Raw genomic sequence first — 57,671 nt, forward strand, 5'->3', positions numbered from 1 at the left:
CACCAGGGAGGACTGATGCGGGCCTCTCGAACCACCCGTTGGCTGGCGGCAGCGCCCATGGCGGCCCTCGCCGTCGCGACGGTCTATCCGCTCGTGTTCACGACCAACGTCGCCCTGAAGACCCGTCACGACTACATCCTCGATCGGTTCTCGCCGACGCGAACCGCGCACTGGGACAACCTGGGGGAGGCTTGGGCGAGCGCCGGCGTCTCGCAGTACTTCGTCAACTCGCTCATCGTGGTCGGCTGCGCCGTCGTACTGCTTCTGGCGCTCGGGTCGATGGCCGGATTCGCCCTGAGCCACCTGCCGTTTCGTGGCTCGCGAGCGTTGTTCCTGGCGTGCCTCGCCGCGCTGTTCATTCCCTTCCAGGTCATCATGGTGCCGCTCGCGCGCACCATGACCGGCATCGGGCTGATCGACACCTACCCAGGGCTGATCCTCGCCTATGTGGCGCAGTTCCTGCCGTTCACGATCTACTTGATGACCAGCTACTACAGCGGGATCCCCGCCGACATAGTCGACGCCGCCCGCATCGACGGCAGCAGCGTCTACGGCGTCTATCGGCGCATCATGCTTCCGCTCGGCGCGCCGGCGCTGCTGTCGGTGGGCGTACTCGACGCTTTGTTCTGCTGGAACGACGTGCTCATCGCCTTGCTGCTGATGCCGTCGGCGCAGCATCGGACGCTGATGGTCGGCATCACCTCCCTGCGCGGGCAGTACTCCGACGACATTCCCACGTTCGCCGCGGGCGTCCTCATCGCGGCCGTTCCGATCCTTGTCGTCTACCTGGTGTTTCAGCGCCAGATCGCCGACGCCGTCACCGCCGGTGCCACGAAGGGCTGACATGCGCATTACCGGATACCGCACCATGTTCACGGTCCAGGACTGGGGCCGCGCCGTCGGCGACGCCAACGGCGTGTTCGCCAAAGGCCGCACGACGGTGCCGATCGTGGTCATCGACACCGACGAGGGCCACTCGGGCGTCGGTCTCGGCCCGCACACCGACATCGAGACCGTCTTCGCCGCCGTCGACGGTGAAGACCCCCGCGCGGTCACCGCACTGTACGACCGCATGCTGCGCCGGACCTTCAAGGCAGGCCATGCCGGAACGATCTTCGGCACGATCGGCGCCGTCGACACCGCGTTGTGGGACATCAAGGCGAAGGCGGCAGGTCAGCCACTGTGGCGGCTCCTGGGTGGTCGCGACCGTCGCGTTCCGGCGTACGCGTCCGGTCTCGACTTCGGACTGACCGACGACGACCTGGTGACCGCGTACCAGTCCTATGCGGAGCGCGGCCTGCGTGCCGCGAAGCTGAAGGGGGGCTTGGACGTCGACCGTGACCGCGACCGGCTGATCCTGGTTCGGGACGTGCTCGCCGCGGCCGGAAACGGCGCCCGGCCCGGACTGATGCTCGACGCGAACGAGTCCTGGAACCGAAAGCAGGCCGTACGCCACGTCGCCGAGCTCGAACGCCACGTGGACCTCATCTGGGTCGAGGAGCCAGTCCGCCGCTGGGATGCCGAGGGGCTGGCCGCGGTGGGCCGCGGTGTCCGCGCGGCCGTCGCCAGCGGCGAGAACCTGACGGGGCTGGAACAGTTCCGGCCGCTGCTCGCCGCGTCCGCGCTGGACATCGTCCAGACCGCCGCCGTCTGGGGAGTGACCCACTTCCTGCGGGTCGCGACGTTGGCGCACGCCTACGACCTTCCGGTCAGCCCGATCGGCACCACTCCGATCGGACTGGTGCACGCGGCCACGTCGATTCCCAACCACATCGGCAGCGAGTTGCAAGACCTCCGGCCGCCGACCGGCTTGTCGATCGATCTATCCATCGAGGACGGCGCCTTCGTCCTCGGCGACTCGCCCGGCCTCGGTGTCCGTCTCGACGAAGACGTCATCGCGGCGCTCGCCCACCGGCCGGAAGCCACCGATCGTGGGCCGCACATCAGACCGGAGCGGGCTGGTCACCGGCTCGTCCCAAACGGCTCCCAGGAGACGCCAACCACGATGATCAAGACCCTTTAGTCTTTGGAGCAAGCCCATGCATCGATGTCGGCCCGGCCGCCGACGGCCGCATCACGCCCGAGCAGACCGAACGACTCGAGAGACTTGGCACCTGGATCGCCGGCCACCGAGGCCGTCTACGGCACCGTCGCCGGCGGCCTCGGCGAGGTGCCCGGCGTCACCTGGATCACCGCTCCGGAAGAGTCCGATGTCGACGGACACTGCACAGTGCTGGCCCTCGACCTGGACGGCGAGCTGGACCTCTATCGAGGCGCCGGCCGCGGCTGACGAGCTTGTCGGGACCTCACGCCGGCGGTGCTGTGCTGCCTCGTACGACGAGAGTCGTGGCGAGTTCGACTCGCGTACGCTTCGGCATCTCCCCGGTGGCCAGGGCGACGGCGAACCGCGCGGCGGCGGCGCCCATCTCCGCGAACGGCTGGCGCACCGTGGTCAGCGGCGGTGCACACCAGGCGGCCTGCTCGACGTCGTCGAAGCCGACGACGCTGAGTTGCTCGGGAATGAGCAGGCCGACTTGCCGGGCCGCCTCGTAGACACCCAGTGCCTGCAGATCGTCGCCGCAGACGATGGCGGTGGGCGGTTCGGGCAGGCGCAGCAGTTTGAGCGCGAGGTCGCGACCCTGCTCGAAGGTGAACAGTCCGCTGCGCAGGAGCTGCTTGTCGAACGGCGCGCCCGCGGCGTCCATGGCGGCCCGGAAACCGTCCAGGCGGGCCCGGGACGCGAGGTCCTTGACCGGTCCGGAGAGCACTCCGATGCGCCGATGCCCGAGATCGAGCAGATGGCGGGTGGCGTTGAGCGCACCGCTCCAGTTCGTCGAGCCGACGGAGGGTGTGCTGTGCAGATCGCTGGTGGGGTCGAGAGCCACCAGCGGTATGCCGTTGGACACCAGCGTCTCGCGGTGTTCCGGGGTGATCGCGGAGGTCACCGCGATCACCCCGGCGGGCCTGCGAATCAACAGCGTGTCCACCCACAGCCGGCCCGCTTTGCCCCGCCGGTGCACGTCGAGGTATCCGAAGGTCATGTCGTGGGCGGCGGCGACCTCCTCGACTCCGCGCATGATCTCCATGGCGATCGAGCTCAGCATGCCGTGGAACACGACCTCGAGATGCCGAGTCGACTGGCCGGACGTCGACTTGCGGTAGCCGTGGTCACGTAACAGTGCCTCCACGCGCCGGCGGGTCTCCTCGCTGATGCCCGCTCGACCATTGAGGACTTTCGACACCGTGGGCGCCGAGACCCCGGCGAGTTCGGCGATCGCCGTCACGGGCAGGTCGCCGCCGCGCCGTCGTCGATGGGGTCTGGGGCTCTCCGACATGGCAGCGAGTGTACGCAGGAGTGCGGAATGTGTCCGAGCTACCAGATCGATCGCGAAATTCTGTGCCGGGCTTCCGTGACGACGACCGTCCAGCGCAGCGCAGATCATCCTCGTGACCTGCTCTTCATCGGCGGCCCGGCTTCCTCGCCCGGGTACGCCTCGCAGAAAACTCGACCGACCAGCACTTGAATGTTTCGCTTCGGGCTGGCAACCTCACCGTCCTGGATGGGAGCGCTACCACGAGGTAGGGCCGCAGCCGGGAACGGCGGCTTCCTGGCTCCGAAATTTCCGGAGTACGTTAACGCGCACATTTCCAACAGATGGTGCCGTCAGATCAGGCGTCGTGCTGTCCCTGATCCCTATCTGCCTGCTCTTTTGTGGATCGCCGAGGTCACAAAATTGTTTCCGGAACTTTTCCGAAACTATTGCCTCGTAACAGAGCTCGATGGCAGCATTGGCGCGGATAAATCTCTCGAACAAGGAACGCCCGGCCGTCTCGCTTCGACGGCTCGGGCGACCGGCCAGTGAGGAGGCCAAGGTGGCTATCAGCCCCTCCGTCCACCATGGTGAGAGCCGGCGACACAGATCGCTCATCGTCAGAGCGCTGGTCGTCGGTGTGGTCAGTGTCGTGGCCGCTGCCACGGCCGCAGTGATGATGCCGTCGGCCGACGCGGCGGAGACCACGCTCGGTGCCGCGGCCGCGCAGTCGGGCCGCTATTTCGGTACGGCGATCGCGGGTGGTCGGCTCGGCGACTCGGCGTACACCACCATCGCTGGGCGTGAGTTCAACATGGTGACGGCCGAGAACGAGATGAAGATCGACGCGACGGAGCCCCAGCGGGGGCAGTTCAGTTTCAGCGCCGGCGACAACATCTACAACTGGGCCACACAACGCGGGCTGAAGGTGCGGGGCCACACCCTGGCTTGGCATGCTCAGCAGCCCGGCTGGATGCAGAGTCTGTCCGGGTCGACGCTGCGCCAGGCCATGATCGATCACATCAACGGCGTGATGGCGCACTACAAGGGCAAGCTCGCTGCTTGGGACGTGGTGAACGAGGCGTTCAACGAGGACGGCAGCCGCCGTCAGTCGAACCTTCAGGGCACCGGCAACGACTGGATCGAGGTCGCGTTCCGGACCGCCCGTAACGCCGACCCGTCGGTGAAGCTGTGTTACAACGACTACAACATCGAGAACTGGTCGTACGGCAAGACGCAGGGCGTGTACCGGATGATCCAGGACTTCAAGTCCCGGGGCGTGCCGATCGACTGCGTCGGACTGCAGACGCACTTCACCGGCGGCAGCTCACTGCCGAGCAACTTCCAGACCACGCTGTCCAGCTTCGCCGCCCTCGGCGTCGACGTCGCCCTGACCGAAGTCGACGTGACCAACGCATCGACCTCGCAGTACGCGGGCCTCACGCAGGCGTGCATGAACGTCCCGCGCTGCATCGGCATCACGGTGTGGGGCGTACGCGACAGCGACTCGTGGCGGTCCAGTGAGAGCCCCCTGCTGTTCGACGGCAGCGGCAACAAGAAGTCCGCCTACACGTCGGTGCTCAACGCCCTCAACGTCGTCAACCCGACGACCTCGCCGAGCTCGAGCACGACCCCGGGCGGCAGCGGCACGATCGTCGGGACGCAGTCCGGCCGGTGCCTCGACGTGCCCAACGCGTCGCAGACCAACGGCACCCGGGTGCAGCTCTACGACTGCAATGGGCAGGCGAACCAGAAGTGGACCTACACCGCCAGCAAGCAGTTGACCGTGTACGGCAACAAGTGCCTCGACGCGAATGGCGCGGCCACCGCGAACGGCACGGCGATCATCATCTGGGACTGCAACGGCGGGTCGAACCAGCAGTGGAACGTCAATTCCAACGGCACGATCAGTGGCGTTCAGTCCGGCCGGTGCCTGGATGTATGGGGGACCGGCAACGGGCAGCAGGTCCAGCTGTATGACTGCCATGGGCAGGCCAACCAGCAGTGGCGTACCGGATTCAGCGGCCCATCGCCGTCATCGTCGTCATCGCCGCCGACTGGCTGTGCGCTTCCGTCGACGTACCGATGGACGTCGACCGGTTCGCTGACCAACCCGCAGAACGGGTGGGTCTCGCTCAAGGACTTCACCAACGTGGTCTACAACGGAAAGCACCTGGTATACGGGTCCAACGTTTCTAGCGGCGGATCGTATGGCTCGATGAACTTCAGCCTGTTCACCAACTGGTCCGACATGGCCTCGGCCACCCAGACCGGGATGAGCCAGGGCACGGTGGCGCCCACGCTGCTCTACTTCGCCCCGAAGAACGTCTGGGTGCTGGCGTACCAGTGGGGTCCGAACTCGTTCAACTACAAGACCTCCAGTGACCCGACCAACCCCAACGGCTGGTCGTCGCCGCAGGCCCTGTTCACCGGGACGATCTCGAACTCCGGCACCGGCGTCATCGACCAGACGCTCATCGGCGACGACCAGAACATGTACCTCTTCTTCGCCGGGGACAACGGCAACATCTACCGGGCCAGCATGCCGATCGGGAACTTCCCGGGCAACTTCGGCTCGAATTACACGACGATCATGAGCGACTCGCAGTACAACCTGTTCGAGGCGGTCGAGGTCTACAAGGTTCAGGGCCAGAACCAGTATCTGATGATCGTCGAGGCCATCGGGAGCCAGGGGCGCTACTTCCGCTCGTTCACGTCCAGCAGCCTGGGCGGCTCGTGGACTCCGCAGGCCGCCAGCGAGAGCAACCCCTTCGCCGGCAAGGCGAACAGCGGCGCGACCTGGACCAACGACATCAGCCATGGTGACCTGGTCCGCACCAACCCCGATCAGACCAAGACCATCGACCCCTGCAACCTTCAGTTCCTCTACCAGGGCAAGAACCCCAGCGCGGGAGGCGACTACAACCTGCTGCCGTGGCGGCCGGGTGTGTTGACCCTGCAGCGCTAGGCGACAGGCGGCCGGTCAAGGGCTGAACCTGTTCGCTCACCGCTCGGGCGTGCCCGGCTTCGGCCCGGGCCGGGCACGCCCGTCTCCCAGCTAAGTTCGCACGTCTATCGCGCCACGTGAAGGGCCTCGTCTCGGACCCCGGCTCGTCGGCAGGGCCAGCCCAACCCGCACGCCGCTCGGGCAGTACCGGTAAGGCCGGAGGCCAGCAGCGCTCCAGTGATCGGTGACAGGCCGATCACAGCCGCGACCGCGAATGCCAGCACCGATACGACTGCTAGCCGAACCTCGCGGCCTGGTGGTCAGAAGAACCGCAGATACAGGTAGGGGACGCAGACTGCGACGGTGATGACGGTGACGACAAGCCCATACTTGGTGAACTGCCAGAACGAGATCGGTCTGCCCGAACGCTCGGCGATGCCGAGCATGACCACGTTGGCCGACGCGCCGATGGCTGTGGCGTTGCCGCCGAGGTCGGCGCCGAGCGCGAGGGCCCACCACAGCACGTTGCCGGTCGGGGTGCCGTCGGCGTGGACGAGGTCGGCGACGATCGGGCTCATCGTCGCCACGTAGGGAATGTTGTCCACGATGGCCGACAGGGCGGCCGACGCCCACAGCAGCAGCATGGTGGCACCCCACAGCCGACCGTCGACGGCATCGGTGGCGGCGCTGGAGACGGTGTCGATGACACCGGTGTTGACCAGTCCGCCGACCATGACGAACAGTCCGGCGAAGAAGATGAGCGTATGCCATTCGACGTCGCGGGCGATCTCGTCCGGATCGAGGCGGGACGCCGCGAGCAGGATCAACCCGCCGACGATCGCGACGACCGACGGCTCTAGGTGCAGCAGCGAGTGCAGTAGGAACGCGGCGAGCACGACCGCCAGGACGGCGAGACTGACCGCGAGCAGGCGTGGGTTGCGGATCGCCTCACGTTCACGCATCGCCAGCACCGACGCGACCCGGCTGCTGTCGGCAGAGAACGCGTGGCGGAACAGCCACCGGCACAGGGCCAGGAACACCACGAGCAGGATCAGCACGATCGGCGCCAGCACCGACAGGAAGTCGTTGAACGTCAGCCCGGACCTGCTGGCGATGATGATGTTCGGCGGGTCGCCGATCAGCGTCGCGGTACCGCCGATGTTGGAGGCCATGACCTCGGCGATCAGGAACGGCGCGGCAGGCAGGCCGAGCCGGTCGCACACGAAGAGGGTCACCGGCGCGACCAGCAGGACAGTGGTGACGTTGTCCAGCCCCGCCGACGCTATTCCGGTGATCAGCACGAGGATGACCATCACCGGGTACGGCCGGCCGCGGGCGCGTTTGACGGCCCAGATCGCCAAGTATTCGAACAAACCCGTGCGGCGCAGCACCGCCACGATCAGCATCATGCCGATCAGCAGGAAGATCACGTTCCAGTCGATGCCGGAGTCCGAGGAGAAGAACGCCTCCTCGGCATTCGTGGCTCCGATGAGCAGCATCGCGATCGCCCCGCCGAGCGCGGCAGCCACCCGGTGAACCCATTCGGTGGCGATCAGGACGTACGCGGCGGCGAAGACGGCCACCGCCAGCCAAGCCTGAACGCTCACAGCGGCAGCACCCGGTCCAGCAGCGCGTGCAAGGTGACCGCACCGAGCAGCGCGCCGTCGACGACGGCCACCAGGGGGCTGCGCGTACGCGCCATCAGCGCTGCCATCTCCAACGCGGTCGCTTGCGGCGGTACGACGGGTAGTTCGTGGGGTTGTGGCGGCAGTAGCTCGCGCACAGTGCGGTCGCCGAGTTCGCGGACGAACACGTCGGCGGCGGCCTCGTCGACCAGATGGGTCAGCGCGGGATCGTCCTGGCAGTAGGACGGCACCGCCAGCCGCAGCACCTGCGTACCGGGTAGGACGGCGAATGGTCGGCCCTGGTTGTCGACGACGATCAGACCGGGCAGATCGGCATCGGCCAGAATCCGGGCCGCCTCGATAGCGGGCGTCGTGAGAGTGACCGTCGGATAAGGCTGAACGAGGTCGGCGGCGCGCACGAGAGTCTCCAAGGGTCGGCGAACACTGTGCCGACCAGACTTCCCGGCGCTCCGGCGGCCACCCTATCGGTTCTGTGACGACTTTGCGACTCGCCGTGCTCAAAGTGGCGTTCAAGGGTCCTGAGACGTCGTGCTCTGGCTGGCCCGGGTGGGCTTTCGCCCCTCCGGCGGGCGGTACTAACGCCTCATTCTCCGCATGCTCAGGTAGAGCGTGGCGGCGCCGAGTACGGCGGTCACGGCGCCGACGGACACGTTGCTCGCGACTGCGGGCGTGGTGTTGACCGTGCCGCGGATTACCCACGGTGACACGAACGCCCAAATACCGAGAACGGGAATCACCCAGGTGACGCCGTGCCAACGCTCAAACGACGCGGTCAAGCCGCAGGCGAGCGCGACGAGCACCGCGCCGGTGGCGATGTTGCTGATCGCGAGCGGTGCCAGCGATTGGAAGCCGACCACCCAGGGTGAAATCGCAAGATACAACCCCGATAGCAGAACGAGGCCGGTGACGACGTGAGCGGCCCAGGTCTCGTTGACCTGTTCGTACTTCTGGCGCAACGCCACAATGTCGGGATGCCGCTCGATGCTGATCGTGGAAGCCATGGTTTGCCACCCCCAGAAAAGCCCAAAGAAGGAGTGCAATATGCGGCTACCGCGCACCGCCTGGTCACCGTTGATCGGGTGATGCGCTGGCGGGCTGCCTTACCTCCAGGCTAGTACCGCCCGGGGTGCAGTCAACCTGCGGATCGGGCACGGGCCCGTCGGCGCGCTCAGCGCCCTCACCACGAGCGTTCGGGTGATCGAGACCCCGGAAGCCGGTCGTTCGTGGCAGGTGGAACCGGTTCCCGTCATGATCGGGGCCTTGGCCCCTACCTCGTGAGCGTCCCCGTGCTGCGCTCTAGACCGGGCATTCGTGCTGGAGGTGACCGATGATCACGCTTTCGACGCAGCCACGCGTCAAACCGCCCGAAGATGACGGCTTGGTCGGCGATCGCGGCCAACACCCTCGGGCTCGTCCTGCTATCCGGGAGCTGGCTTGAAGGGCGTGTGCCCCGACGCCACAGGACCTTGGCCTCTGCGTGGGCGATCCCGCAATGCGATGTGATGACCGGTGACTATTCGGCGAGCCAACAGCTGACCAGCTCAACGCGGTCTTGGGGGAGTCATGGACACTCTGGTGATCGGGATCGGTGAGGAGCATCGGCACGACTACGCACTCGGTCTCGTGGCGGTACGTGAACTGCGGAGCCCGCACACGCAAGGGATCGAGTTCATGGAAAGCGATGGAGAGGCCACAACGCTGGTCGACGCCTGGGCAGATGTTCCCCTGGCGATCATCGTCACCGCCGGCGACATGGGCGACGCACCCGGCCGTATCCGGCGGATGGGGTTACACGACGCTGCCCTGACCAGCAATGACTCGCCAATGGGCGAGGCGATGGCGCTGGCCCGGTCGCTCGACCGGATGCCGCACAGGCTGCTGGTCTTCCGCGTCCAGATCCACGACGGATCGCCCGGTGACGGCCTCTCGTCGCCCGCGAGTCTGGCTGTCGGCGAGGTGATCAGCGAGATCGCGGACCTGCTCGTCACCCAGCGTTGGGCGCGTCAGTGAGGGGTCCCGCCTACGCTGTGCCGGGCCGAAGGTCCCGTCTGTGGTAGGCGGTCGGCACTTGGCCAGCTGAAACCCCGCTCTCACGCTGGACACATGAGCGAGAAGGAAATCCACGACGCCAGCCGGGAGACGGTGCGAACGGTGGTCGATCGTCCGCAGGCCCAGGGCACGCACGAGGAAGAGCTACTGCGATACCTCGGCGGCGTCGCGTACCGCGAGCAACGTGAGGAGTCTCGCTCGAAGCGGGATGTGGCGACCGAGGAGAACAGGCGATGACTGTCGCGCGTACCTGGACCGTCGAGGTCTTCATCGACGAACACGAAGATGAGCGGCGTACTCACGCGGAGGCGCGGCTGCACACGCGTGATCGCACCAACTTGAAGGGCGAAGGTGTCGCGACGCGGCGACCCAGCGACACCGAGGTCCCGGAGATCGGCGAGGAGCTCGCCGTCGCGCGGGCACTCGCCGACTTGTCGCATCAGTTGCTCACTGCGGCCGCGGGTGACATGGAGCAGGTCGCGGGCTGATCACCCGTCGGGCAGCTCGGCTTTGCGAGCCGTCACGGAGGCGAAGCGAAATGGCAGTCATGGGGACCCGGCATCCGGCCCGGCGGCGGTGGAAGCTGTGGAACGCCTTCACCTTGCGGGTGCTGCACACGCCACTGCTTGAGCGGCTCGCTGAGCAGCAGGTGTGCGAGCTTCGTTTCCGGGCGCGGCACAGCGGCGGCGAAGTGGTGCTGCCGGTCATGTACGCCCAGCATGACGACCTACTCGTCGTGCTGGTCGGTGGCCCTGAGGGCAAGCGGTGGTGGCGCAATTTCACGATGCCGTGGCGGGTCGAGGTCTTCCTTCGGGGGAGCGCGCGTTCCGGTGTCGGGCACCTCGTGCGGACGGGTTCGCCGCAGCGGCCGGAGGCGGCCCGCATCTACGGCGGCCGGTTTCCTGACCTGGCGGTCAACGACGATCCGATCGTGGTCATCGAGCTCGATCCGGTTCATTGACCATGGCATCGACCAGTCATTGCCACACCAGGGGCGGCATATCCGAGGATCGGCTACTCGTGGTCGGATCGGGACCCACGGGTCTGGCGCTGCAAGCGACTTCGCTGGCCCGCAGGTGCAACTGATCGACCGGCGTGCTGCTGCGATCCGGCCGTCGCGCGCGATGCTTCTGAACGTACGCACCCTGGAGGTACTGCGCCCGCTTGGCGTGACGGACGCGCTGCTTGAACAAGCCATGACCGCGCCACGAATGCAGCTGCACGTGGGCAAGCACACGGTGCCGCTGACCCTTGCCGACTTCGCGGTTGACGACACCGCGTTTCCGCACCTGCAGCCGACCTTCTGACAGAACAGGTCCGGGGGCTGCGCACAGTGGGACCTCCGTGTCTGGGGGCGGATGCCTCACCAGGAGTGGACTGTGAATAGAGGGCTATGAGCGTCTGCGAACAGCAGGCCGACCAGCCGGGACGACGCGCTTGCACGACGTGAAGGAGCGAGCTGCGATGACTGTCTACGTGGACGTCCAGAACGAGCAACGCCAAGAATCCCGGGCCGATGAGCGCTCGCCGATCCGGCAGTCCGCTGCGAAAAGGGCCGCCCGCGCCTATTCCATGGCCGTCCGCGCGACCGAGCAGTTCATCGTCGGACTGCCGGGCACGCCCACCCACGCGGACCTCGACCGCTACGCCAGCCTGATCGACCGTGAGAACGCCGCCTGGCAGGTACGCCGGGAAGCGTTCGCCGCGCTCGCGGTGCACGACCAGGCGCAGATGAGTTGACCTCGTGGCGGACTTCGATGCGGCGTTCAACCTGGTCAGCATCGATCTGGGAATGCTGCGGGAACTTGTGGAACCGGCCGACGCCACGTTTACCAGCGTCTACGTGGCTGACGCCGGAAGCGGCGGCCGGGCCGCGGCTGGCAGCCAGACTCACCGGCAGATGATCGCCTCCCGGCTGGCGAGCGCGGGCGCACCTGCGGCGGACATCGACGCCATCTGCAGGGCGTGGGCCGCCACCGGAGGTGGGTCAGACCGCTTCCTCGTCGCCTGCGACGGCGAAACCCGGCTGACTCAGTGTCTGCCGGGTGCGGTGACGACCGATGTCGCCCGCGTCGGCGCGCCGCCGCCGCTCGGGCCGCTGCTCGCTTGGTGGCAGCGGCATCCGGCGTACGTCGTGAGCCGCGACGTCGATGCCGCGAAAGTGCTTGCGCTGGCGCGGTCGAGCGGCGCTGATCTCGTGCTGGCGGCGCAGGACCACACCGACGACCTAGTGAACCAGGTTCGCGGGCTGGCTCCGTCGATCACCGTGCTAGAGATCGGCAGCGGCCCGGTGACCGACGAGTCGATCCAGCAGGTGCTAGATGATTACGCCGCGGCCACCAGCGCTGAGCTGCGACTGGCGCTGGACGCCTTCGCCGTTCCACACAGTGTCGCCGTCCAGGGAGTCCACGCGACGCTCGCGGCACTGGCAGTCGGCCGAGTCGACACGGTGCTGGTGGTAGACGATCCTGACGATCGGCGAAGCGCGTGGTTCGGACCGGTCGAGCTGTGCGCCTCGCTGCCGGACCCCGTGCATCCGCAGCGAACCCCGCACGGTGGCCGCCTGGTCGACGTGGCGATCCGGGCAGCCCTGCTCACCGGGGCGCGGATACGAATTCTGAGCGGCGATCAAGCGCGCGGCTTGCGCGGAGGGCTCGGCGCCCTCATCCGCTGATGGCAGTGGGGCGGGGTCCATCTGTGCGTCACCGTCGAGGCCGACATCGCGGTGCAGGTGGACGTGGACCGGCTCGTCGCCCGGCGCTGCCGAATGGCCACGTCGACCCGCTCGCCAACGTCCGGCGGCATCATGGACCACTTTCTGCCGGTGAGCGAGTTCGACGACGACACGTGGCAGCGGGTGCTGGAGGTCGAATCCAGCACACCGTGTGGCGACGGTTCTGCGCAGTGGCGGGGGCCTGCAATGGGCCGTCCGAAGGTCCCGAACCGGACACTCCGCCGAGTGCTGGCCCGGGTCGGTTGCTGGCCGGCGCCGTGGCCGTCACACAGTTCGTTCGGGACCTTCGGCCCGAACGAAGGACGGGTTCCGCTGAACGCTGCCCTTGACCCGCTTCCAGCTCCGAAAATGGAAACGTGCGGCGGCCGGATCGCCGGCGGAGTCAGGAAGAACCGGTCATGCCGACCGGCAGGATCTGTGGCTCCGCTGTTCACACCCTGCCACGGCGGATTCTCCCGTGGAAGCACATCTGCCAAGGAGGCTGACATGAACTTCCGCATCGTCGTCGGCATCGACGGCTCCGAGGCCGCCCGGCGGGCGCTGCACTGGGCGGTGACCGAGGCCGAGGTCAGAGACGGCACCGTGCAGGCGATCGCCGTCTGGCACTGGGACGGCAGCGGCACCTTCGCGCCCATGGCCACGACGCCGGCCGAAGAACGCGACCGCGCGCAAGCTGTGCTCACCCGCGAGGTCGAATCGATGGTGAAGGACTTCCCGACAGTCGCTGTCACGGCCGACATCATCGAGGGTCACCCCGCCCGCGAACTGACCAAGGCCGCCCGTGACGCCGACCTGCTCGCTCTGGGCAGCCACGGCCACAGCCACCTGTACCAGTCCGTGCTCGGCTCGATCAGCGACGAGTGCGTACGCACTGCGACCTGTCCGGTCGTGGTGCTGCCGGCGACCAGAGCGCAGGCGGTCGCGCCAGCCGAGGCGTTGGCAAACAGCCGTTGAAGCCCTGAGCTGGGCGGCGTGCTGCCTAAACGGATGCCTGCTGTTCGGCGACGGCCGTCGCGAAGGCCCTCACCTGGCTCGGGTCCCGCCAGTCACCTGCCTTCGTCTTGGCCATCGCCGACGCGATCAAACCCTTGGCATCCGGTGTGAGTCGGCCGCCGAAGGTGACCGCGCCGAGCGCCCCCAGGTCCGCGGCGATCCGGGCAACCTGGGAAACCGGTGGAAGCGCACCGGCATTGGCAGAGTTGTCGAGCGGCCCGCTGGCGACCAGCCACACCGGGACCTGCCGAAGCGCGACGCGATGACGCCTGGTGAACCGGCGCGCGTCTCGGTGCCACCGGCTGTTGTACAGCGCCCCGGCCACGATGACAGACCGGTAACCGTCGGCCGACTGAATTTCGGCGGCGGGCCGGACCTCGACCTGGATTCCGCGCGCGACCAGTTCAGCACCGATCATGTCGGCCAATCCCGCCGTCCCACCACGCTTGGAACCGTAAGCGATCAGGACTGTCATATCGGTTCTCCTTCCAATTGTGTACGGCCCGGCGACGCGGGGAGCGTCACCGGGCCGGACCCGGGGGAGATCACTTCACGATCACTTGGCCGTGGCCTTGGCCTGTTCGGTTTCGACGAGGGCGAAGCCGGTCGATTTCGGGGTGGTGAAGGCGTGGGCGAGTCCGGCCAGCGCCAGCAGGAGCATCAGGGCGGCGGCGCCGTAGGCGACGAGTGCGGCCTGACCGGCCTTGGTGCCGAATTCGCTGAAGCCGTAGCTGGTCAGCAGCAGGCCGCGCAGGGTTTCGCCTTTGAAGACGGTCTCCCGTTGAGCGGTGACGTCGGCCAGTTGCTTGGTCAGGTCGTCGACCTTGGCCTGGTCGACCGGGGTGGCCTTCTGTGCCTCGGTCAGCTGGTTCTTCAGCTGCGTCTGGGGGGTGCCGAGGTCGGCGTAGGTCTGGCCGCCGGCGATCGACTTCAGGTGCAGTCCGATGAATTCGTTGGCGTAGCACTCGGCTTGCTTGCCGGTGGTCATCGGCTGGCCGGCGTACTCGACGAGGCAGGCGGCCTTCTTCTCTTCGTCGGTGAGGGTGTCGGCGGTCTTGAAGGTGATGTGCTGCGCGGCCAGCTGGTCGTGCACGTAGGTGTTGGCGAAGCTGGCGTTGGCGCCCAGCACGATGCCGGCGACCAGCAGGAGCGCGGCGATGGCGAGCCCGCCGATGCTGAACAGGAGGTCGAGGGTCCGGCGTTTCATGGTGTGCTCCTTCAGGAGGGGGTGAGAAACACTTCGTTGCCCTCAGAGCATCGGTTCTGGACGGTCGTGGCAGCAGAGACACAGTTCCCGGATCGGGTGGGACCAAAGACTCCGATCGGAGGGACTGTCAGCCCGGCGTCTGGTGTGGATAAGACAAGGGCGGTGCGGACCGTCGAAGGTCCACACCGCCGTGTCCGGCCCACCGGCTCGCCCGCGTTCCCAAGTGGACGTCCGCTCAGGCCCTCCTCGCAGAAAGCCAGGTGTCCGAACTGGAACATCACATCGCACTGGTCCGGGCCACGGCAGAGGACAAGGTCCCGACCGGCTCCGCCTCACGGCCTGTGCCGCGGACCAGTGCCCCCTGGGCCGCGAGGACCCCGTCGGCATCCACCTCGGGCACACGGTCAAACTGTTGTTGGACGCGGACAATCCCGGGCGGTGGATGCTGCACTGCCACAATACCTAGCACGCGGCCCACATCATCACTGCTCGCGGCGGTGGCGTACGCGCCACACGATCACGGCGACGATCGCGATGACTGCCACGGTGAGCGCGGCGTACTCGCCGAATCGGGCGGCGACGGTCCGGTAGGCGTTGCCGGCGAGGTAGCCGAGGACGACGCTGGCGGCGCCCCAGATCAGGCCGCCGACGGCGTTGGAGGACAGGAAGGTTCGGTAGCGCAGGTGGGCCGTGCCGGCCAGGAACGGCATGGCGGTCCGCAGGAACGCGACGAAACGGCCGAAGAACACGGCGGGTCCGCCGTGCTTGGCCAGGAACTGCCGGGCTTGGTCGATACGTCGGCGGCGTCGTCGCAGCGGCCGGATGTCGAGCATGCGTACGCCGTAGCGGCGACCGATCTGGTACCCGACGCTGTCTCCCGCGATGGCCGCCAGCACGACGACGACGGCCATCGTGACGACGTTCGTGTGGCCGGTGCTAGCGGTGACGCCGCCGAGGATCGCCGCGGTCTCACCGGGGATCAGGAATCCGAGGAACATCACATTCTCGGTGAACACCAGCAGCGCCACCGTGAGGTAGACCCACCCGGCCGGCAGGCTGGTGAGGTGGTCGAGCAGTCCGCTCACCCAGCCACCGCGAGGCGGCCGGCGACCAGCGGCCGCAGCCGCGTACGGGCGACCAACGCGGCGAGACGGGTCAGCCGCCGGTGGGCCAGTGCGTACACGATGATCGCTGTCGCCGCGCCCACGGCCAGCCCAGCGAGCACATCGCCGGGATAGTGGGCGCCGATGTACACCCGCGAGAACGCCATGAACAGCGCCGCGACCGCAGTGATCTGTCCCAGGCGACGGCTGGCGAACCACAGTCCCGCCGCAGCGGCCCCGGCCATCGTGGCGTGATCCGACGGGAACGACCAGTCGGTGCTGCGGTGGGCGAGGATCAGCAGGTCCGGATGGGCGGTGTACGGCCGCGGGCGGGCGGCCAGCGCCACGAGCGGCTGGTTGATCGCCACCGCTGCCAGCACCGCCAGCCCCGCGCACCAGACAGCCGCCATCTGCTGCGCAGACCCTCTCCGGCGGGCCATCCACCAGCCGACGACCAGGAATGCCGCGAACAGCGCGACACCGAAGTCCGCGTACCCGAGCACGAGTGGGTGCGCCCAGCCGGTCGCCCGGGCCAGCCGGTTGATCGCGTACAGCCAAGTGGTGTCCATACCGCCGAGTCCCTTCGAGATGGTGCGATGCCCGTGACGGCTGGCCTCATCCCGCCGTACCGAGCGGGCGGATGGTGTCCGCGCCGATGAGGTTTCAACGGGCCGCGGACGGCGCAGGTGGCGTCGACACGCCAGCCTGTATATACAGCTATACTGGAGTCATGACGGACCCATCGACGCCTCGATATCACGCCATCGAGCAGGCGCTACGCCAACGCTGCCGAGACCTGCCCGCACACGCGCCCCTGCCGTCCGAGTCGCAGTTGAGCGCGGAGTTCGGCGTCAGCCGGATGACGGCCCGGGCCGCCGTGACCCGGCTGGTCACCGCCGGACTCGTCTACCGCGAGTCCGGCCGGGGCACCTTCGTCGCGCCGCCCGCGTCGAACCGGCGCGCCGACAGCTTGGTGCGCTTCACCGAACAGATGCGCCGCTCCGGACGCACGGCCACCTCGCGGCTCGTCGGTACCGACGTCCGGGAAGCGACCGACGCCGAGCGCACCGACCTGCGCCCAGGCAAGAACGGCGTCATCGAGATCCGGCGCGTCCGCCTCGCGGACCAGACACCCATCGCGGTGGAGACCGCGGTCTTCGCCGCCACCCTGATCGCCCTACTCGACAGCGACCTGACCGAGTCGCTGCACACAGCGCTGGTACGGCTAGGTCGCGTCCCGACCAGCGGCCGCGCCACGGTCACCGCCGCGTGCGCCACCAGCGAGGACGCCGACCTGCTCCGCATCCCGCCCGGCTCGGCGGTGCTGATCGAGCGGCGGCTGATCAAAGACCAGCACGGCCACCCGCTGGAACGCACCGAAAGCCGCTACGCCGCCAACCGATACGGCCTCGACGTCATCTTCGACGTCGACCAGTCCTGACCCGTCGAAGGGGAGACCATGCGCACCGTCGCCGAAGTCGCCAAGATGATCGACCACTCGCTCCTACGGCCACAGCTCACCACAAGCGACATCGAGGCCGGCTGCGCCCTGGCCGACCGCTACCACGTCGCATCCGTCTGCGTACGCCCATGCGACGTGCCGCTCGCCGCCACCTTGCTGGCCGGAACCGACGTGCTCGTCGGCACCGTCGTCGGTTTCCCACACGGCAGCCACGCGACGCCGATCAAGGCCGCCGAAACACGGCTGGCGATCCAGCAACGCGCAGCCGAGATCGACATGGTGCTCAACATCGGACGCCTGCGCTCAGCCGATCCGACCTTCGTCGAAGACGACATCCGGGCAGTCGTCACCGCGGCGGACGGCGCCTTGGTGAAGGTCATCCTCGAAAACGCGTACCTCACCGACGAACAGAAAGTCGCCGGTTGCCAGGCTGCCGAACGCGCCGGCGCCCACTTCGTCAAGACGTCCACCGGCTTCGCCGACGGCGGCGCGACGATGGACGACCTGCGTCTGATGCGCGCGTCGGTGTCCGAGGCGGTCCAGGTCAAGGCCGCAGGCGGCGTACGCACCCTGGACATCCTGCTCGCCATGGCCGACATCGGAGTCACCCGATTCGGAGCCACCGCGACCGCTGGAATTCTCGACGACCTGGACCACCGTCTACGGCATGGCTCCCCGCTTCCAGCGGATCTCGCCGCCACAGCAGCTACCTCCTACTAGCGGAAGGGGATCGCGTACGAACTGGTTGCCTAGGACGCTGTACCGGTTGTGCTGCTTCGACGAGGACAAGGCACGAGCCCACCATGATCTCCGACGGCATTCGGCCGGCAACGTCTCGAAACCGGTCGGGGTAGAGGCTGCGCCACGGCGGTCGAAGGTAGTCGCCGTCGCCGTCCGCCGCGCGCCGAGTTCCATCTCCAGGGGACGCAGTTTCACTATGTGGGTCTCGGTTCGCTCAATCTCCACCATGGACCCCCGCATGCGGTTGACCATGTGCAACATGCGGGATATCTTGCCGTATCACGCAAGCAACTTCCAGATTGGATCGCTCATTCCACAGCTTCACCCCCAGGGCGTGCCCCCGTCGCCCCAGTGACTCCAGGAGCCCCTCATGCGGAAACGCGCCACGCGGACAACCGCCATCGCCGCCACGGTCATACTCGGGTTCGGTCTCGCCGCCACAGGCCCCGCCGCCGGCCGACCCGGTGGGGACCCATCGGGCGGGCGGGTGGTCGACACCGGTGACAGCATCGTGATCCGTGGCACGACCTACCGGATGCGGATCGTCAAGGACGGCTTCCGGTACTCGTTCGAGACCCCGACCGGCGAGCCCGTCGCGCCGGCCCACCCGAGTTCCGGCCTGCGGATCAAGTCCGCCACTGCGACCGACTTCAGCGACGCGGCCGACACCTGGCTGATCTCCGGTCCCAAGTCCGCCACCGCCGTGTTGGCTGTGACGATGACGGACGGTGCGCGGGTCAACGTCCACATCCAGCCGACCGACACGTACGCCCGGGTCACGGTGCCGGACCTGCCGGGCCAGAGCAGCACCGTCGACTTCCGTACCGGCGGGGTGGCCCCGGCGTACGGGCTCGGCGACTATGGCTCGTTCGCTGACGGCCAGCCCGAGCAGGGCACTCCATGCAGCGGAAATGTCCAGGTCCGGCCGAGCACCGAACTGACCGGCCTGGTGCTGGACAACCTGACCAACGAGGGCAGCTGCAAACGCTTCATCACCAACTTCACCGTCTTCCCTAAGCAGCGGTTCGGTCAGGTGTGGTTCGCCGAAGGCCAGAAGCGGGTCGGTCTCACCTCGGACGAGAACCGGCTCGGCGCCACCGGCGTCGACGAGGTGAACAGCCTGTACTACTTCGTCGGCCGCGATCTGCGCCAGGTGTACGCCGACTACCGGCAGGCCCGGCACCGCCACGGGTACCTCGACGCCAAACCCCGCGAGTCCGCCGTCGGGCTCGGTTGGGAGGCGTACGGCGCGCTCGCCTGGAACACGTATCAGTCCTCGGTGATGGACACGGTCCAGAAGTTCATCGACCAGGGCTACCCGCTCAGCTGGGGCGTAGTCGGATCCGGCTTCTGGCCGGGGCCGCGCGGAAACAAGGTCGAGGGCACCACGAACAGCTTCGGGATGTGGGACGACACCGCCGAGGAGGGCCGCGACGACGGGCTGCCCAACCCGCGTTACCCCGATCCGGACGCGCTGAAGAAGCTCTTCGCCGACAACGACATCAAGCTCCTGCTCGGCGCCCGCAACAACTTCAAGGCCCTGCCGGCCGACGGCGGCAACTACAACCCGACTTACGACGGGCAGTTCGTGCAGACAGCGCTGGACAACGGCTACCTGTTGCGTAACGCCGACGGCACGCCCCGAGTGGTGACCCGGGCCCAGTTCCCTTCCGGCACCAGCTACGTCCTCGACGGCGCCAACCCGGACGCGGTGCGCTGGTACGTCGACCAACTACGAGCCTGGGGGGTGGACGGATGGAAGGAGGACACCATGCTCTACGACCCGAACTTCCACCTCGACGGCAACTGGAACACGGTCCAGAACGCGCTGCACGACGCCAGCGAACTGCTGATGGTGCGCAACGCGGCGTACTCGGTGCCGGGTGACATGATCCGGATCAACGACACCATCTACGGCACCGGCGAGGCCTACCACGAGGACCCGGACCGGATGCCGGTGAACCTGCTCAACTACGCCGCCTCCGGCGCCGGAAGCCTGTCCGGCGACATCGTCGGCGGCACCCCGGGCCCGTCGCTGCAGGACCCGGCGTACCAGCAGTACTTCGTCCGCAACGCCCAGTTCAACGCGATGCTGCCGGTGCTGACGTTCGGTAAGGGTCCGTGGGAACTCGGCCGGGACGACTATTCGGCGTCGATGAAGCGGCTGGCGTTGTGGCACGAGGCGCTGCGGCCCTACATCTACGACGCGGTGCTGGACGGGTACGAGACCGGGTTCCCGAGCGCGGTTACCCCGCTGCCACTTGCGTACCCGGACGATCCGGCCACATACGACCTGCCGAACGACACCACCCGGCAGTACGAGTGGATGTTCGGTGAGTCCCTGCTCGCCACTCCGGTCTTCGGCGCTGACTTCGCCACGGCGCAGGCCCGCGACGTGTACCTGCCAGCCGGAAAGTGGATCGATGTCGAGACCGGGGCGGTGTTCCACGGACCGACGACCCTGACTGGCTACGCGATCGGCACCGACCGGATCCCAGCCTTCGCCGGCGGCAAGGGTGTGCTGGTCACCGGCACGGCCGGGGCGCTCAACGCCGAGGTCTACCCGGTCTCGACCGATTCGCGCTACACCGCCGGCCGGGGCGGCAGCGCCGTCACCGTCGAGAACGCCAACACCGGCTGGGATCCCAGCTCGCTCACCGTGCGGGACATCAGGACCGGCGCTCGGGTCGGCTACCGGATCGACCCGGTCACCGGCGCGCTGCGCTTTCCGGTCGCCGCCGGGCACACCTACCGGCTCACCGGCGGCGGCACCGCCGGGCACACCGTCGCGCTGGACACCGCCATACCCGGCCGGGTCAGCGGCCTGCGGCACGACACCGGCACCAGCACCACGACGTTGAGCTGGGACCCGGTCGAGGGCGCCCGGTCGTACGTGGTGACGGCACAACTGCGGCAGGAGTGCGGCACCACCACCCCGGAGCGGGTAGTCGGCTCGGCGACCGGCACCAGCCTGGTGTTCGGCAACGAGCGTGCCGCCGGCATCTACCGGGTGACCGCGACGAACAACGTCGGCGGTGGAGAGCCGTCGGAGCCGCATTCGATCGAGCCGTTGCCCGGCGAGGTGGAGCCGGTCGTTGTCGTCACCAACGAGGGGACGCCGACGACCTGCGACCCGGACAACCCGGCGTACAGCGAGTCCGGTGGCTGGCTCTCCAGCAGCCTGAAGGGCTTCGACGGCACGGGCAGCCGGTACACGCGCACGGCCGGGCTCACCGCCACCTGGCGCGCGATCCTGCCGGCTGGCAGCTATCAGGTCGAGGTTTGGTCACCCTCGAACACGATTTGCAGCGCCCACGCGACGTACACGGTCGGTGAGGTGACGGTGCCGGTCGACCAGTGCGCCACCGGCGGGTCGTGGCACTCGATCGGCACGTACCCGCTTTCGGCCGGGCTCGCCGCAGTCACGTTGACGTCGGGTTCCGGTGCTACCCGGGCGGACGCGGTCCGCTTCACCCTGCAGGAATGAGCGGGCGGCTCCCGATGCCGAGGTAGCGCAATCCGAGGCATCGGGGGTTGGGTCGTCTCGTGGTGACTGATGGTGCCGAATCACAAGCCAGCCGCGGGAGCGGACCGGCGGGCATGAGGATCTGCGGGCGCGCTCAGGGGCTGGGTGTCAGGCCGGGCAAGGCGCCGTGGCGGTGCAGGAGGCCGCTTCGCGTCACGTTGCCGGCCCTCAGGTGGGCTGTGTGCCGGCAGGCGGTCGCGGTCTTGCCCACCCGTGGGCGATGAGCGGGCGATGGGTGCCTGATCACCGCCGCGGGGAGGATCTAGCAGCGGCGGATGAGTCGGGCGGAGCAGGCCGCCGTTGTTCCAGATCATCTCGGTAAAGCTCGGGTGGCGGTCCTCAGAAGAGAGAGATAGATAGGCAAACTTACTAACAACTATTAGGCTGCCTTCAATCGAAGGAGGCACCATGTTCCGGCGCATCCTGCTCGCGGCGGCCTGCATCGTGGCGGCCACGACCGCGGCACTGTCCACCTCACCCGCTCAAGCTGCAACGACGCAGCAGACGTTCATCACGTTCTACGGCTGGTACGACAACACGCCGCCCGGCGGCGACATCGCGTATCCCCAGATCCACAGCAGCGCGGGCGGCAAGGGCACCTATGCCGACCCGATCACTTTCGCCAGCGCGACCGCCGAACTGCCCGCGGGCAAACGGATCTACGTGCCGCGGGTGAAGAAGTACTTCATCATGGAGGACTCATGCCAGGAGTGCGAGGCCGACTGGAGCAGCCAGGGGCCCAACGGCGGACCCGGTCTGCGGCACGTTGATCTGTGGCTCGGCGGTGCGGGCGGCAGCGCGTTCGATGCGATCGACTGCGAAGACGCGCTGACCCACTACAACACCGACGGCACGCCGATCCTCGAACCGGTGATCGTCGATCCCTCGTCGTCCGAGGTCTACGACTCGACGCCGCTGTTCAACACGAGCACCGGCGACTGTTACGGCGGCGCCCAGCCCAACGTCACCATCGGTCAGTACAAGAACGTATCGACCGGCACCTGCCTGGACGACCCCGGCAACAGCTCATCGACCGGCACCGCGCTGACTGTCGCCGCCTGCACCGGCTCGGCCGAGCAGCAGTTCACCTTCCACGGCGCCTTCCTGGTGATCAACAACCTGTGCGCCAACAACTCCAGCGGCGTCATCAAGCTCGCCACCTGCACCGGCGGCCCGTCACAACAGTGGTCCATCAATCCGAACCTGACCATCTCCGACATCCAGACCGGCGGCAAATGCTTCCGGACCTCGGGCACGTCGGTCCTCGCGGGCAGCTGCACGGGCAGCGCGGCTCAATGGGCCTTCACCCCGAAACCGACCGGCCCCGAATTCGGCCTGACGATCAGCCCCTCCGGCGGCACTGTCGCTCCCGGTGGAACGCTCACGGCCACGGTCGCCACGACCGCGTCCGGCTCGCCGCTGCCCGTGACGCTCAGCGCCGCCGGCCTGCCGGCCGGAGTCACCGTCGCCTTCTCTCCCACGTCCGTGACCAGCGGCGGGTCCGCGACGATGACGCTCACTGCCGACGCGAGCACAGCGGCGGGTTCAGCCTCGATCGCGGTCACCGGCACGTCCGGCTCGCTGTCTCATTCCAGCTTGTACGCCTTGAGCGTCACCGGAGCCGGCGGAACCGCCCGTTACGAGGCGGAGAATGCCGCGATCAACCAGGGCAGCGTGGCCGCCAACCACCTGAACTTCTCCGGGACCGGCTTCGTCGACTACACCAACGTCACGGGCTCTTCAGTGACGTTCACGGTCACCACGTCCGCGACGGGCGCTGCGCCGGTGACGATCCGGTACGCCAACGGAACCACCACGAACCGGCCGATGAACGTCTCGGTCAACGGAACGCTGGTCGCGTCCAATGTGACCTTCGGGGCGACCGCGAACTGGGACACCTGGGCTGACGTGACGCGTACGCTGAATCTGGTGGCCGGGTCGAACACCGTCACGCTCACCGCCACGACCGCCAACGGCGGCCCGAACCTGGACTACGTCGACGTCGGGCCGATCGTGGTGCCACTGCCGGTGACCCGGTACGAGGCGGAGACGGCCACGATCTCGCAGGGCATCGTGGAGACGCTGCATCCCGGTTACTCCGGCAGCGCGTACGTCAACTGCGACAACGTCGCCGGATCGTATGTCGACTGGACGGTCGACGCGACGGCCGCCGGACCGGTGACGCTGCGCATCCGGTACGCCAACGGCACGACAGCCAACCGTCCTTCCTCGGTCGCGGTGAACGGAACCGTCGTCGCGACACCGTCGTTCGCCCCGACCGCGAATTGGGACACCTGGACGACCGTCACCGTGCCGGTGACGCTGGCGGCGGGCTCCAACGCGATCCGGATCACCGGCACGACAGCCACCGGGCCGGCCAACCTGGACTACCTCGAGACAGCCTGACGCCACGGGCTGCCGTGTGCCACGCGCCGGAGCACGGCAGCCCGCCCGATCAGCTTACGATGAGCGTCGCAGCGCGACCTGGTGTCCCCAAGGCCCGCGCCTGTCCTCGGCTGCTCTGGCATAGACGACTCTCCGACATGGCAAGTGCTGTCGCCTGGCTGCCGACGCCCACCACGATCACCTAACGGTGGTACGCCTTCGGCAGGCGCATGCCCCGCTCGGCCATGATCTGCCGGACGCGATCCGGATAGTCGGTGATGATCCCGTCGACTCGCAGATCGATGAGCGCACCGATGGTCGCCGGATCGTCGCACGTCCACGGGACCACCTTGAGACCGCGGGCGTGGGCGTCGGCGATCATCTTCGCGTCCGGATAGAACCGGAAGCCAGGGTCGGAGATCTTGCCGTTCTGCGGGAAGCCGTAGTTCGGCGAGAGTGTCGTCACGCCGGGAATGGCCGCGGCAGCCCGGACGAAGTCACCGCCGAAGTCGTCGGCGTCGAGGCCGCCGAGCCACGGCGACGCACCCGGTTGTCCGACCTGCAGAAAGTCGTAGTTCGTCAGGGCCACGAGCGGCCAACGTGGGGCGAGGCGATGCATCTCGCGCAGGGCGCCCCAGTCGAAGGACTGGATGGTCACCTGGCGCTCGATGCCGGACGCGTGGATTTCCTCGTATACCCGCCGGACGAACAGCGCCCGCGGCGCTGTCTGCTCGGGCGCGCCCGCCTCGACCTTGGTCTCGATGTTGAGCGTGACCTCGCGCGCCCGGTACGCCTTGACGAGATCCAGCACGTCGGACAGCTCGACCATCCGGAAGCCGTGGACGACCTCCTGTTCCGGGAACCCAGGCAGCTGCTGATAGCCGCAGTCCATGGTCTTGATCTGAGCGAGCGTCAGATCCTTGATGTACTTGCCGACGTACGGATACGACGGGTCACCGGCGATCACGGGCGCGGTGTCCCGGCACTTCGTGGCCGAGATCTTGCGATCGTGGTTGACCACGACCTTCTCGTCCTTGGTGACGTGGGTGTCCAGCTCCAGGGTCGTGACCCCGAGCTGGAGCGCTTTCGCGAAGCCTTCCAGCGACTCTTCGGTAGTCAGACCCAGCCCGCCTCGGTGTGCTTGGAGGTCGAAGTGGGTCTTCTGCGGTAGGACGCCCGGCCCGGCGGCGTCGGCGGCGTACGCGGAGACCGGCGTGGCGAGCAGCCCGACGGCCACAGCACCCACGATGAAGTGGCGAAATGACATGGGATGACGCTCTCAACGCGTCCCGCACCTGATCATGGCCGGGGGTTGAGGGCACCGTGAACAGTCCCCGAACGTCGCCCCGCCCGGGCCTCGCTTGCCCGGCGGTCGGTGCGGCGGGCAGGCGAGGCGCGGACGTCGGGTCAGACGTCGAGATAGTCGAGGTTGGCGCAGCCGGCAGCCGTCGTGGCGGTCACCCGGACGGTGTTCGCACCGGCGGCGAGGTTGACGGGCACCGAGGTGATCGCCCAGGTATCCCAGTTCGCCGTCCCGGCGAAGGTTGGTGAGGCGACCACTGTTCCATTGACCGACACCGTGGCCGGCCGGGTGGTCGTCGTGCCGTTCGAGTAGGCGATCCGCAGGGTCGCCGGCCCGGCGGCCGTCCCGTTGACCGTCCACTCGACGTAGCTACCGGCGATGTTGTCGGTGTTGACGAAGCCGGTGCCGCTGAAGCCGAGATGATTGGCTTCCACCACGCCCTGCGAGATGGTGGCGTTCTCGGCCTCGTATCGCAGTGGCGGGGGAGAGGTCGCAGCGATGTCCACGTAGTCGAGGTTCGGATCGCCACCGGCTGTCGTCGCCGTGGCGCGAAGGCTGTTGGTTCCGGCGGTCAGGGTCGCGGTGACCGTGACGGTCGCCCAGGTGTCCCAGTTGGCCGTCGGCGGGAAGGAGACCGCAGCGGCGACGGTGACGCCGTTGACCGTGATGTCCATCGGACGGTCCGCCGTCGTGCCGTTGGCATACCGGAACTTGAGCGTGTGCGGTCCCGCCGCGTCGACCTGGACGTTCCACTGCACGTACGCGCCGAGCACGTTGTCGCTGTTGACGTAGCCGGTGCCGCTGTAGCCGGTGTGCGTGTTCTCCAAGACTCCCGGCGAGTAGGTGGCGTCCTCAGCCTCGTAGCGTCCGGGTGGCGGGGCGGTCCCGCAGTCCTCGGTGGAACTGGCTGCGCTGACGCGCAGCGCGCCGCCGGTCGTGTTCTGGCCGGTCGCGCAGTAGCCGTTGACGCTCTGGAAACCCACGTCGTAGGCCGAGCCGGTGCCGCGCTCGGCGGTGAAGTCGGTGAATCGCAGGTTGCTGCCGGTGTTGGCGATGACGGCGGGGCGATTGTCGTTGGTCTGGAAGTCGACCGAGCTGTCGACGAACGAGACGTTGTTCGCGTTGTGGAGGTACCACCCGTAGGCGGGCCTCGTTCCGATGCTGTTCGGGTTGTAGTTGGTCGGGTCGTTGCTTGGTACGCCGGTCGAGATGGCCGAGCTGCCACCCGGCACGGTCAGGTGCACGTTGGTGAAGGTGACGTCGCTGATCTGGTTGCCGCCGGCTTCGCCCCACAGCGTCGGGCTGTAGACCGGGCTGCTCTTGCCGACGCCGGTCACGTTCTCGTAAGTGATGTTGCTGATGTGGCCGATGCCGGGGCTGTTGCCGCATCGTCTGCGCGTGCCGATCTTCTGCATGATCGGCGAGCTGACGCCGGTCATGGTGATGTCCTTGTAGTGGACGTCGGTGATGTTCGCCCCGTCCATGCTCACCATGCCCAGGCCGGACTTGTTCGCGCCGGTGATGGAGATCCGCTCGAAGACGTAGTCGGTGAAGTCCCCGCAGGTCTCGGAGCCGAACATCAGCGCGTTGCAACAGCCTGCGCTGGCGTGGGTGTCGGTCACGCGTACGTGGCCGTTGGGCAGTTTGGCGCCCAGCGCGTAGTCGCTCTTGAACACGATCGCGTCGTCGTTGCCGTTGATGTCGCCGTTGGTGATGGTCACGTTCGTCGCGCTGATGATGTTCCACGCGTCCCGGTCGGAGGCGGTGAAGATCTTCAAGTGGTCGGAGGTGATGTTGTTGCAGTTGTTGGTGAGGATCGCGAAGTGCCCGCCCCGGCGCAGGGTGATGTCATCGAGGACGAGCCCGTCGCATCGGGTCAGGGAGATGATCTTGTCGGCTTCGCCGGAGGCCGGATTGCCGGTGATCAAATTGCCGCCGCCGTCGAGCGTGCCGGTGCCGGTGAACCCGATGTTGGTCAGCCGGTCGCCGTAGAACATAGCGTTGTGGAAGTGGCTGTGCCCATAGTCCTGGTACGCGTCCCACTGGTTCGGCTCCGGCGGGTCGTAGGTGTCGGCGCTGGAGCCGATGACGGTGGAGCCGGCGTCCAGCTGGACGGTGATGTTGCTCTTCAGGTGGACGGTGTTGGCCGACTTGTAGGTGCCGGACGGAAATTGAACGATGCCGCCGCCTGCGGCGGCCGCGGCGTCGATCGCCTTCTGGATCGCGGCCGAGTCGTTGGTCGAGCCGTTTCCGGTGGCGCCGTAGTTCTTGACGTTGTAGGTCGCGGCGAACGCGGGTTGGTCGATCGCGCCCGCCAGTAGTACGCCCGCTGCGATGGCCATGGCCACGCGAAGCAGCCGTCTCGGTCTCATCTCCGACCTCCTGGGGAAGGGTCCAGACATTGGATGAATGACGGTGGACTTTCCCGCATGGCGCGGATATGCGGCCTTCTAAATGTATGATTGGTCGGATGTCACGTCAAGGCTAACCCTTGGTGGCGCCACCGGTGAGACCCTTCACGAAGTGCCGCTGCAACAGCAGGAAGAAGATCAGCACCGGCAGCGTCGCGAGGAACATCATGGCGAACATCGCGCCGAAGTCGACCTGGTACTGGCCGATGGAGCGATAGATGCCCGTGGTCACCGTGGTGCCTTGACTCGGCCCTAGGATGACGAGCGGATCGATGAAATCGTTCCAGATCCAGACTCCCAGGAAGATGAGCACGCTCGCGGTCGCCGGGCGCATCAACGGAAAGACTATGCGCCAGAACGTCTGACCGCGGCCGGCTCCGTCGAGGGCGGCCGACTCCTCCAGTTCGACGGGGATGGCCCGCACGAACCCGGTGAAGACGAAGACCCCGAACGGCACGTAGTAGCCGACGTTGAACAGCACGAGCCCGGGCACGGTCGTCATCAGCCCGACGGCTCGAAGCACCTGAGTCACCGGCATCAAAATCACCTGCGGCGGGATCATCAGCCCGCTGAGCAGCAACAACGTCAACGCACGCGTCCACCGTCCCCGCGTACGCGCAAGGTAATGGCCGAGCATCGCCGACAGCACGGTGAGCACGGCGATCGACAGCGACGTGACGATGAGGCTGTTGGTGAGGCTGACCCAGAAGAGGCGATCGGATCGCCCGAGGGCGGACCGGATGTTGTCGAGCGTGGGCGGGATCGGCAGCGACGCCGGCGACTTCGAGATCTGCGGCCCGTCCTTGAAAACGTTGACCACGGCGACGTAGAGGGGGACGGCGAAGACCGTCGCGACCAGCAGGGCGAGCACCTTCCTCACAGATCCACCTCACGGCGCTGGAGCAGTCTGAGCGCGACGCCGGACAGCGCCGCGATGATGACCAGCATGAGGATCGCCATCGCGGACGCGAAGCCTTGCCGGTTGGCGACGAAACCGGTCTGCAAGACGTTGTAGGCGATGGTGGCGGTGGTCCCGGAGCCCGGTCCGCCGCGCGTGATGATCTGGACATGGTCGAAGACCTTGAACGCCGAGATCAGCAGGATCACGGTGTTGATGGTCAGCGCCGGAGCGAGCAGCGGCCACGTTATCCGCCAGAAACGGCGTACCGGGCCGGCCCCGTCGATCGCGGCCGCTTCCAGCAACTCCTGCGGAATGTGCTGGAGCCCAGCCAGGTAGATGACGACGCAGAAGCCCAGCATCTGCCACGACAGGATGCCGCCCAGCGAATAGAGGGCGTAGTCCGGGTCCGACAACCACCCGGGTGGCTCGTCGACGCCGATCGCGCGGAGGGTCTGGTTGATCAGCCCGTCGTTGTCCAGCAGGCGGGTCCAGATGACGCTGACCACGACCGAACTGAGCACGACCGGGACGAAGAAGACGGTACGCAGGCTGGAGAAGAACCAGCTCTGGCGATCGAGCAGTGCGGCGATGGCGAGGCCGGCCACGTTCGGGACGATCACCACGATGGCGGTGAGGATGCCGGTCACCCGCAACGAGGTGAGGAACTCCTCGTCGGTCAGCAGCACCCGGTAGTTGTCGAGGCCGACGAAGTGTGTCTCGTCGCGGAACGGGTTGTAGTTGGTCAGGCTGTAGCCCAAGCTGATCAGGATCGGGGCCAGCACGAAGCATAGGTAGACCGCGGTGCCCGGGCCGCCGAACGACACGAAATGCCAGACCCGCCGCCCGATCATCGGGCGGCGGGACACGGAGGATCTCATGGTCAGGTGGCCGCCTTCGCCCATTCGGCGTCGAGGAACGCGCAGACCTGGTCTGCGGTCTTCTTGCCGGTGACGAGGTCGACCGCGGAGGAATCCCACTTCGCCGTCACGCCCGGCAGCATGCCGTCGTCGCCGGCCTCGAAGCCGAACGCCGGGACCACCGCGTTGGCCGCGACGCCTTGTGCGTACAAGTCGTAACCCAGCTTGTAGGCCGCACCGACGTCGGACGGCGGCGTGTAGCCCTTGATCGCGGGGAACAGCCCGTCGGCCTTGGCCGAGTTGTCGAGATTGCCCTTGTCGAGCTGGAAGCCGAGCGCGAAGGTCTTCGCCGCATCGAGGTTCTTGGCCTTGGCGCTGACGAGCAACCCACCGCCGGTGAAGGCGGGGATGACCAGCTTGCCGTCGTCCGCGGGCCAGGCGAACTGCCCGACGTGGAGCTTCGTGGTGGGTTTGTCGAGTTCGCCGGCGAGCCAGTTGCCCATCGCGTACATCGCGCCCTTGCCGTCCAGGAACGCCTGCTGCCCGGCGGCGTAATCGCGCGAGACGTCCTTAGCGTCGACGTAGCCCTGTCGCGCGAGGTCGGCCAGCTTCGTGGCGCCTGCCTTGAACTCCGCGTCGCAGAACTTCACCTTGCCGGCCCGGCGGTCGTGCATCCAGTTCGGATTCTTGGCATACACGTCGGTGGCGAGGATGCCGGCCCACAGCGGGCCGATCGAGTCGTGCACCCCGGCCGTGACGAACGGTGTGATTCCGTTGGCCTTGAGCTTCTGGGCAGCAGACATCAGCTCGGCGTAGGTCTTGGGCTCGCCGGTGATGCCGGCCTTCGCGAACAGGTCCTTGTTGTAGTAGACGGTCGGGATGGTCTGAGTGTTGGCGGGCAGTTGGTAGACCTTGCCCTTGATCGCGCCGTTGGTGGGGAACTGGAAGTCCTTGAGCTCCTCGGGCGTCCAGGCGTAGAGGTTGCCGCCCTCGGCGAAACCGGCCGGCGACACGGCGATCATGACATCGGGGAACTGCCCGGAGCTCAGCAACTGCTTGGCGTACGTGGTGCGGTCCTGGTCCGGCGAGACCAGCTTCTTCACGGTGATGTCGGGGTGCTTGTCGGTCACCCGTTTGATCGCGGCGTCCCAGTATTGCGGCGTGAGATTGGGTGTTTCGAAGACCAGGAAGGTGATCTCCTTCTTGCCGGCAGGCGTGTTCGGCTCGCCGACTTCGCAGGCGGCCAGGGTTGGGGCGGCGAGGAGCACCGCCATCCCCAGCGTGAGCAATCGTCTCCTCATCCGGGGATTACATCCGATGTTTCGCCAGGATGTCAAGGCATTAGATATGTATATCGGGCACTGCCTGGACCAATGATGGGATGACTGCCGGGTGGCCCCGGTGCCCCGGCCGGCCCCGACGTCGGTCGCGGAGCGTGACGGCCACGACGTGTCTGGATGACGCGATCATCCGACGTTTGTAAACTAACTGGCCTATCAGGATGAGGCAACCCGGTGGCCGTGGCCATACCGGTTGCCTGGCGTCGCAGCAGCAAGCGAGATACATCCAATGATTTGTCGTAACGGACGGTGCGGAGAGTGCGCTCGGCCGCCCTATCCTTGGCCGCATGGCCCTTACCGATGAGGCGATCGAGCGCATCAAGGAGATGATCGTTTCGGGCGAGCTGCGCCCAGGCGGACGGCTGCCCAAGGAGTCCGACCTCGCCGTGCGACTGGGCCTGTCCCGCAATTCGCTGCGCGAGGCGGTCAAGGCCTTGTCGCTGATCCGGGTGCTCGACGTCCGGCAAGGCGACGGCACGTACGTGACCAGCCTGCAACCCGCGGTCTTGCTCGACACGGTCGGGTTCATCATCGACTTCCATCGCGATGACAGCGTGCTGGATCTGCTGGAGGTTCGGCGCATCCTGGAATCCGAGGCGACAGCGCTCGCGGCCAGGAAGATGACCGACGAACAGCTGGCCGAACTCGGCACGGTGATCGACGGCATGGAGTCGGCGGCCGACATCAACGAACTCATCGATGCCGACCTGGAGTTCCATCGCCAGATCGCGCGGGGCGCAGGCAACCCGGTGCTGGCCTCGCTCATCGAGAGCCTGTCGGCCCCGACACTGCGTGCTCGGGTGTGGCGCGGGCTGACCCAGGCGGACGCGGCCGACAGCACTCGAGAACAGCATCGGGCGATCTACGCCGCGCTGCGCAGCCGGGACGCCAACGTCGCCCGCTCCTGGGCCGCCGTGCACATCGCCGGTGTGGAGGAATGGCTGCGCAAGGCGCTCTGAACGTGATCGCGGGGTGCGAGGCTGACCGGCCCCGCACCCCGCTCGGACGCCCCCACCCGCGCCTGGCCCGGGGCGACCGCCGCTCCGGGTGGAACCGGAGCCGCTTTCGACGCGTCAGGTACGCGTCTGCTCGTACATGATCAGGAACGCGCCCAGACCGTGGAAGTCGTTGGTGGCGCGCGTACGCCCGACGTAATAGGCGTAGTCGCCGACGTTGGTGCCGATGGAGATGTCGGTGAGGTTGGTGCGGCCGTCGGACCCCAGGGAGATCCGGTTCAGCACGCCTTGGACACCCCGGTCGGCGTTGCCCTGATAGGTGGCGGCGACGTATCCGTCGGCGATCGCCTTGTCCATCGTGTACGCGTACATCGACGAGCAGGAGGTCTCGGTCCAGTCGTCCGCCCGGTTTCCCTTGTCGACGACCTGGAACCACCGGCCGCTGACGGGGTCCTGATAGGTCGCGAACCCTCGCACCATGTTCTGCGCGATCGTGACCAGCTGCGCTCGCCGGGGATGATCCGCCGGAAGGACGTCGAGGATCTGCAGCGTCGCCATGCCGAACCAGCCGATGGCGCGGCACCAGTACTCGGCGGACAGTCCGGTGACGTTGTCGGACCACGTCTCGTCGCGCGGCTCGTCATAGGCATGTCTGAGCAGGCCGCTCGGCTGCTGCAGGTGGTTGGCGTAGACGACGATCTGCTTGGTCGCCTCCTCCCAGGCGTACGCGCTGTCGCCGACGATCTCGCCGTACTCGGCCAGGAACGGCATCGACATGAAGGCCCCGTCGGCCCACAGCTGGCCGGCCCGGCTGTCGCTCGTCGCGTGCCAGAAGCCGCCGTCACTGGTACGCGGATAGGTGGCGAACCGGTCGTGGATCTTCTGTGCGGCGATTCGATACTTCGCCTGCCCGGTCTCCCGGTAGAGGATGAGCAGCACCCGTCCCGGCAGCATGCTGTCAAGGTTGTTGTAGCTCTGCGAGACGTTGCCGTTGGTGTCGACGAACCGGTCCATCCAGTTTCTGATGTAGTCGAAGTAGCGGCGATCGCCGGTGCGCTGATAGACCAGGTATTGCCCGTACATGTACAGCCCCACCGGGTAACTCCAGCCCCCGATGGTGCTGGGGGTGTATCGGGCCATGGTCGACTCCACCATCGCCACCGCCCAATCTGTGCCGGACGGCGGCCCGGCGTCACCGCCGACGGTCAGCGAATCGAGGTTGGCCGGGCCGGTGGCGCTCGTGGCGGTCAGGCGCACGGTGTTCGTCCCGGCGTTCAGCGGAGTCTGCACGGTGACGGTCTGCCAGGCTGACCAGGCGCCGGTCGGGCCGAAGACCGGCGTGCTGACGATCGTTCCGTTCACGGCCAGGGCTGCCGGTCGGTTCGTCGTGCCACCGTTGGCATATCGAACCGTCAGGTTCGTCGAGCCGGCCTGTTGCGCGGTGAACGTCCATTCCACGCCGCTGCCGCCGGTGTTGTCGCAATTGGCGAAGCCGGTCCCGGTGTACCCGGGCCAGTTGTTCTCCACGACGCAGCCGACGACGAACGTCGCCGTTTCGGCTTCGAGGACCTGGGGTGGGGCAGTGGCGTCCACGTCGAGGAAATCCACGTTGGGCCCGCCGTTGGCGGTCGTCGCCGTCGCCTCGACGAGGTTCGCGCCGGCGGTCAGCGTCGCGGGGATGACCATGGACTGCCATGCGTCCCAGGACCCGGTGCCGGGGAATGCGGCGTTGGCGGCGATCGGCTGTCCATTGAGGGTGATGGTCATGGGTCTGTTCGTCGTGGTGCCGTTGGCGTACCGGAGGATGAGTTTGACCGGCGTGGTGGCGACGGCGTCGACGCTCCACTGCACGGACGAGCCGGTGACGTTGTCGTAGTTGACGAAGCCGGTGCCCGAGAAGCCGAGATGGTTCGCCTCGACGACGCCCTGCGTGATCGTGGCGCTTTCCGCCTCGTGCCGCGTCACCGCCGCCGTCGCGGGAGCGCTGAGCGATGTGAGCGTCACGGCCACCAGAGCGCCGCCGATGGACGCCGAGATGAACCGTCTGACGAAACGCATGCGGTGATCCTCCTGATCCTTCAAGCCGCCACGCCACGTTCACGGATGTGGACGGATGTCGCCGGGTTGCGCGTGGCTCACGTGAAGATATCCACGATGTTCACCGTCGGTCAATATTTGTTAAGCAACCTGCCCATCTAAAGATCCAATCAATCTTGGCTCTTCCATTGATCTATGCGGCGTACGTATGCTCTCGGCACCTTGCCGACCCATGATTGATCGGATCTTTAGACGGAGGGTTGCGATGACCCGTCTCCTCGCCCGGCTCTGCGCGGTGCTCCTCGTGGCGGCTACGCTCGTCACCGGTGGGACCTCTCCCGCGCAAGCTGATCTCCAGCATCCCCGGCAGGCGTTCCTGCGGGACTCGGTGGGCGGTCTGTTCCTCCACTGGGGAATGCGTACCTCGCCCGGCTACACCAGCTGCAGCAGCTGGGAGAGCGCCGTCGTCAGCGGCGGCTGGGACCCGGACTACTGGGTTGCCGAGGCCAAGAAACTGCACACGCAGTACCTCGTGCTCGCCACGTTCCACAGTCGCCTCGGGTACGCCCGGCCCTGGCCCTCGGCGATCCCGGGCAGCTGCCGGCTGACCAGCCACGACTTCCTCCGCGACCTGATCGACGCGACCAACGCCGCCGGGATGAAGACCATCCTCTACATGACCGACGACCCCCAGTGGAACGCCGAAGGACTGCCGTCGGGTCAGAGCTGGCTCAACAGTTCGGCGTACTCCGCGTACAAGGGACACACCGTCGACCTGACCACCCGCGACGGCTTCGGGGAATTCAGCTACGACAACTTCTTCGAGGTCATGAATCGCTATCCGGACCTGGGCGGATTCTGGATCGACAACGACAACGCGTACTGGGAGAGCCACAACCTCTACGCGCAGATCTACCAGCAGCGGCCGAGCTACACGATCAGCAACAACAACGAAGACACGCCGATCATGGACATGATCAGCAACGAGCAGAAGACCGGCATGACGCCGAGCTATGACTACCCGCAAGCGGTCTACACCGCCGCACCCCGGCTCACCGAGGCAGACTTCAAACTGCCCACCAGCGGGTCGTGGTGGTACACCGGCACGGACAACTCGGTGGACTACAAGCTCACCCTCGGCCGGCTGATCACCAACGCCGGATCGTCGATCAAAGCGCTGATGGCCGAGACCGCGATGAACAACGGGAAGTTCCCCGCCGCACAAGCCGCCTTCAACACGTTCGCCAACACCTACCTGAACGGCATATGGGAGTCCATCGGCGGCACCGAAGGCGGCGGATACATGTACGGGGGGCTGGACCCCGGCTTCTGGAACGACGGCGCGCACGGCGTGACCACTGTCAGCAAGACCAACGCCGATCTGCACTACATCCATGTCTTGACGGCGCCCACGACGTCGACACTGCGGCTGCGCGACAACGCGTACAAGATCGCCCAGGTCACGAATCTGCGTACCGGCGCGCCGATCGCCTTCACCCAGAGCGGCGGCTGGCTGACCCTGACCGGGCTATCGGGCTGGGACCAGTACGACACCGTCTTCAAGGTCGTGACGAGCGGCCGTGCGGGCATCATCGCGCCCACGTCGTACGCGATGAGCGCCTCCGCGTCGGCCTCCGGTCACCCCGCCTCGGCCGCGGCCGACGGCGACTACCTCACCTACTGGGACAACAACAACGCCGCGACCGTCTCGCTGCGGTTCGACCTCGGCACCGCCAAGCCGGTGCAGTACATCGGGATAAACCAGCGCGAAGACTCGACCGTCTACCCCGCCAGCGGCTCCGCACGGATCAACGCGTACAAGGTCTACACCTCCAGCGACGGCAGCACCTGGACCCAGGTCAAGAGCGGCAGTCTGCCGAACGCTCGCGGTGTGCAGATCATCGACTTGACTCGGGTCACGACCCGGCACGTGCGGCTGGAGAAGACCAGTACGCAGGGCATCGACCGGCTGCGGATCGACGAAGCCTGGATCGGTTCGGACTACGCCAGTTCCGGCGCGGTCGTCGTGCCCGGCCCCGGTCGTCTCGAAGCCGAAAGCCCGCCGGCGGTCTGCGACGGCACGATCGACAGCAACCAGCCACCGTTCTCCGGGAGCGGCTTCTGCAACACCGCCAACGCCGTCGGCGCGTACGCCGAATGGCAGGTGGACGCCTCGGCGGCAGGCCCCTACACGCTCACCTTCGGCTGGGCCAACGGCACCACCGCCGACCGAACCTCGACCGTGTCGGTGAACGGCACGACGGTGACCACGCCGGCGTTCGCTCCCACAGGAGCGTGGACCACCTGGACCACGACCTCGCTCAGCGCGAACCTCGCGGCCGGCGTCAACACGATCCGAGTCACCGGCACGACCGCCGGCGGCGCGCCGAACCTCGATTACCTCGACGTCCTCTCGACCGGCCCCGCGCCGGTGGACTACCAGGCCGAAGACTGCGCGATCCTGCAAGGTGTCGTCGAATCCAACTGGGCCGGTTACACGGGCACGGGATTCGTCAACGGCGACAACGTCGTCGGCTCCGGCATCGATTGCACGGTCACCGGCCCGGCGACGACCCTGACGATCCGGTACGCCAACGGCACCACGACCGACCGCCCCATGACGGTCATCGTCGACGGCGTCGCCGGCGCCACGATCTCCCTCGCCGGCACCGGCGCGTGGACGACGTGGGTGAGCGCCTCGACGCCGATCTCGCTCAGCGCGGGCAGCCATACGGTCCGGCTGACCTCCACCACCGCCAACGGCGGACCCAACCTGGACCGGATCTCGATCAGCTGACCACCGTTCGCCGCTGTTGATCATGGGGTTCGCGGCTGCGACACGCCGTCGAAACCGCGGTCAACTCCATGATCAACGCGGTGAGGCACTGGGGAGGAATGACGATGCGTAGGAGAACTGTGCTGGTCGCGGCGGCTGCGGCAGTCGGCGCGGCGGCCGGGGCGGCGCAACTCGCCCGCCCTGGCGAGCCACTCGGCGCGGCGAGCGCCGCCGCGGCCACCTGGCAGCTGCGCTGGGCGCCGGAGGCCGGTACGCACGGCCTCGCGGCGTTCGAAGGAGTCGAAGACGACCGGGCGAACTCGCATCCGGCCGGTCAGCCGCACATCTACGTCTCCGGCAACGACTACCGCTTCACCATGCACCTCGTCGACCGGGACACCATGACCGACCGGCAACGGCAAGAGGTCAAGGGCATGGTGTGGGACGGTGCGGATCTCATCCTGGCCAAGGGCGAGACCTGGAAGCTCGCCCATCGGATGTTCATTCCCGGCTCGCTCAAGGCGACCACCACCTTCACCCACATCATGCAGACCAAGGCCCCGGGCACCGACACGCTACCCATGATCACCATGTCGTTGCGCCGGCACGACGGCGTACAGAAAGTCGAGCTCGTCGCCGGTGGCGTCACGGTCGGCCTGGCCGACCTGGTCCCGCTGCAGAACAAGTGGATCGACGTCGAGTTGGAGATGACGATCGGGGACAGTGACACCGGCCGCGTCCGTTGGGTGCTGCGCGACGGCGCGACGACGGTGATCGACGTGACCCGCAGCGGCGTCGACACCTGGCTGCAGGACCGGGTAAGGCCGAAGTGGGGGATCTACCGGTCGCTCGGCGACACCTCAGGCAGTCTCCAGGACTGCTACCTGCTGATCAATACGATGCGGGCGTACAAATGGGGAGCGGGCGACCCGCCGCCGGTGGGCACTCGGTACGAGGCGGAGAACGCCGTCATCAGCCAGGGAGCGGTGGAGAACAACCACACCGGCTACACCGGAACGGGGTTCGTCAACCTCGACAACGTCGCCGGCTCCTATCTTCAATGGACGGTCACCGCACCCGGCGCCAGCCTGGCCACCCTCACGTTCCGGTACGCCAACGGCACCACGGCCAACCGCCCGATGGACGTGACCGTCAACGGATCCCTGATCGCCGACGAGCTGGCCTTCGCACCCACCGTGAACTGGGACGACTGGGACACCCAGACCATCACCGGGGTCCGTCTGCCGGCCGGCGGCAGCACCGTCCGGGCCACCTCGACGACGTCGAACGGCGGTCCCAACCTCGATCACCTCGAGGTTCAGGTCGTGCCGCTGACCCCGGTGGACTACCAGGCCGAGGCCGCGACGATTTCGCAAGGCGTCGTGGAAAGCGAGCACACCGGTTACACCGGCACGGGTTACGTCAACACCGACAACATCGCCGGGTGCTCTGTGCAATTCACCGTCACCGGCCCCGCCGCCACGCTGATCATCCGGTACGCCAACGGCACGACGGCGGACCGGCCGATGACGCTGTCGGCCGACGGCGTCTCCCTCGGCTCGGTCGGTTTCCCGCCGACCGGCGCGTGGACGACCTGGTCCACCGTCACGAAGACGATCAGCGTCGGTTCGGGCACGCACTCGCTGCGCCTGACGGCGAGCACCGCCAACGGCGGGCCCAACCTCGACCGGATCACCCTGTCCTGAGGAGTGCTTTGTGCGTACTCAGAAGATGGCACGAGCCTTGATCGCAGCGGCCGTGACCTGTGCCGCGACCGTGCTGATGGTCATCGGCGGAGCGCGACCGGCGACGGCGCTGGCCAACGGCCTGGCGCGGACGCCCCCGATGGGCTTCAACAACTGGAACTCGACCGCCTGCCGGGCCGAGTTCAACGAAGCCATGGTGCTCGGCATCATGGACATCTTCGTCGACCAGGGCTTGCGCGAGGCCGGATACACCTACGTCAACCTCGACGACTGCTGGGCCGTACCGGCGCCGAACTCGCGTGACGCCGCCGGCAACCTGATCCCTGACCCGGCGCGGTTTCCGCGCGGCATCAAGTACCTGGCCGACTACGCGCACGCGCGCGGCCTCAAACTCGGCATCTACACCAGCGCCGGCACGAAGACCTGCAACACGTTGGGCTTCTCCGGCGGGCTGGGTCACGAGCAGCAGGACGCGGCCACCTTCGCGTCCTGGGGCGTGGACTACCTGAAGTACGACAACTGCAACAACCAGGGCGTGGATCCGGTGCTGCGATACACGACGATGCGGGACGCGTTGCTGGCGACCGGACGGCCGATCGTCTACTCGATCTGCGAATGGGGACGCAGCGATCCGAAGGTGTGGACCTGGGGCGCCGACGTCGGCAACCTGTGGCGCACAACGGGGGACATCAGCGACAACTGGACCAGCATGATCGGCAAGGCGCAGGCCAACCGGGTGCTCTCGCAATACGCGGGGCCCGGCCAGTGGAACGATCCCGACATGCTGGAAGTCGGCAACGGCGGCATGACCGCCACGGAGTACCGCACACATTTCAGCCTCTGGGCGATCATGGCGGCTCCGCTGCTGATCGGCTCCGACCTGCGCAAGGCTACGGCCGACACGTTCAGCATCCTCAAGAATGCCGACGTCATCGCGGTCGACCAGGACCCACTCGGCCGCCAGGGCACCCTCGTCAGCAATGACGGGGCGGGCCACGTCGTCTACGCCCGCACCTTGGCCAACGGCGATCGCGCGGTCGCCCTGTCCAACGAGACGACGACGACCGCCACCATCGCGACCTCGGCGGCAGCGATCGGCATCGGGGGCTCCTCCTCTTACACGCTCAAGGATCTGTGGTCGAAGGCGACCTCGACGACGAGTGGGGCGATCAGCGCGTCGGTCGGCGCGCACGCCACGACCCTCTATCGCGTGTCGCGGGCCGGCACGACGACTCGCATCGAGGCGGAGAACGCCGTCTTCACGAGCGGTTCCACCGTTGACACGAACTGGTCGGGCTACTCCGGGCCGGGATTCGTCAACACGCCGAACAGCTCCGGCAGTTACGTCGAGTTCACCGTGACCGCCGTGCAGGCCGGGCCGGCCCGGCTCACCTTCGACTACGGCAACGGCTCGACCGCCGACCGGCCCGCCACCCTGACCGTCAACGGCAGCGGTTCGACGTCGCTGGCCTTCCCGCCGACCGGCGCCTGGTCGCTGTGGAAGACGCAGGTCGCCACCGTCTCCCTCGCCGCCGGCGCCAACACGATCCGGCTCACCGCCACCGGCAGCGGCGGCGTGGCCAACCTCGACTATCTCGACGTCACCGTCACGCCCAGCACGCCGACGCAGAACTACGAGGCCGAGGACGCCACGATCGTCCAAGGCGTCGTCGAGTCCAACCACACCGGATACACCGGGACCGGATTCGTCAACGGCGACAACCTCGCCGGGCCCTACGTCGAGTGGACCGTCACGCCGTCCGCCGCCGGTCCGGCCACGATCACCCTCCGGTACGCCAACGGCACCGCGGCGACGCGTACCGCAGACGTCCGGGTGAACGGGGCGCTGGTGCAGACGCTGTCCTTCCCCAGCACCGGCAACTGGGACACCTGGTCGACGGCGACCTTCACCGCGTCACTCGCCGGTGGAGCGAACACGATCCGGATCACCGCGACCGGAGCGGACGGCAATCCCAATCTGGACCGTCTCACGATCTGACCCCGCAACAGCGACGCAGACCTCCCAAGGGACGAGGTGAATCAATGAGAAAGGCAAGGATCACCGGCGGGCTGGCCGCAGCCGCGCTCGTGCTGACGGCGCTGGCCGGAACTCCGGCCTCCGCCGCGCCGACCCGGTACGAGGCGGAGAACTCACCGGCCGTGTGTGACGGCACGATCGACTCGAACTGGACCGGCTTCTCCGGAACCGGATTCTGCAATACCGCCAACGCCGTCGGCGGCTCGGTGACCTGGACGGTCACCGCGCCCAACGCCGGCACTGCGACCCTGGGCATCCGGTACGCCAACGGCACGACCACCGACCGCCCGGCCGACGTCATCGTGAACGGCGGGACCGCCTCGGCGGCGGTGTCGTTCGCCGGCACCGGCGCGTGGACGACCTGGGTCACCAAGACCGTCACGGTGCCGGTGAACGCCGGTTCCAACACGATCAAGCTGGCCGCGACCACAGCCAACGGTGACGCGAACATCGACTTCCTCGACTTCGAAGTGGCGCCGCCGCAGAACTACACCGACTATCAGGCCGAGAGCTGCACGCTCACCCAAGGCGTCGTCGAGTCCAACCACACCGGATACACCGGCACGGGTTTCGTCAACGGTGACAACGCCGTCGGCAGCGGCATCGCCTGCACGGTGACCTCGGCCGTGGCCGGGACCTACTCGGTGGAGATCCGGTTCTCCAACGGCACCACGACAGTGCGGCCGATGGACGTCTTCGCCAACAACACGCTGGTCACCAACATCGTCTTCCAGGGCACCACGAACTGGGACACCTGGGCCACCCAGACCGTCAACGTCGCCCTCAACGCCGGAAGCAACACCATCCGGCTGACCTCGACCACGGTCAACGGCGGGCCGAACCTCGACCGGCTGCGCGTCGCCGCGCCGCTGGACACCCAGTCTCCGACGACCCCCGGGCAGCCCGTCTGCGACCCGATCGTGCAGGATTCGATCACTCTGGACTGGCCGGCCTCGACCGACGACGTCGCAGTGGTGGCGTACGACATCTACCACGACGGCACGCTGCTGGCCTCACCCGCGTCATCGCCCTACACGCTGACCGATCTCAACTTCAATTTCACCTACCGATTGTCGATCTTCGCGCGGGACGCGGCCGGCAACGTGTCCGCCACCAGCCCGCTGGCGACCAAACCGGACGGCAGCGGCTGCGTCACCGGGGCGAGTTCCGATGTGAGCCCGCCGTCCGCCCCGACCAATCTCGCCTCCAGCAACGTCACGCAGACCTCGGTGAACCTGACCTGGGCAGCGTCCACCGACAACATCGGTGTTCGGCAATACATTGTGCAGAACGCGGCCAACGCCAACCTGTTCGCCCTCAGCGGCAACCCGCCGGCCACCTCCGCCACCGTCACCGGGCTGACCTGTGGCACCTCCTACACCCTGCATGTGGTCGCCAAGGACAAAGCGGGCAACACCTCGGCGGCCAGCAACGCCGTCGGCCCGTTCACGACCAGTGCCTGCAGCCGCGGTACGCCACAGAGCCCGACGACGATCGCGGGCAGCTGGGACATCCCCTGGGACATCTGCTGGAACCCCCAAGGCACCTACGCCCTGGTCACCCAGCGCGACACCTTCCAGGTCTACAAACTGACGCCCAGCGGCACCAAGACCCTGATCGGCACGGTGCCCAACAGCGTCACCACCGACGGGGAAGGCGGCCTGATGGGCTGCGCGGCCTCGCCGACCTGGAACGGGACCACCGACACCGACTGGTTCTTCATGCATACCTCCAACGACGGGGGCACCACCCAGAACCGCGTCGTGAAGATGACGTTCAACGGCTCGACCCTGACGAACCGGACCGTCATCCTCGGCGGCATCCGGTCCAGCCGCTACCACAACGGCGGCCGGATCCGGTTCGGCCCAGACGGCTACCTCTACGTCACCACCGGAGACTCCCAGCAGCAAGATCTCGCCCAAGACGTCAACTCGCTCAACGGCAAGGTCCTGCGCATCACCAAGACCGGCGCGGCGGCCCCCGGCAACCCCTTCGGTACCCGGATCTACAGCTACGGCCACCGCAACCCGCAAGGGCTCGCCTGGGACTCCCAGGGCAACCTGTGGGAAGCCGAATTCGGCAACGCCACCTGGGACGAGGTCAACCTCATCCAGTCCGGCAAGAACTACGGCTGGCCGACCTGCGAGGGCAGCTGCAGCACGTCCGGCATGACCAACCCCAAGTGGCAGAAGGGCGTCTCGTCCTGCTCGTGCAGCGGCATGGCGATCGTCAACGACACGATCTACCTCGGCGCGCTGCGCGGCCAGCGGATGTGGCGACTGGAGATCACCGGCACCGGCATCACCAACGAATCCAGCTATTGGGTCAGCACCTACGGCCGGATCCGCTCCATCACCAAGGTGCCCTCGGACAACGCCATCTGGTTCGGCACCTCGAATGAGGACAACAACGGCGACGGCACCCCGGACGTCATCCGGCAGTCGCTGATCAGGTAACCCATCGCTCGCGGCCGTCCGTGCGCCGACGCACGGACGGCCACCGTGACGGATGGGGTCGAAGACCTTGATTCGGCGCTCGCGCGTCGGGAGAGTAGCCGATCTCGTCGGTGGACTCGCCGATGGTCACGTGCGCATGATTCAACCGGACATCGACTCCGCCCACACACGCCACGGCGACCCGTCCGAACCATCCTCAAGCTCGAACCGTGCGGCGCGCCCAATGACTTTGTGGTGATGGTGGTGACGGCCACTGGCGTCGCGGGGTCACCATTCCCGGGTGGAGATCAGTTCTTCGATGTCGGCGTCAGCGAACCCGTAGGCCGTTGCGATGAAGTCGAAGTCCGTGCCGATCGCGTCGCGGGCAACGGTCTCGATCTCGCTGCCCGCCTGGTCGAAAGCTTCCTCAAGGTCGTTGAACTCCTCGGTCGCCGCGTGCGTGATCGCGTAGAGCGCGGCAAGGTCCGCGGGCTGTTCGGCTTCGATGCGGTCACACATCCGGACCAGGATCGCCTTGCCCAGGTCGACGACATGATCCGGGTAATAGTCGTCCTGGTACATCTCAGCGAGAAACGAGTATCTCGCCACTTGCTGGTTGAGCGGCACCTTCTTCTCCTTGCTTGCGAGTACCCGTCGTCTCACTCGCGCGGTCGGCACATGGGTTCCGTTGCGGAGCCAAATACGCGTTGACGCACAAAGATCGTATGCCCGAGGAGGCCGGCTCGAAGCAAGGTGGCATCGCGGACCCGGGCCGCTACGACTAGTTGTTCGGCCAGGCGACCCGGTTGTGGGCGGGGAAACCTGGGCACGCACTCAAACCGCATAGTGCACAATCGACGGGTGCACCTCGGCATCCCTGGCTTCGTGCCAGACTGGCTTGCCGGCCTGAAGGCGATCAAGGCGGCGCACGGTGAGCGTCTGGGCGGGCTGGCCGGTCGCAGGTTGACATCTGTTGATCTCGTGTACTTCGTCGAGGATGGTTCCTGGTACGCCGATTGCCCGGTGGTGTTTGATTTTGAGGGTGAGCGCGTCGAGATCTGCCACCAGAAGTTCGACGACTTGTCGATCACCTGGAATACGATCGACTGCTCCGCGCCGATCGGCGGCTGGGACGAGGCCGACTTCGCCCCGGTGTGGCGGGCCGGCGAGGTCCTTCTCGGCGATTTCGTCGGCAGTGAGGTGCGAGAGGTGGCCTTGCTGGAGTGGCGCGGTGACCGCGATATGGCCGATGGGATGGTGGCGGTCGAGTTCGTCTTCGAGACGGGCCGGTTCGCTGTTGCTAACGGGTTGGATGAAAACATGATCGAAATCGGGGCGCGTGTGCCAGCGTACGAGCGTCGAGTGATGGGCCGCGACGGCTTCTGATCTTGCGTCGGCGCTTCCGGAGGTGTTGACGGCGACGCAATGGTGGTCGCGGACCGTGTTTCTCACGAGGCTCGCGCGACCGTGAGCGAGCCGTCGGTGTGCATCCGGACAGGACTGCCGATGTCAGCGAACGTGCGCGCCATCTCGGCGATGTCGGCCGGCGCAGCTCGCTCGAGGCGCAAGCGTCGTGATCGATATACAACGATGCGCAGGCTTTCGAGCCGTCCCTCGGCGTCCAACGAGGCGAAGTACGCCGGCCGCAAGTCATCGCGGAACCCCTCGTAGCCGCCGATACCCTCGTAGTCGTCCACGAAGTCGCCGCATCCATAGAGGATCAGCCGATCCCGATAGACCTCGAAGCGCCGCGGATGATGCGACGAATGACCATGCACGAGGTCGACGCCCGCGTCGACGAGCCTGTGCGCGAACCGGACCTGCTCACGGGGCACGTCGTAACCCCAATTCGATCCCCAGTGAATCGACACGACGACGATGGCGCCCGGCCGGCGTACACGCTCGATCCGGTCGATCAACGACTCCGCAGCGGCGTCCGACAGATCCGGCAGGTAGGCCACCCCTGAAAGGCTGTCGCGAGCCGCCCACGCCGAGGGAACGCCGCTACTCGGCGTACCGGCCGCGAACACCATCAGTTGGCCTGCAGGCAGGGCCGTCATCGCCGGCTGCCAGGCTTGCGCCTCGTTCGGCCCGGCGCCGACGTTCGGAAGCCTCGCATCACGCAGTGCGGCGAGCGTGTCCGCCAGACCGTCCCGGCCGAAGTCCAGGATGTGGTTGTTCGCCGACACGCACACGTCGGGACGGGCGGCGGTCAGGCAGGCGATATTCGCCGGATTCATCCGGTACAGGACCGGCTTGGCCAGGTCGGGGCTTCCCTGCCCGGTGATGCTCGTCTCGAGGTTGATCACGCGTGCGTCCGGGGCGACCCGATCGAATTCGGCCAGCGCGTCACCCCAGATCCAGGACGGGGGCACTGGCCGGTGGATCGGGCCATGCGCGATCTCGGCGAGCCGGACGTAGTCGCGAGCATCGTCGACCATGCTTTCCCACAGCCGGGGGTCCCCCGGCGATTCGAGGATCTGATCCACGCCGCGGCCAGTCATCACATCGCCGCAGAGCAAGATCGTGCACCGTACGGCCACCGGGAACGCTTACCCGGCTGAGGCCCGAGCTCAACCTTGGATCTTGGCGCGTCCTCGCAGGTGATTCCGTGCCGATCACCGCGAACGCTACCGCGACGGCGGACTTCGACGGCGAGGGGATCGGCGAGTCAAGATGTGGCTGAGGTCCTGATGACCGCCACGACGTCCGAGTATGTTGGCTCGATGCCTGGAGAGTTCGTCGCGCAATGGAAGGAACTGCTCGTCTACCGCGAGAACGGCAAGCAGTTCGCGTTCGACTGCGTCTGGGGAGTGGAACCTCACGCCGTCTACGTGCCGACGGCTGGCTACTGGCCCAAGGTAACTCCCGACTGGCTGCGCGACCGGAGGCCAGAGATCCTCGCACTCTTACGAGACTTTGCCGGAACTAGTTACACAGTCCGAGAGACCAGCGAGGGCTACCAAGCAGAAGGCCGCCCTCGACTGGCGTTGTTCGTTGCGACCTCGACTGACGGTCTTCCGGCCGGAGCGTGGGTCGCGGTACTCCTGGATCCCGACGAAGATGATTCGCCCGACTCATCCTGGAACAAGACTGACAGGGCTAGGTTCCTCAAGGATCACGCCGGAAGAATAGGTACGGGAATAACGCCTGCAGCCGCAATCGAAGACTTGAAACAGCACGGGGGGCATCACCTGTAAACGGTATGGCACAAGCCTCACGCTGCTGGCTGGCAAACCCAACCGAGGCGGATTCAGGTGATCGCCGTGCTCACTCTGCAGGACCGAGTCATCCTCAGGGATCTTGGACGACCGGAAGCCGTCGAGCGGTAGCGCGGCAACCCGCCGCGAACCTTCACCGCGTTAGGAAAACTCCTAGCCTTCGTCCCCTGGTCGGGCGCCACCTCACGCCCCGAGTTGCTTCCGGATCTCCCGCTCCATGATCGCGCCGAACTGGCCAGATCGATCGTGGTCCACTCCAGGCACGACGTGAAGCTGAGTCGTGAACCCGTTGGCCCGGTACCACGATTCACCGGCCTTGACGCCGTACGCGCTCGTCCAAGCCGAGTCTTGATCGCCGACGTCCCACACGAATGGCACGGCGGCCTTGTACGCGGCGGTGAACGTCGGTGTGGCGATGCAACGGCCACCGTAGGAGATCGCGACGCCCACGCCGTCTGTCATCGTCCGCACGCCGTATGCGGGTGCGAAATACTCCGTGAGCCACTGTGCCCCCGAGGAGTAACCGCCCAGCGCAACCCGTGCCGTGTCGATGTTGTAGCGGCTCTTCACGTACTCCACCAGGTTGTGCGACCAAGCCGTCTTCTGTATCGGCGTGTAGCCCGACGATGTCTCGTACCAGCAGGTGCCGTCACCGTCAGGGCAGCCTGTGCCAGGCGCCAAGGGAGTCAGGAGGACCATGTTCTGCCGTTTCGCGACGGCGATCATGCCGCTGGTGCCCGCGAGCAGATATGTGGACGACGGGTTCTTCAATCCGTATTCGCCCGATCCGTCGGCGTAGACCAGCAGGCCGACCGGCTTGGTCCAGTTCAGCCCCGCCGCGTACAAGTGATACGACGACGTGATGCCGCCGTTGCTGTACGACAGGTTGGTCCGATCCGTCCGTGGACCACCCGATCCGCCACTGGCAGCAGCCGGAATCCGGGCTGTCGGTGCCGCCGAGGAAGTAGTCGTCGCTGGTGACACCGGAGCCGTCGGGGTTGGTGTTGCAGTCTGCGTCGGCGCGCTCGTGGTCCGGCCGACAGATCGGGAAGTCTCCGTCTCCGCCGCCATCGCGCGCTGCTCGCTGGTGTCGCCCAGCGCGATCTCACCGGTGTGGTCCGGCAAGACCGGCGCTCCCCCCGCCATGCCGAAGGAGATGACCCCCGCCAAGCCGCTGGCCGCAAGGAGGCGGCGGAGGGTGCTCGGCCGCCCGTTCGCCGCACGGTGTCGGGGTGCGGGCTGGGTTCCCTGCCGGGGTATCGCCGATCGATGGCGACCACCAGCAGTTTCATGGGGGGCTTCGGCGCGGCGCATGGGCCGATGCTAGGCAACCCACTCTCAGTCCGCCCACCCCTCAACACGGAAACCCGGCACTTTCCTCGTGCCTATTTCGTCTGGTGGAGGCCACATTTGCCGCAGCAGTTCGGCCACGGCCCGAGGTGACCACCAAGCTGGCAAATCACTTGATTACAGCATTTAGTGTTTATTGCCGGGCTGGCGGGCACGAGCGGTCAGGGGCACTAACGCATCGACTATCGGAAGTCTGATCAACAAGTGATCCCGGCAGGAATCGAACCCTGCGACCGGAGGTTTAGGCCGTGTCTCTGGAAGGGGTCAAGCAGCGTAGGCGCCGAAGTCACGCATCGTCTGGCTTGGCCGCTGAAGCAGGCCGCCGCAACGCCTCCCAGCACATCCCCGGCGTACCCTTCCTGCGGTGCCTCTTGGCGTGACCGTCGGCTTCGCGGTCTCGGCAAGGTGCGCTGGGGGCAGATCCGTAGATGCCGGCGTCGTCGTGATCATTCGTAGCCCCCGCTCTCACCTGGGCAAACGCTATCCTTGTCGAAATGTGCGCCCCCGAAGTCGTCTCGTCGTCCACCCGCTCCGCGGCCCGCACGACTGCTGCTCCTCGGTGGCGCGACGGCGGCCGGGCGGCGTGTCTCCTGGCCGTGGCTGCGCTCGTGGGCTACGTCCTATCCGGCTGTTCGGGCGCCCCGGCCGGCCCGGAAGCGGACAAGCCGACACAAACCGCGGCCGCTTCGCCGACCGCGTCGACCGAGTCTCCAAGCCCTGTGCCCACTCGCATCGGCAACGCGACCGCCGCGCCGTCATGGCTGGGAACGCGAGTGCTCCCGGTAGGGCCGCAGGGGTTCGCCGCCGCCCAGCAGACGCCGACCGAGCTGCGTAACCGGTCGATCGTCACCGTCGACGACTTGCCACCACCGGCGGACGGCCGCTTTCACGCAACCGTCCAGGCGGTACCGGCTGGCGTACTCGCTCGGTCCAGCTGGACCAAGGACTGCCCGGTCGCCGCGGCCGACCTGCGCTACATCACAGTGAGCTTCCGCGGCTTCGACGGACTCGCCCACACCGGAGAGCTGCTGGCCAACTCTCGGGCGGCTGACGACCTGGTCACCGTGTTCCAGCGACTCTTCGCAGTGGGCTTCCCGATCGAGCGTATGCGGATCTCCAGCGCCGCAGAACTGAACGCACCGCCGACCGGCGACGACAACACCACCGAGGCGTTCGCCTGCCGACCGGTACGCGGCCAAAACGGGTGGTCCCAGCACGCCTACGGCCTCGCCGTGGATCTCAACCCGTTCCAGAACCCGTACCACAAAGGCGAGATCATCCTGCCGGAACTCGCCACCGCCTACCTCGACCGAGCCGATGCGCGACCCGGAATGGTGCAACCCCACACGCAGGCTGTCCGGGCCTTCGCCGCGATCGGATGGAAGTGGGGCGGCGACTATCGATCCCTGAAGGACTACATGCACTTTTCTGCCACCGGCGGCTAAGGTCAGGGCTTCGCGACGGTTCGTGTCCCCGGGGGCGGGCCCCAACGTCTCGTCTGCGACATGATTCGGGACCCGGCTGCTCGATCGAGCACTGACCGACGCCGCGCCAGTGCGGCCATTGCCGGAAGACGCCGCCGCCCTGCTACGAAAACTCGCCGCGCCGGCGAGACTGGCGGCGCATCTGCGCGCGGTGCACGACGTGGCGTGGCAGCTCACCGAGGCGATCACCGACATTTGTCCAGCGCTGCTGGTCAACCGGGAAGAGGCTGTTCGGCGCGGCGACGCACGACATCGGCAAGACGATCCACATCGCCGAGCTGTCGCAGCCCGGCACGCGTCATGAGCTGGCAGGGTATGAACTGCTTGTCGAATCGGGCGTCGAGCCCCGGCGGGCCCGCTTCGCAGCCAATCACGGAACATGGGCCGCGCCCGACGTCGGCACCGAGGACCTCCTCGTCAGCCTCGCCGACAAGATCTGGAAGGCCAAACGGGTACCGGGCCTCGAAGACCGCATCGTTCAGCGAATTTGCGAGGTCTCTGGCGAGAGCCGCTGGCAGGTCTTCATGAACCTCGACGACCTGCTTGATCAGCTTGCGCAAGGTGCCGACGCGCGGCTGGCGTTCCAGAACCAGTACCCGGTTGCCGCCGACGGCTGAGAGCCCACGCGCCACGGCGACCCGTCTGAACCATCCTCAAGCCGGAACGGTGCAGCGAGCCCAATTACTTTCTGGTGATGGTGCCGACGGCCACCGGCGTCGCGCGGCCACCATTCGCGGGTGGAGATCAGCTCTTCGACGCCATATCGAGTCCCGCCTTCTTGCGCCAGAATGACCCGTGATAGCGAGAAGGCAGGCCCGAGGTGCATCACTGCGCTGAGCCGGCACATGTCTCCATGGCAGGAACGACCCGCTGCAGGCAACCTCTGACCCGCCTCCAAAAAGTCATGCTGCGGATCATTGGGCCATATCCATCTCCTTCTTGACCTTTTCCAGAACCTTCTGAGCTGCGTCGTTCAGCGTCACCCCGCTCATGTCATGCTGGGCGAGGTGGCTCTTCAATGCTTCTAGGAATTCCGCTTCATCGTTGGATGCCATGAGAGAGTTATCGTCTTCACAGACGTACTTGTACTCTTTCATCTTCTTCTCCCGTCCCGGGATACGCATCGGACATCGTTCCGGCGTCGAGTCCGGCTCACCGGATTGAGTACGCGCCAGTGAAACAGGCGGCCCAGCGTGGCAGAAAACGCTGCTACGCCCATTATAAGACCAGGACCTGAACAGCCACGGGAAGAGGACCTTTCCGCTTCGGCGAGGGCGGACCGGATCTGCGCCGGAGGGCCGCGAGCTCCACTGCCTGCGTCGACCCCACATAACCGTCCGCTTCGGGTCACCCGCTGCGTCGGTGGAGGGGGCGTACGCGTCAAGGACTCCGCGCCGGCGAGCTTCGGCCAGCCACCGGGCTGGCGGCCACCTCCGGAACATTCCACTCCTGGCAACCGCTTTGCGCGGCGCAGTCCCAGGATGCGCGCCTTGCGTAGTGCAATGCCACCTGGCGGTAGTGCTCCGAACGCTCTGCCTCTCCGAGCCAGATCTTGGCCAGGTTGCCGATGTTCAACGGCGTACCTCAAGGGCCTGCGATGCATGATCACTGTCCGGGCGGATATTGTCCGAAATGAGCTGTACAGTGCCGGACATGACAGCGATCGGAGTGGATTGGCGGGTGGTCGATGGCGTTGCGACGGCATGGTTTGACGCGCCGTCGTTGATCGAGGGGGCTGCGCTGGCCAGGCGCATCCTGGACGTATCGGCCGAGATCGTGGTCGACCTGCGTGCGACAGGCATGCGGGTGCGCCTCGCCTCAGACGAGCACGCCCAGGCGGTTTCGGCGGCCGCTCGGGATCTTGGGCTGGTCGCAAACCCTGCAGTGCTGCAACACCTGAGCGTTGTGATCGAGTCCGCGGACCCGTCTGTGGTGAGGCGGTTCTGGCGGCGCGTGCTCGACTACGCGCCGGGCGAGGATGGGGGTTTGGCGGATCCGTTGCGGCGCGACCCCGCGGTACGGATCCGGCGGTCGACCGAGCCGCGGCCATTGCGAAACCGTATCCACCTCGACGTGGTGAGGCCAGCCGCGGCGGTCGAGCAGGTGGGTCTTGGTGAGGCATCGGGACCGTTCGGGGTCTGTCACCGTGACCCCGACGGTAACGAGGTCGACCTGGTGCCGGGCGCAGTACTCGGCGAGAGGAGCGAGACAGCCGACTGGCAGGTGGTGTTTAGCGCGATGGCGTGTTACCGCATCACCTCGCCGACGCAACAGGGTGACCTGGCCGCCGCAGCAGCGGCGCTAGCCTACGACGCGCGCTTCCCGCTGCTGGTCGACCTGCGCCCGGGGCTCATGATCATCGACAGCGGTAAGGACCAGTGGGGGGACGACGCCCACGGCCTCGAGCTCGACTTCACTGACTTCGCCGCAAACCTCCAGACTGCTGCCCGCGAACTCGGGGCCACTGCGGATCTGAGGCTGCCGCGCTTCGCTCAGCTCTTCCTCGACGCCGCCGACGTCGCCGCAGTACGCGCGTTCTGGGTCGCCGCACTCGGATACACCCACGACCGGCGAGCCGGAGTTACCGATATTCACGATCCGCGGCGGCTGAACCCAGTGCTGGTGTTCCAAAAGCTCGACGCATCGGAGACGCAGCGGCGCAAGCAGCGCAACCGCATCCACTTCGAGCTCGCGGTGCCGTCGGACCTCGCGCAGACGCGCCTCGCCACGACCGTCGCAGCTGGTGGCCGGCTCCTTGACGAGTCGAAGGATCGCTGGCGGGTCGCCGACCCCGAAGGCAACGAAGTTGTGATCGTCAGTGGGGCATGAGTTCGCGTTCGGCTGAGCCGCCACCTGGCGATGTTCGGCCAACGAGCGTTGGATCTCCGTCGCGATCAGCATCGAACACGCACGCCACTGTTCGGCGAATCTGCGATGTCTCTGGCGAGAGCCGCTGGCAGGTCTTCATGAACCCCGACGACCCGCTTGATCAGCTCGGCGTCAGCGAACCAGTAGCCGTTGCGATGAAGTGGAAGTCCGTGCCGATCGCGTCGCGGGCAACGGTCTCGATCTCGCTGCCCGCCTGGCCGAAAGCTTCCTCAAGGTCGTTGAACTCCTCGGTCGCCGCGTGCGTGATCGCGTAGAGCGCGGCAAGGTCCGCGGGCTGTTCGGCTTCGATGCGGTCACACATCCGGACCAGGATCGCCTTGCCCAGGTCGACGACATGATCCGGGTAATACTCATGGACGGATGCCTGGGATCGACGGGATCACCGCGACGCGACGCATCCTGGCCGGGGCCGGGCCGCGACCCCGCGTGATCATGCTGACCACTTACGACCTCGACGATTACGTCTACGAGGCGCTTCGGCGCGGCGCCTCCGGCTACCGAAGTGAAGTTCCTCGACGGACGTCAAGTTCTGTCTATCTTGAGAACCGCTGCAAGGCGACCGAGTGCTTTCTTGATGTCCGCGACTGACTGCTTCCGTACGTGCCGTTGATACTGGTAGACCTCGGGGGAGAGTGGAGCGAGCAGCACGTCGGGGAGTGTGTCCTCGCGTACACCCGCCTCTCGAACCTGTGAGGCGACGAAGGTTCGCCAGAACCCGTAGGCGCCGGTGCTGAAACGGGCGGCGCCTAGTTCGGCTCCCAGTGCGAGCGGCAGATGCTGTTCCAACAGGTCGACCATGGCCGCGTAGAAGGCCGTCAACCGTTCATCGGGTGAGGCACCGGGACCGAGTGGCGGCGGACCGGAGAGAAGCTGTTGCTGCAATGCTCGTTCGTGGACGTCGAGCAGGGCAACGGCGACCGAGGCGACGTCGGGATACCGCCGATAGAGCGTGCCTCGTCCGACGCCGGCGGCGGTGGCGAGATCCGACATGGTGATCGATGGCCCCTGAGCAGCGAAGAGTTGTTCGGCGGCGGCCAAGATGCGCTGTCGGTTCGCGGCCGCGTCGGCTCGCTCCTGCGGCGATGTGTCGAGCAACTTCTTCCTCACCCTCCCATGCTAACTGGACGCCTCGTCCACTTCGTGTATTGTCTCGTATCTGGACACGGTGTCCACTTATTGGAGGAGGCACGATGCGGAACGCGACGATCACCATCGCCGGCTACGAGGTGGGACGCGTCGGTTACGGCACGATGCAGCTCACCGGACCGAAGGCGTTGGGAAGCCCCGTCGATCCCGAGGCCTGCAAGGAAGTAGTTCGCAGCGCGGTTGCACAGGGCGTGCGGCTCATCGACACGTCCGCGTACTACGGTCCCGAGATCGCGAACCGGCTGCTCGCCGAGGCGCTCTCCCCCTACCCCGACGAGGTCCTGATCGCGACGAAGGTGGGCGCTCGCCGAACCCCCGACGGTGGCTTCACCGCCGACGCGACGCCGGAGGCGATCCGTGGCGCGGTGCACGACAACCTTCGCCAGCTCCGCATCGACAGGCTGTCGCTGGTCCATGCGAGATACATGCCAGACAGCACAATCCCGTTCGAGGACACCGTCGGCGTGCTGGCCGACCTGAAGGACGAAGGGCTGGTCGCCCATGTCGGAGTTTCGAACGTTTCGCTCGACCTGTTCGAGCGTGCTCGGACGGTCACGCCTATCGCGTCGGTAGAGAACGAGTTTCGTCTAGGACTCGATGCCGGTCGAGATGTTCTCGACGCCGCGACACAACTGGGCATCCCGTATCTGGCGTTCCGCCCGCTCGGCAACGGCCTTCTGGCCAGGCTGGACTCGCCGCTTCGGGCCCTCGCGCAGGCCGCCGGCGTATCTCCGGCAACGATCGCCTTGGCCTGGATTCTCGACCAAAGCCCAACAACGGCGGTCATTCCCGGCTCGGCGGTGTCTGAACATCAGGCGGCCAACCTTGCTGCGCTGTCGTTCGAACTCACCGGCGACCTGCGAACCGAACTCGCCCGGCTGGACCTCTCGTGAGCATCGGCTGGATCGCCATCGTCGCGGCTGGAGTCCTGGAGATCGCGTGGGCGCACAGCATCCGACTGACGGAAGGCTTCACCAAACTGCTCCCGACGGTCGTCTGCGGCGCACTGACCATCGCAGTCCTCCTGATTCTCAACGTCGCGATGAAGACCGTTCCCGTTGGCACCGCCTACGCGGTCTTTGTCGGCATCGGCGCTCTCGGCACCGCGATCGTCGGAATGATCTGGCTCCACGAACCCGTCAGCCCTCTCAGATCGCTCGCACTCGCGCTCATCGTGGGCGGCGTGGTCTTGCTTCGACTAACCGACGTCAACACTGCGACCACATGACGCGCCCGCCGGAACGAACGCGCCCCGCGCTAACGCCTTAACGAACGATTCAGCCAATCATTGCGGGGAGATGAGTGTTACCGCCTTGTAGCACGGAGCCCGGTCGCTGCCCTTATCTTCCAGACCTTCGTCGAGGGCATGAGAGGTGAAGCGGTCGACGAAGTGTCGAGGTGAAGGCATCGACGACGCGCCGTGGCTAGCTTGTCGGCATGGGCCGTCCGGGCCGGCTTGGCCCGCACCTTGGCGCTGGTGTGGCGCTTTGCCCAGCGGACCGGATCAACGTGGACCGCCGCCGCAGGTGCTGAATCGGTTAGGTTCCACGAATGGCCGTATCCAGGGACGTCACACTCGAGCAGGTAGAGCTCTGCCGCCGCTTCGAGGTCCTGCCCGTCGCGGCGTCCGCGGTGGGGAACACCGGGGTATCGCGCAGCATGCTGTCTCGCGGGCCGGGTGGCGGGTCGTGGCGTAGTGGGCTGTCGTCGGCGAACTGGCCGGTTTACGGCATCCGGCACGCCCTCGAAGGTGGGACCACCGGCTGGTATCTGTGGACCGGCGAATACTCGGAGGCGGACGACTTCTACGTGCCGTGGCATACCGCGCACCTGCACGAGCGGTGGCCGGAGGTCGTGCCGTATCTCGCGCTGCCGCCGGGCTGGGGGTTCGTCATCGCGCCCGGTTACGAAGACGTGTGGTTCGACCCGACCCGTGTCTGACCTGGGCGAAAGCCGGGCGTGTCGGCGTACGGGCGAATGCGCACAGATGCGTACGCGCACACGGGCTTGGTGCATGACGTCATGCCCGCAATCGGATGGGTTTTCGGAGCAGATCGAAGGTGGCGCGGACCGTCCTCCGATACCCATCAGCTAGTGGGAGGATCGGTTGGCCGGCAGTTCGGGACTTGCAGGATGCAGGTCAGACCGGTAGACGAGCTCAGCTGATCTCGTAAGTTCGCGGTCTCGGCCGGAAGCTAAAGTGGGCCCTCCGCCTCCTCTCCACTGCGGATCATGAGAGGTGTCATGTTCAACCACGCACCGGCCGACTATGTGTGTCCCTTCTGCCGACTGGTGACGGGTGGTGAGGATGAATGGCGAACGCAGCGTGACGTCGTGCGGCGCGTCGAGTTGGCTACCGCGTTCGTCTCGCCCCGATGGTGGCCGAAGAATCACGGTCACGTGATGATCGTGCCAAACGCCCACTACGAGAATCTGTATGACCTGCCGTCCCGCTACGGGCACGCGATCCATGACCTGGCACGCGAGATCGCGATCGCCATCCGGCAGACCTACGGCTGCGCTGGAACGTCTCTACGCCAGCACAACGAGCCTGCCGGAAACCAAGACCGGTGGCACTACCATATGCATGTCTTCCCGCGGTACATCGGAGACGAGCTCTACTTCACTCACCCGCAGCAGGATTTCACCCCGGCCGACGAGCGCTTGCCGCACGCGAACAAGCTACGCGCGTACCTCGAGTCGCCATGATCGAACTGATCCGAGGCAGCTCCATAACTCCACGCTTGCGACGCACACGGACCTGATCGTTGCACTGCAATGCACCCTTCCCGGTGCCTGGCCGACCTGCGTTTCGTCACCCGTGCGGTCGCAGTTCACCGGCACCACCACCATGCCGTGCCCGACCAGGGTAGGCATGGCAGCAGCCCGCGTGCGAGTCATTGTCGCGACGCACTCTCATGCCGCTCAGCGGTCAGTAATCCAGGTAGATCTCAGGGTCGGTGATGCCGCTGAAGATGGTGGCGATCTGCTTCTCGGGGCGACCCACGGCCAGGCTTCCCGCCCGGTACACGGCGATCACCGTATCGGCTCTGCGGTCCGACCTGGCTGCTGATGGCTTTCGACGCCTCGCGTACCGCTCGAACCGCTAAGACGATGCGCCGGGTGTCCCCTTCGACGAACTCCGATTTGCATGACAATGCAGTGAGGCGCATACTTTCTCTCGTGTCCAAGGTTCTCTCCTCCCTGCCTGTCGGCGAACGCGTCGGGATCGCCTTCTCCGGCGGACTCGACACCTCGGTAGCGGTCGCGTGGATGCGCGAAAAGGGTGCAGTCCCGTGCACCTACACCGCCGACATCGGCCAGTACGACGAGCCCGACATCGCGTCGGTGCCCGGTCGCGCGATGTCCTACGGCGCGGAGATCGCCCGCCTGGTCGACTGCCGGGCGGCTCTGGTGGAGGAGGGGCTCGCCGCCCTGGCCTGCGGGGCCTTCCACATCCGGTCGGCGGGCAAGGTCTACTTCAACACCACCCCGCTGGGCCGCGCGGTCACTGGCACCCTACTGGTACGCGCGATGCTCGAGGACGGCGTGCAGATCTGGGGCGACGGCTCCACATTCAAGGGCAACGACATCGAACGGTTCTACCGGTACGGACTCCTCGCCAACCCGTCGCTGCGCATCTACAAGCCGTGGCTGGACGCCGACTTCGTCGGCGAGCTGGGCGGCCGCAAGGAGATGTCCGAATGGCTGCTCGACCGGGACCTGCCGTATCGGGACAGCACTGAGAAGGCGTACTCCACCGACGCCAATATCTGGGGAGCGACCCACGAGGCCAAATCGCTCGAACACCTGAACACGGGTATCGAGATCGTCGAGCCCATCATGGGCGTGCGGTTCTGGGACCCGGAGGTCGGGATCGCACCCGAGGACGTCACGATCGGCTTCGAGCGAGGACGTCCCGTCACGATCAACGGCAAGGAGTTCCCCTCCGCGGTCGACCTGGTCCGCGAGGCGAACCACATCGGCGGCCGCCACGGCATGGGCATGTGCGACCAGATCGAGAACCGGATCATCGAGGCCAAGAGCCGTGGCATCTACGAAGCGCCGGGCATGGCGCTGCTGCACGCCGCATACGAGCGCCTGGTCAACGCGATCCACAACGAGGACACCCTAGCCAGCTACCACAGCGACGGCCGGCGGCTCGGCCGCCTGCTGTATGAGGGTCGCTGGCTCGACCCGCAGGCGCTCATGTTGCGCGAGTCGCTGCAACGCTGGGTCGGCACCGCAGTCACCGGTGAGGTGACACTGCGGCTGCGCCGCGGCGACGACTACTCCGTCCTGGACACCACCGGCCCCGCGTTCAGCTACCACCCGGACAAGCTGTCCATGGAACGGACCGAGGATTCCGCGTTCGGGCCGACCGACCGCATCGGGCAGCTGACGATGCGCAACCTCGACATCGCCGACTCGCGCGCCAAGCTTGAGCAGTACGCCCAGGTCGGCCTGGTTGGCGGCACTCCTCATCCGGCCCTGATCGGCGTTACCCAGCCGGCCGCGACGGAGCTGATCGGCGCGATGCCCGAAGGCGGAGCCGAGGCGATCGCGTCCCGGGGTGTGGTGCCAAGTGACGACGAGCTGCTCGACTACGCCGCCATGGAGTCCGGCACAGACTGAACCACCACTCGGGCGGGATGCTCGATCCGACGGCGATAGCCGTCAGTGGACGGTGGGGCGGTAGACGAGTTCCTGCGTGTGG

At 66.8% G+C, this 57,671-nt stretch carries 54 protein-coding genes (2 of these 54 cut by a window edge); 32 read left to right on the plus strand and 22 right to left on the minus strand.

Annotation, left to right across the window (positions count from 1 at the left end; translation table 11 throughout):
* From HDA40_RS36295 to HDA40_RS36310, 4 genes are all read left to right on the plus strand, one after another.
* Nucleotides 1–16 carry the final stretch of a carbohydrate ABC transporter permease gene (locus HDA40_RS36295; RefSeq protein WP_253762390.1) on the plus strand. Its footprint begins 926 nt before the window's first position, so only the last 16 of its 942 coding nucleotides appear in the window; its start codon lies beyond the left edge, outside the window; the stop codon is at nucleotides 14–16.
* Nucleotides 16–843, plus strand: coding sequence for a carbohydrate ABC transporter permease (locus tag HDA40_RS36300; RefSeq protein WP_253762391.1), 828 nt, complete (start codon nucleotides 16–18; stop codon nucleotides 841–843). The genes HDA40_RS36295 and HDA40_RS36300 overlap by 1 nt, the downstream gene beginning before the upstream one ends.
* A gap of 1 nt (nucleotide 844) precedes the next feature.
* On the plus strand, nucleotides 845–2,023 hold the full coding sequence (locus tag HDA40_RS36305) for a mandelate racemase/muconate lactonizing enzyme family protein (RefSeq protein WP_253762392.1): 1,179 nt from the start codon (nucleotides 845–847) through the stop codon (nucleotides 2,021–2,023).
* Between the two features lie 84 nt (nucleotides 2,024–2,107).
* Nucleotides 2,108–2,290 carry a hypothetical protein gene (locus HDA40_RS36310; RefSeq protein WP_253762393.1) on the plus strand — a complete coding sequence of 61 codons (183 nt, stop codon included), beginning with the start codon at nucleotides 2,108–2,110 and terminating at the stop codon, nucleotides 2,288–2,290.
* A 16-nt stretch (nucleotides 2,291–2,306) separates the two neighbouring features.
* On the opposite strand, the gene HDA40_RS36315 is transcribed toward HDA40_RS36310, so the two are convergent.
* Nucleotides 2,307–3,335: a LacI family DNA-binding transcriptional regulator gene (locus HDA40_RS36315; RefSeq protein WP_253762394.1), complete on the minus strand. Its 1,029-nt coding sequence runs from the start codon at nucleotides 3,333–3,335 to the stop codon at nucleotides 2,307–2,309.
* Between the two features lie 538 nt (nucleotides 3,336–3,873).
* Here HDA40_RS36315 and HDA40_RS36320 point away from each other — a divergent pair.
* Nucleotides 3,874–6,279, plus strand: a complete 2,406-nt coding sequence (locus HDA40_RS36320) for a non-reducing end alpha-L-arabinofuranosidase family hydrolase (RefSeq protein WP_253762395.1) — start codon at nucleotides 3,874–3,876, stop codon at nucleotides 6,277–6,279.
* 299 nt (nucleotides 6,280–6,578) lie between these two features.
* Here HDA40_RS36320 and HDA40_RS36325 read toward each other — a convergent pair whose 3' ends face one another.
* The 3 genes from HDA40_RS36325 to HDA40_RS36335 all read right to left on the minus strand — a co-directional run bounded on the left by HDA40_RS36325 (nucleotide 6,579) and on the right by HDA40_RS36335 (nucleotide 8,905).
* A complete protein-coding gene (locus HDA40_RS36325) occupies nucleotides 6,579–7,865 on the minus strand; it encodes an ArsB/NhaD family transporter (protein WP_253762396.1) in 1,287 nt (428 codons plus the stop codon).
* Nucleotides 7,862–8,302: a CBS domain-containing protein gene (locus tag HDA40_RS36330; RefSeq protein ID WP_253762397.1), complete on the minus strand. Its 441-nt coding sequence runs from the start codon at nucleotides 8,300–8,302 to the stop codon at nucleotides 7,862–7,864. The genes HDA40_RS36325 and HDA40_RS36330 overlap by 4 nt, the downstream gene beginning before the upstream one ends.
* Nucleotides 8,303–8,479: 177 nt before the next feature.
* The gene (locus HDA40_RS36335) at nucleotides 8,480–8,905 is read right to left on the minus strand and encodes an SPW repeat protein (RefSeq protein ID WP_253762398.1); all 426 of its coding nucleotides are present in this window, start codon (nucleotides 8,903–8,905) and stop codon (nucleotides 8,480–8,482) included.
* A gap of 562 nt (nucleotides 8,906–9,467) precedes the next feature.
* On the opposite strand from HDA40_RS36335, the gene HDA40_RS36340 reads away from it, so the two are divergent.
* From HDA40_RS36340 to HDA40_RS36375, 8 genes are all read left to right on the plus strand, one after another.
* The gene (locus tag HDA40_RS36340) at nucleotides 9,468–9,914 is read left to right on the plus strand and encodes a hydrogenase maturation protease (protein WP_253762399.1); all 447 of its coding nucleotides are present in this window, start codon (nucleotides 9,468–9,470) and stop codon (nucleotides 9,912–9,914) included.
* Between the two features lie 93 nt (nucleotides 9,915–10,007).
* Nucleotides 10,008–10,190, plus strand: coding sequence for a hypothetical protein (locus tag HDA40_RS36345; protein WP_253762400.1), 183 nt, complete (start codon nucleotides 10,008–10,010; stop codon nucleotides 10,188–10,190).
* Entirely contained in the window at nucleotides 10,187–10,441 is a 255-nt protein-coding gene (locus tag HDA40_RS36350; RefSeq protein ID WP_253762401.1) for a DUF1876 domain-containing protein, read from the plus strand. Before HDA40_RS36345 ends, HDA40_RS36350 begins: the two co-directional genes overlap by 4 nt.
* 50 nt (nucleotides 10,442–10,491) lie before the next feature.
* Nucleotides 10,492–10,914 (plus strand): hypothetical protein, encoded by a 423-nt coding sequence (locus HDA40_RS36355; RefSeq protein WP_253762402.1) that lies wholly within the window; start codon nucleotides 10,492–10,494, stop codon nucleotides 10,912–10,914.
* A 115-nt stretch (nucleotides 10,915–11,029) separates the two neighbouring features.
* The gene (locus HDA40_RS36360; protein ID WP_253762403.1) at nucleotides 11,030–11,260 is read left to right on the plus strand and encodes an FAD-dependent monooxygenase; all 231 of its coding nucleotides are present in this window, start codon (nucleotides 11,030–11,032) and stop codon (nucleotides 11,258–11,260) included.
* Between the two features lie 157 nt (nucleotides 11,261–11,417).
* Nucleotides 11,418–11,693 carry a hypothetical protein gene (locus HDA40_RS36365; protein ID WP_253762404.1) on the plus strand — a complete coding sequence of 92 codons (276 nt, stop codon included), beginning with the start codon at nucleotides 11,418–11,420 and terminating at the stop codon, nucleotides 11,691–11,693.
* Between the two features lie 4 nt (nucleotides 11,694–11,697).
* A complete protein-coding gene (locus HDA40_RS36370; RefSeq protein WP_253762405.1) occupies nucleotides 11,698–12,627 on the plus strand; it encodes a hypothetical protein in 930 nt (309 codons plus the stop codon).
* A 546-nt stretch (nucleotides 12,628–13,173) separates the two neighbouring features.
* The gene (locus HDA40_RS36375; RefSeq protein ID WP_253762406.1) at nucleotides 13,174–13,641 is read left to right on the plus strand and encodes a universal stress protein; all 468 of its coding nucleotides are present in this window, start codon (nucleotides 13,174–13,176) and stop codon (nucleotides 13,639–13,641) included.
* 25 nt (nucleotides 13,642–13,666) lie between these two features.
* Here HDA40_RS36375 and HDA40_RS36380 read toward each other — a convergent pair whose 3' ends face one another.
* Both HDA40_RS36380 and HDA40_RS36385 read right to left on the minus strand, forming a co-directional pair.
* Nucleotides 13,667–14,155 carry a flavodoxin domain-containing protein gene (locus tag HDA40_RS36380; protein WP_253762407.1) on the minus strand — a complete coding sequence of 163 codons (489 nt, stop codon included), beginning with the start codon at nucleotides 14,153–14,155 and terminating at the stop codon, nucleotides 13,667–13,669.
* 81 nt (nucleotides 14,156–14,236) lie between these two features.
* Nucleotides 14,237–14,887 carry a hypothetical protein gene (locus tag HDA40_RS36385; RefSeq protein ID WP_253762408.1) on the minus strand — a complete coding sequence of 217 codons (651 nt, stop codon included), beginning with the start codon at nucleotides 14,885–14,887 and terminating at the stop codon, nucleotides 14,237–14,239.
* Between the two features lie 223 nt (nucleotides 14,888–15,110).
* On the opposite strand from HDA40_RS36385, the gene HDA40_RS42655 reads away from it, so the two are divergent.
* Nucleotides 15,111–15,353 (plus strand): multicopper oxidase domain-containing protein, encoded by a 243-nt coding sequence (locus HDA40_RS42655; RefSeq protein ID WP_372503085.1) that lies wholly within the window; start codon nucleotides 15,111–15,113, stop codon nucleotides 15,351–15,353.
* Nucleotides 15,354–15,369: 16 nt separating this feature from the next.
* On the opposite strand, the gene HDA40_RS36390 is transcribed toward HDA40_RS42655, so the two are convergent.
* Nucleotides 15,370–15,972: a DedA family protein gene (locus HDA40_RS36390; RefSeq protein WP_253762409.1), complete on the minus strand. Its 603-nt coding sequence runs from the start codon at nucleotides 15,970–15,972 to the stop codon at nucleotides 15,370–15,372.
* Nucleotides 15,969–16,559, minus strand: coding sequence for a phosphatase PAP2 family protein (locus HDA40_RS36395; RefSeq protein WP_253762410.1), 591 nt, complete (start codon nucleotides 16,557–16,559; stop codon nucleotides 15,969–15,971). The genes HDA40_RS36390 and HDA40_RS36395 overlap by 4 nt, the downstream gene beginning before the upstream one ends.
* Before the next feature lie 161 nt (nucleotides 16,560–16,720).
* Here HDA40_RS36395 and HDA40_RS36400 point away from each other — a divergent pair, with 161 nt between their 5' ends.
* From HDA40_RS36400 to HDA40_RS36415, 4 genes are all read left to right on the plus strand, one after another.
* A complete protein-coding gene (locus tag HDA40_RS36400; protein WP_253762411.1) occupies nucleotides 16,721–17,431 on the plus strand; it encodes a GntR family transcriptional regulator in 711 nt (236 codons plus the stop codon).
* 18 nt (nucleotides 17,432–17,449) lie between these two features.
* On the plus strand, nucleotides 17,450–18,172 hold the full coding sequence (gene deoC, locus HDA40_RS36405) for a deoxyribose-phosphate aldolase (protein WP_253762412.1): 723 nt from the start codon (nucleotides 17,450–17,452) through the stop codon (nucleotides 18,170–18,172).
* 391 nt (nucleotides 18,173–18,563) lie between these two features.
* On the plus strand, nucleotides 18,564–21,680 hold the full coding sequence (locus tag HDA40_RS36410) for a golvesin C-terminal-like domain-containing protein (RefSeq protein WP_253762413.1): 3,117 nt from the start codon (nucleotides 18,564–18,566) through the stop codon (nucleotides 21,678–21,680).
* A gap of 447 nt (nucleotides 21,681–22,127) precedes the next feature.
* Nucleotides 22,128–24,125, plus strand: coding sequence for a CBM35 domain-containing protein (locus tag HDA40_RS36415; protein ID WP_253762414.1), 1,998 nt, complete (start codon nucleotides 22,128–22,130; stop codon nucleotides 24,123–24,125).
* 181 nt (nucleotides 24,126–24,306) lie between these two features.
* Here HDA40_RS36415 and HDA40_RS36420 read toward each other — a convergent pair whose 3' ends face one another.
* The 5 genes from HDA40_RS36420 to HDA40_RS36440 form a co-directional block, all read right to left on the minus strand.
* Nucleotides 24,307–25,371 carry a glycerophosphodiester phosphodiesterase family protein gene (locus HDA40_RS36420; RefSeq protein ID WP_253762415.1) on the minus strand — a complete coding sequence of 355 codons (1,065 nt, stop codon included), beginning with the start codon at nucleotides 25,369–25,371 and terminating at the stop codon, nucleotides 24,307–24,309.
* A 140-nt stretch (nucleotides 25,372–25,511) separates the two neighbouring features.
* Complete coding sequence (locus tag HDA40_RS36425; protein WP_253762416.1) at nucleotides 25,512–27,779, minus strand: CBM35 domain-containing protein; 2,268 nt, start codon at nucleotides 27,777–27,779, stop codon at nucleotides 25,512–25,514.
* 112 nt (nucleotides 27,780–27,891) lie between these two features.
* The gene (locus HDA40_RS36430) at nucleotides 27,892–28,698 is read right to left on the minus strand and encodes a carbohydrate ABC transporter permease (protein ID WP_253762417.1); all 807 of its coding nucleotides are present in this window, start codon (nucleotides 28,696–28,698) and stop codon (nucleotides 27,892–27,894) included.
* On the minus strand, nucleotides 28,695–29,597 hold the full coding sequence (locus HDA40_RS36435; protein ID WP_253762418.1) for a carbohydrate ABC transporter permease: 903 nt from the start codon (nucleotides 29,595–29,597) through the stop codon (nucleotides 28,695–28,697). The genes HDA40_RS36430 and HDA40_RS36435 overlap by 4 nt, the downstream gene beginning before the upstream one ends.
* 2 nt (nucleotides 29,598–29,599) lie before the next feature.
* Complete coding sequence (locus tag HDA40_RS36440) at nucleotides 29,600–30,877, minus strand: ABC transporter substrate-binding protein (RefSeq protein WP_253762419.1); 1,278 nt, start codon at nucleotides 30,875–30,877, stop codon at nucleotides 29,600–29,602.
* A gap of 326 nt (nucleotides 30,878–31,203) precedes the next feature.
* Between HDA40_RS36440 and HDA40_RS36445 the strand changes: the two genes are divergently transcribed.
* The gene (locus tag HDA40_RS36445) at nucleotides 31,204–31,875 is read left to right on the plus strand and encodes a FadR/GntR family transcriptional regulator (protein WP_253762420.1); all 672 of its coding nucleotides are present in this window, start codon (nucleotides 31,204–31,206) and stop codon (nucleotides 31,873–31,875) included.
* Between the two features lie 114 nt (nucleotides 31,876–31,989).
* Here the strand turns inward: HDA40_RS36445 and HDA40_RS36450 are convergent, their stop codons facing one another.
* A complete protein-coding gene (locus tag HDA40_RS36450; protein WP_253762421.1) occupies nucleotides 31,990–33,930 on the minus strand; it encodes a glycoside hydrolase family 88 protein in 1,941 nt (646 codons plus the stop codon).
* Between the two features lie 244 nt (nucleotides 33,931–34,174).
* Between HDA40_RS36450 and HDA40_RS36455 the strand changes: the two genes are divergently transcribed.
* The 4 genes from HDA40_RS36455 (at nucleotide 34,175) to HDA40_RS36470 (ending at nucleotide 42,885) form a co-directional block, all read left to right on the plus strand.
* Entirely contained in the window at nucleotides 34,175–36,706 is a 2,532-nt protein-coding gene (locus HDA40_RS36455; RefSeq protein WP_253762422.1) for a carbohydrate-binding protein, read from the plus strand.
* A 104-nt stretch (nucleotides 36,707–36,810) separates the two neighbouring features.
* Entirely contained in the window at nucleotides 36,811–38,391 is a 1,581-nt protein-coding gene (locus HDA40_RS36460) for a carbohydrate-binding protein (protein ID WP_253762423.1), read from the plus strand.
* A gap of 10 nt (nucleotides 38,392–38,401) precedes the next feature.
* Nucleotides 38,402–40,390, plus strand: a complete 1,989-nt coding sequence (locus tag HDA40_RS36465; RefSeq protein WP_253762424.1) for a carbohydrate-binding protein — start codon at nucleotides 38,402–38,404, stop codon at nucleotides 40,388–40,390.
* A gap of 44 nt (nucleotides 40,391–40,434) precedes the next feature.
* Nucleotides 40,435–42,885: a PQQ-dependent sugar dehydrogenase gene (locus tag HDA40_RS36470; protein ID WP_253762425.1), complete on the plus strand. Its 2,451-nt coding sequence runs from the start codon at nucleotides 40,435–40,437 to the stop codon at nucleotides 42,883–42,885.
* A gap of 267 nt (nucleotides 42,886–43,152) precedes the next feature.
* Here the strand turns inward: HDA40_RS36470 and HDA40_RS36475 are convergent, their stop codons facing one another.
* The gene (locus HDA40_RS36475; RefSeq protein WP_253762426.1) at nucleotides 43,153–43,491 is read right to left on the minus strand and encodes a DUF5713 family protein; all 339 of its coding nucleotides are present in this window, start codon (nucleotides 43,489–43,491) and stop codon (nucleotides 43,153–43,155) included.
* 234 nt (nucleotides 43,492–43,725) lie between these two features.
* Here HDA40_RS36475 and HDA40_RS36480 point away from each other — a divergent pair, with 234 nt between their 5' ends.
* A complete protein-coding gene (locus HDA40_RS36480; protein ID WP_253762427.1) occupies nucleotides 43,726–44,250 on the plus strand; it encodes a hypothetical protein in 525 nt (174 codons plus the stop codon).
* A gap of 62 nt (nucleotides 44,251–44,312) precedes the next feature.
* Here the strand turns inward: HDA40_RS36480 and HDA40_RS36485 are convergent, their stop codons facing one another.
* Nucleotides 44,313–45,407, minus strand: a complete 1,095-nt coding sequence (locus tag HDA40_RS36485; RefSeq protein WP_308197803.1) for a CapA family protein — start codon at nucleotides 45,405–45,407, stop codon at nucleotides 44,313–44,315.
* A 135-nt stretch (nucleotides 45,408–45,542) separates the two neighbouring features.
* Here HDA40_RS36485 and HDA40_RS36490 point away from each other — a divergent pair, with 135 nt between their 5' ends.
* A complete protein-coding gene (locus HDA40_RS36490; protein ID WP_253762429.1) occupies nucleotides 45,543–46,064 on the plus strand; it encodes a hypothetical protein in 522 nt (173 codons plus the stop codon).
* Between the two features lie 204 nt (nucleotides 46,065–46,268).
* On the opposite strand, the gene HDA40_RS36495 is transcribed toward HDA40_RS36490, so the two are convergent.
* Entirely contained in the window at nucleotides 46,269–47,210 is a 942-nt protein-coding gene (locus HDA40_RS36495; protein WP_253762430.1) for a dienelactone hydrolase family protein, read from the minus strand.
* A 719-nt stretch (nucleotides 47,211–47,929) separates the two neighbouring features.
* Here HDA40_RS36495 and HDA40_RS36500 point away from each other — a divergent pair.
* Nucleotides 47,930–48,880 carry a M15 family metallopeptidase gene (locus HDA40_RS36500; protein ID WP_253762431.1) on the plus strand — a complete coding sequence of 317 codons (951 nt, stop codon included), beginning with the start codon at nucleotides 47,930–47,932 and terminating at the stop codon, nucleotides 48,878–48,880.
* A gap of 251 nt (nucleotides 48,881–49,131) precedes the next feature.
* On the opposite strand, the gene HDA40_RS36505 is transcribed toward HDA40_RS36500, so the two are convergent.
* Together HDA40_RS36505 and HDA40_RS36510 are read right to left on the minus strand one after the other, a co-directional pair.
* The gene (locus tag HDA40_RS36505; protein WP_253762432.1) at nucleotides 49,132–49,551 is read right to left on the minus strand and encodes a hypothetical protein; all 420 of its coding nucleotides are present in this window, start codon (nucleotides 49,549–49,551) and stop codon (nucleotides 49,132–49,134) included.
* A 282-nt stretch (nucleotides 49,552–49,833) separates the two neighbouring features.
* The gene (locus HDA40_RS36510; RefSeq protein ID WP_253762433.1) at nucleotides 49,834–50,016 is read right to left on the minus strand and encodes a hypothetical protein; all 183 of its coding nucleotides are present in this window, start codon (nucleotides 50,014–50,016) and stop codon (nucleotides 49,834–49,836) included.
* Between the two features lie 556 nt (nucleotides 50,017–50,572).
* On the opposite strand from HDA40_RS36510, the gene HDA40_RS36515 reads away from it, so the two are divergent.
* Nucleotides 50,573–51,748, plus strand: coding sequence for a VOC family protein (locus tag HDA40_RS36515; protein ID WP_253762434.1), 1,176 nt, complete (start codon nucleotides 50,573–50,575; stop codon nucleotides 51,746–51,748).
* 160 nt (nucleotides 51,749–51,908) lie between these two features.
* On the opposite strand, the gene HDA40_RS36520 is transcribed toward HDA40_RS36515, so the two are convergent.
* Nucleotides 51,909–52,109: a DUF5713 family protein gene (locus tag HDA40_RS36520; protein WP_253762435.1), complete on the minus strand. Its 201-nt coding sequence runs from the start codon at nucleotides 52,107–52,109 to the stop codon at nucleotides 51,909–51,911.
* Nucleotides 52,110–52,330: 221 nt separating this feature from the next.
* Nucleotides 52,331–52,915, minus strand: a complete 585-nt coding sequence (locus tag HDA40_RS36530; protein ID WP_253762436.1) for a TetR/AcrR family transcriptional regulator — start codon at nucleotides 52,913–52,915, stop codon at nucleotides 52,331–52,333.
* A gap of 83 nt (nucleotides 52,916–52,998) precedes the next feature.
* Between HDA40_RS36530 and HDA40_RS36535 the strand changes: the two genes are divergently transcribed.
* The 5 genes from HDA40_RS36535 (at nucleotide 52,999) to argG (ending at nucleotide 57,589) form a co-directional block, all read left to right on the plus strand.
* A complete protein-coding gene (locus HDA40_RS36535) occupies nucleotides 52,999–53,847 on the plus strand; it encodes an aldo/keto reductase (RefSeq protein WP_253762437.1) in 849 nt (282 codons plus the stop codon).
* The gene (locus tag HDA40_RS36540; protein WP_253762438.1) at nucleotides 53,844–54,182 is read left to right on the plus strand and encodes a DMT family transporter; all 339 of its coding nucleotides are present in this window, start codon (nucleotides 53,844–53,846) and stop codon (nucleotides 54,180–54,182) included. The genes HDA40_RS36535 and HDA40_RS36540 overlap by 4 nt, the downstream gene beginning before the upstream one ends.
* 323 nt (nucleotides 54,183–54,505) lie before the next feature.
* Nucleotides 54,506–54,895: an immunity protein Imm33 domain-containing protein gene (locus HDA40_RS36545; RefSeq protein WP_253762439.1), complete on the plus strand. Its 390-nt coding sequence runs from the start codon at nucleotides 54,506–54,508 to the stop codon at nucleotides 54,893–54,895.
* 303 nt (nucleotides 54,896–55,198) lie between these two features.
* Complete coding sequence (locus HDA40_RS36550) at nucleotides 55,199–55,663, plus strand: HIT family protein (protein WP_253762440.1); 465 nt, start codon at nucleotides 55,199–55,201, stop codon at nucleotides 55,661–55,663.
* A gap of 474 nt (nucleotides 55,664–56,137) precedes the next feature.
* Nucleotides 56,138–57,589 (plus strand): argininosuccinate synthase, encoded by a 1,452-nt coding sequence (argG, locus tag HDA40_RS36555; RefSeq protein WP_253762441.1) that lies wholly within the window; start codon nucleotides 56,138–56,140, stop codon nucleotides 57,587–57,589.
* A 42-nt stretch (nucleotides 57,590–57,631) separates the two neighbouring features.
* Here argG and HDA40_RS36560 read toward each other — a convergent pair whose 3' ends face one another.
* On the minus strand, nucleotides 57,632–57,671 hold the 3' end of the coding sequence (locus HDA40_RS36560) for a dihydrofolate reductase family protein (RefSeq protein ID WP_253762442.1). The gene runs 539 nt beyond the window's last position; only the last 40 of its 579 coding nucleotides appear in the window; the start codon falls outside the window, past its right edge — the gene reads right to left on this strand; the stop codon is at nucleotides 57,632–57,634.

Origin of the sequence: Hamadaea flava, assembly GCF_024172085.1 — a bacterium.
GTDB classification, from domain to species: domain Bacteria; phylum Actinomycetota; class Actinomycetes; order Mycobacteriales; family Micromonosporaceae; genus Hamadaea; species Hamadaea flava.

Coding starts and splice junctions, on each gene's coding strand:
- HDA40_RS36340 (WP_253762399.1), top strand. CDS start 9,468: ATGGACACTCTGGTGATCGGGATCGGTGAGGAGCATCGGCACGACTAC.
- HDA40_RS36470 (WP_253762425.1), top strand. CDS start 40,435: ATGAGAAAGGCAAGGATCACCGGCGGGCTGGCCGCAGCCGCGCTCGTG.
- HDA40_RS36455 (WP_253762422.1), top strand. CDS start 34,175: ATGACCCGTCTCCTCGCCCGGCTCTGCGCGGTGCTCCTCGTGGCGGCT.
- HDA40_RS36515 (WP_253762434.1), top strand. CDS start 50,573: ATGACAGCGATCGGAGTGGATTGGCGGGTGGTCGATGGCGTTGCGACG.
- HDA40_RS36400 (WP_253762411.1), top strand. CDS start 16,721: ATGACGGACCCATCGACGCCTCGATATCACGCCATCGAGCAGGCGCTA.
- HDA40_RS36345 (WP_253762400.1), top strand. CDS start 10,008: ATGAGCGAGAAGGAAATCCACGACGCCAGCCGGGAGACGGTGCGAACG.
- HDA40_RS36440 (WP_253762419.1), bottom strand. CDS start 30,877: ATGAGGAGACGATTGCTCACGCTGGGGATGGCGGTGCTCCTCGCCGCC.
- HDA40_RS36410 (WP_253762413.1), top strand. CDS start 18,564: ATGCGGAAACGCGCCACGCGGACAACCGCCATCGCCGCCACGGTCATA.
- HDA40_RS36395 (WP_253762410.1), bottom strand. CDS start 16,559: ATGGACACCACTTGGCTGTACGCGATCAACCGGCTGGCCCGGGCGACC.
- HDA40_RS36445 (WP_253762420.1), top strand. CDS start 31,204: ATGGCCCTTACCGATGAGGCGATCGAGCGCATCAAGGAGATGATCGTT.
- deoC (WP_253762412.1), top strand. CDS start 17,450: ATGCGCACCGTCGCCGAAGTCGCCAAGATGATCGACCACTCGCTCCTA.
- HDA40_RS36435 (WP_253762418.1), bottom strand. CDS start 29,597: ATGAGATCCTCCGTGTCCCGCCGCCCGATGATCGGGCGGCGGGTCTGG.
- HDA40_RS36460 (WP_253762423.1), top strand. CDS start 36,811: ATGCGTAGGAGAACTGTGCTGGTCGCGGCGGCTGCGGCAGTCGGCGCG.
- HDA40_RS36425 (WP_253762416.1), bottom strand. CDS start 27,779: ATGAGACCGAGACGGCTGCTTCGCGTGGCCATGGCCATCGCAGCGGGC.
- HDA40_RS36315 (WP_253762394.1), bottom strand. CDS start 3,335: ATGTCGGAGAGCCCCAGACCCCATCGACGACGGCGCGGCGGCGACCTG.
- HDA40_RS36450 (WP_253762421.1), bottom strand. CDS start 33,930: ATGCGTTTCGTCAGACGGTTCATCTCGGCGTCCATCGGCGGCGCTCTG.
- HDA40_RS36335 (WP_253762398.1), bottom strand. CDS start 8,905: ATGGCTTCCACGATCAGCATCGAGCGGCATCCCGACATTGTGGCGTTG.
- HDA40_RS36305 (WP_253762392.1), top strand. CDS start 845: ATGCGCATTACCGGATACCGCACCATGTTCACGGTCCAGGACTGGGGC.
- HDA40_RS36385 (WP_253762408.1), bottom strand. CDS start 14,887: ATGAAACGCCGGACCCTCGACCTCCTGTTCAGCATCGGCGGGCTCGCC.
- HDA40_RS36550 (WP_253762440.1), top strand. CDS start 55,199: ATGTTCAACCACGCACCGGCCGACTATGTGTGTCCCTTCTGCCGACTG.
- HDA40_RS36350 (WP_253762401.1), top strand. CDS start 10,187: ATGACTGTCGCGCGTACCTGGACCGTCGAGGTCTTCATCGACGAACAC.
- HDA40_RS36500 (WP_253762431.1), top strand. CDS start 47,930: ATGTGCGCCCCCGAAGTCGTCTCGTCGTCCACCCGCTCCGCGGCCCGC.
- HDA40_RS36300 (WP_253762391.1), top strand. CDS start 16: ATGCGGGCCTCTCGAACCACCCGTTGGCTGGCGGCAGCGCCCATGGCG.
- HDA40_RS36355 (WP_253762402.1), top strand. CDS start 10,492: ATGGCAGTCATGGGGACCCGGCATCCGGCCCGGCGGCGGTGGAAGCTG.
- HDA40_RS36420 (WP_253762415.1), bottom strand. CDS start 25,371: ATGTCATTTCGCCACTTCATCGTGGGTGCTGTGGCCGTCGGGCTGCTC.
- HDA40_RS36510 (WP_253762433.1), bottom strand. CDS start 50,016: ATGAAAGAGTACAAGTACGTCTGTGAAGACGATAACTCTCTCATGGCA.
- HDA40_RS36375 (WP_253762406.1), top strand. CDS start 13,174: ATGAACTTCCGCATCGTCGTCGGCATCGACGGCTCCGAGGCCGCCCGG.
- HDA40_RS36415 (WP_253762414.1), top strand. CDS start 22,128: ATGTTCCGGCGCATCCTGCTCGCGGCGGCCTGCATCGTGGCGGCCACG.
- HDA40_RS36545 (WP_253762439.1), top strand. CDS start 54,506: ATGGCCGTATCCAGGGACGTCACACTCGAGCAGGTAGAGCTCTGCCGC.
- HDA40_RS36365 (WP_253762404.1), top strand. CDS start 11,418: ATGACTGTCTACGTGGACGTCCAGAACGAGCAACGCCAAGAATCCCGG.
- HDA40_RS36380 (WP_253762407.1), bottom strand. CDS start 14,155: ATGACAGTCCTGATCGCTTACGGTTCCAAGCGTGGTGGGACGGCGGGA.
- HDA40_RS36520 (WP_253762435.1), bottom strand. CDS start 52,109: ATGTGTGACCGCATCGAAGCCGAACAGCCCGCGGACCTTGCCGCGCTC.
- HDA40_RS36535 (WP_253762437.1), top strand. CDS start 52,999: ATGCGGAACGCGACGATCACCATCGCCGGCTACGAGGTGGGACGCGTC.